Source organism: Nocardia fodinahabitans (genome assembly GCF_052983615.1).
The window spans coordinates 3,196,772-3,253,437 of sequence record NZ_JBRJJC010000001.1 but is presented as its reverse complement, the minus strand read 5'-3'; the positions used below and the strand labels follow the sequence as shown (position 1 = coordinate 3,253,437).

General features: G+C 68.6%; 52 protein-coding genes and 1 pseudogene (2 of these 53 running past the window's edge). 25 read left to right on the top strand and 28 right to left on the bottom strand.

All coding sequences use genetic code 11. The features are described from left to right. Both NV348_RS15240 and NV348_RS15235 read right to left on the bottom strand, forming a co-directional pair. Nucleotides 1-41: the beginning of a hypothetical protein gene (locus NV348_RS15240; RefSeq protein ID WP_379239509.1), read on the bottom strand. Its footprint begins 184 nt before the window's first position; the window shows 41 of its 225 coding nt (coding positions 1-41); its start codon is at nt 39-41; the stop codon falls past the left edge of the window. 203 nt (nt 42-244) lie between these two features. After that, nucleotides 245-673 (bottom strand): annotated as a pseudogene (locus NV348_RS15235) (PaaI family thioesterase); the annotation flags it as partial. A gap of 147 nt (nt 674-820) precedes the next feature. Between NV348_RS15235 and NV348_RS15230 the strand changes: the two are divergent. The 3 genes from NV348_RS15230 to NV348_RS15220 all read left to right on the top strand — a co-directional run bounded on the left by NV348_RS15230 (nt 821) and on the right by NV348_RS15220 (nt 3,716). Beyond that, nucleotides 821-1,888: a DNA polymerase IV gene (locus NV348_RS15230; RefSeq protein ID WP_447147541.1), complete on the top strand. Its 1,068-nt coding sequence runs from the start codon at nt 821-823 to the stop codon at nt 1,886-1,888. A gap of 84 nt (nt 1,889-1,972) precedes the next feature. Continuing rightward, nucleotides 1,973-2,953, top strand: a complete 981-nt coding sequence (locus NV348_RS15225) for an acrylyl-CoA reductase family protein (RefSeq protein WP_447151049.1) — start codon at nt 1,973-1,975, stop codon at nt 2,951-2,953. A 70-nt stretch (nt 2,954-3,023) separates the two neighbouring features. After that, nucleotides 3,024-3,716, top strand: a complete 693-nt coding sequence (locus NV348_RS15220) for a GntR family transcriptional regulator (RefSeq protein WP_447147540.1) — start codon at nt 3,024-3,026, stop codon at nt 3,714-3,716. Nucleotides 3,717-3,740: 24 nt separating this feature from the next. Here NV348_RS15220 and NV348_RS15215 read toward each other — a convergent pair whose 3' ends face one another. After that, nucleotides 3,741-5,627: an ABC transporter ATP-binding protein gene (locus NV348_RS15215; protein WP_447147539.1), complete on the bottom strand. Its 1,887-nt coding sequence runs from the start codon at nt 5,625-5,627 to the stop codon at nt 3,741-3,743. A gap of 172 nt (nt 5,628-5,799) precedes the next feature. Here NV348_RS15215 and NV348_RS15210 point away from each other — a divergent pair, with 172 nt between their 5' ends. Together NV348_RS15210 and NV348_RS15205 are read left to right on the top strand one after the other, a co-directional pair. After that, on the top strand, nt 5,800-8,757 hold the full coding sequence (locus NV348_RS15210; RefSeq protein ID WP_447147538.1) for an FAD-binding and (Fe-S)-binding domain-containing protein: 2,958 nt from the start codon (nt 5,800-5,802) through the stop codon (nt 8,755-8,757). A 250-nt stretch (nt 8,758-9,007) separates the two neighbouring features. Next, the gene (locus tag NV348_RS15205) at nt 9,008-9,955 is read left to right on the top strand and encodes a DNA-3-methyladenine glycosylase family protein (RefSeq protein ID WP_447147537.1); all 948 of its coding nucleotides are present in this window, start codon (nt 9,008-9,010) and stop codon (nt 9,953-9,955) included. Here the strand turns inward: NV348_RS15205 and NV348_RS15200 are convergent. Continuing rightward, on the bottom strand, nt 9,952-10,137 hold the full coding sequence (locus NV348_RS15200; RefSeq protein WP_447151048.1) for a hypothetical protein: 186 nt from the start codon (nt 10,135-10,137) through the stop codon (nt 9,952-9,954). The genes NV348_RS15205 and NV348_RS15200 overlap by 4 nt on opposite strands. 203 nt (nt 10,138-10,340) lie before the next feature. Here NV348_RS15200 and NV348_RS15195 point away from each other — a divergent pair, with 203 nt between their 5' ends. From NV348_RS15195 to NV348_RS15180, 4 genes are all read left to right on the top strand, one after another. Then, nucleotides 10,341-11,258: a helix-turn-helix domain-containing protein gene (locus tag NV348_RS15195; RefSeq protein ID WP_355275202.1), complete on the top strand. Its 918-nt coding sequence runs from the start codon at nt 10,341-10,343 to the stop codon at nt 11,256-11,258. Then, a complete protein-coding gene (locus NV348_RS15190) occupies nt 11,255-11,473 on the top strand; it encodes a DUF397 domain-containing protein (RefSeq protein ID WP_447147536.1) in 219 nt (72 codons plus the stop codon). The genes NV348_RS15195 and NV348_RS15190 overlap by 4 nt, the downstream gene beginning before the upstream one ends. Further along, the gene (locus tag NV348_RS15185) at nt 11,470-11,685 is read left to right on the top strand and encodes a DUF397 domain-containing protein (protein ID WP_218718372.1); all 216 of its coding nucleotides are present in this window, start codon (nt 11,470-11,472) and stop codon (nt 11,683-11,685) included. Before NV348_RS15190 ends, NV348_RS15185 begins: the two co-directional genes overlap by 4 nt. Before the next feature lie 98 nt (nt 11,686-11,783). Next, the gene (locus tag NV348_RS15180; protein ID WP_447147535.1) at nt 11,784-11,921 is read left to right on the top strand and encodes a hypothetical protein; all 138 of its coding nucleotides are present in this window, start codon (nt 11,784-11,786) and stop codon (nt 11,919-11,921) included. A 46-nt stretch (nt 11,922-11,967) separates the two neighbouring features. On the opposite strand, the gene NV348_RS15175 is transcribed toward NV348_RS15180, so the two are convergent. The 3 genes from NV348_RS15175 to sdhC are packed head-to-tail and all read right to left on the bottom strand — an operon-like array spanning nt 11,968 to nt 15,510. Continuing rightward, the gene (locus NV348_RS15175) at nt 11,968-12,714 is read right to left on the bottom strand and encodes a succinate dehydrogenase/fumarate reductase iron-sulfur subunit (protein ID WP_447147534.1); all 747 of its coding nucleotides are present in this window, start codon (nt 12,712-12,714) and stop codon (nt 11,968-11,970) included. A gap of 2 nt (nt 12,715-12,716) precedes the next feature. After that, nucleotides 12,717-14,651 carry a fumarate reductase/succinate dehydrogenase flavoprotein subunit gene (locus NV348_RS15170; protein ID WP_447147533.1) on the bottom strand — a complete coding sequence of 645 codons (1,935 nt, stop codon included), beginning with the start codon at nt 14,649-14,651 and terminating at the stop codon, nt 12,717-12,719. A gap of 28 nt (nt 14,652-14,679) precedes the next feature. After that, on the bottom strand, nt 14,680-15,510 hold the full coding sequence (gene sdhC, locus NV348_RS15165) for a succinate dehydrogenase subunit SdhC (RefSeq protein WP_447147532.1): 831 nt from the start codon (nt 15,508-15,510) through the stop codon (nt 14,680-14,682). Nucleotides 15,511-15,757: 247 nt separating this feature from the next. Between sdhC and NV348_RS15160 the strand changes: the two genes are divergently transcribed. Further along, nucleotides 15,758-16,942: an acetyl-CoA C-acyltransferase gene (locus NV348_RS15160; RefSeq protein WP_447147531.1), complete on the top strand. Its 1,185-nt coding sequence runs from the start codon at nt 15,758-15,760 to the stop codon at nt 16,940-16,942. A 58-nt stretch (nt 16,943-17,000) separates the two neighbouring features. Here the strand turns inward: NV348_RS15160 and NV348_RS15155 are convergent, their stop codons facing one another. From NV348_RS15155 to NV348_RS15145, 3 genes are all read right to left on the bottom strand, one after another. Then, the gene (locus tag NV348_RS15155) at nt 17,001-17,291 is read right to left on the bottom strand and encodes an Rv0250c family protein (protein ID WP_071930967.1); all 291 of its coding nucleotides are present in this window, start codon (nt 17,289-17,291) and stop codon (nt 17,001-17,003) included. A 192-nt stretch (nt 17,292-17,483) separates the two neighbouring features. After that, nucleotides 17,484-18,434, bottom strand: coding sequence for an alpha/beta fold hydrolase (locus tag NV348_RS15150; RefSeq protein WP_447147530.1), 951 nt, complete (start codon nt 18,432-18,434; stop codon nt 17,484-17,486). A 272-nt stretch (nt 18,435-18,706) separates the two neighbouring features. After that, entirely contained in the window at nt 18,707-19,888 is a 1,182-nt protein-coding gene (locus NV348_RS15145) for a DUF8462 domain-containing protein (RefSeq protein WP_447147529.1), read from the bottom strand. Nucleotides 19,889-19,998: 110 nt separating this feature from the next. On the opposite strand from NV348_RS15145, the gene NV348_RS15140 reads away from it, so the two are divergent. The 3 genes from NV348_RS15140 to NV348_RS15130 all read left to right on the top strand — a co-directional run bounded on the left by NV348_RS15140 (nt 19,999) and on the right by NV348_RS15130 (nt 21,577). After that, the gene (locus tag NV348_RS15140; RefSeq protein WP_447147528.1) at nt 19,999-20,292 is read left to right on the top strand and encodes a hypothetical protein; all 294 of its coding nucleotides are present in this window, start codon (nt 19,999-20,001) and stop codon (nt 20,290-20,292) included. Between the two features lie 328 nt (nt 20,293-20,620). Beyond that, nucleotides 20,621-21,181, top strand: coding sequence for a C40 family peptidase (locus NV348_RS15135; RefSeq protein WP_355275443.1), 561 nt, complete (start codon nt 20,621-20,623; stop codon nt 21,179-21,181). Nucleotides 21,182-21,184: 3 nt separating this feature from the next. Next, nucleotides 21,185-21,577 (top strand): RNA-binding S4 domain-containing protein, encoded by a 393-nt coding sequence (locus tag NV348_RS15130; protein ID WP_447147527.1) that lies wholly within the window; start codon nt 21,185-21,187, stop codon nt 21,575-21,577. A gap of 18 nt (nt 21,578-21,595) precedes the next feature. Here NV348_RS15130 and NV348_RS15125 read toward each other — a convergent pair whose 3' ends face one another. Together NV348_RS15125 and NV348_RS15120 are read right to left on the bottom strand one after the other, a co-directional pair. Beyond that, a complete protein-coding gene (locus tag NV348_RS15125) occupies nt 21,596-22,726 on the bottom strand; it encodes a cation:proton antiporter (protein ID WP_447147526.1) in 1,131 nt (376 codons plus the stop codon). Then, on the bottom strand, nt 22,723-23,112 hold the full coding sequence (locus NV348_RS15120; protein WP_447147525.1) for a hypothetical protein: 390 nt from the start codon (nt 23,110-23,112) through the stop codon (nt 22,723-22,725). The genes NV348_RS15125 and NV348_RS15120 overlap by 4 nt, the downstream gene beginning before the upstream one ends. Before the next feature lie 141 nt (nt 23,113-23,253). Here NV348_RS15120 and NV348_RS15115 point away from each other — a divergent pair, with 141 nt between their 5' ends. After that, nucleotides 23,254-24,195 carry an MBL fold metallo-hydrolase gene (locus NV348_RS15115; RefSeq protein ID WP_447147524.1) on the top strand — a complete coding sequence of 314 codons (942 nt, stop codon included), beginning with the start codon at nt 23,254-23,256 and terminating at the stop codon, nt 24,193-24,195. A gap of 3 nt (nt 24,196-24,198) precedes the next feature. Here NV348_RS15115 and NV348_RS15110 read toward each other — a convergent pair whose 3' ends face one another. Next, a complete protein-coding gene (locus NV348_RS15110; protein WP_447147523.1) occupies nt 24,199-25,128 on the bottom strand; it encodes an NAD-dependent epimerase/dehydratase family protein in 930 nt (309 codons plus the stop codon). A 160-nt stretch (nt 25,129-25,288) separates the two neighbouring features. Here NV348_RS15110 and NV348_RS15105 point away from each other — a divergent pair, with 160 nt between their 5' ends. Both NV348_RS15105 and NV348_RS15100 read left to right on the top strand, forming a co-directional pair. Continuing rightward, nucleotides 25,289-27,661, top strand: coding sequence for a flippase-like domain-containing protein (locus NV348_RS15105; RefSeq protein ID WP_447147522.1), 2,373 nt, complete (start codon nt 25,289-25,291; stop codon nt 27,659-27,661). Between the two features lie 258 nt (nt 27,662-27,919). Further along, the gene (locus tag NV348_RS15100; protein WP_447147521.1) at nt 27,920-28,687 is read left to right on the top strand and encodes a GntR family transcriptional regulator; all 768 of its coding nucleotides are present in this window, start codon (nt 27,920-27,922) and stop codon (nt 28,685-28,687) included. Nucleotides 28,688-28,863: 176 nt separating this feature from the next. Here NV348_RS15100 and NV348_RS15095 read toward each other — a convergent pair whose 3' ends face one another. The 4 genes from NV348_RS15095 to NV348_RS15080 all read right to left on the bottom strand — a co-directional run bounded on the left by NV348_RS15095 (nt 28,864) and on the right by NV348_RS15080 (nt 32,907). Beyond that, nucleotides 28,864-29,982 (bottom strand): NAD(P)H-dependent flavin oxidoreductase, encoded by a 1,119-nt coding sequence (locus tag NV348_RS15095; RefSeq protein WP_355275173.1) that lies wholly within the window; start codon nt 29,980-29,982, stop codon nt 28,864-28,866. Between the two features lie 43 nt (nt 29,983-30,025). Beyond that, nucleotides 30,026-31,384, bottom strand: coding sequence for a WS/DGAT/MGAT family O-acyltransferase (locus NV348_RS15090; RefSeq protein WP_447147520.1), 1,359 nt, complete (start codon nt 31,382-31,384; stop codon nt 30,026-30,028). A 232-nt stretch (nt 31,385-31,616) separates the two neighbouring features. Then, nucleotides 31,617-32,438, bottom strand: a complete 822-nt coding sequence (locus NV348_RS15085) for a hypothetical protein (protein WP_447147519.1) — start codon at nt 32,436-32,438, stop codon at nt 31,617-31,619. A gap of 79 nt (nt 32,439-32,517) precedes the next feature. Then, nucleotides 32,518-32,907 (bottom strand): MarR family winged helix-turn-helix transcriptional regulator, encoded by a 390-nt coding sequence (locus NV348_RS15080; protein WP_447151047.1) that lies wholly within the window; start codon nt 32,905-32,907, stop codon nt 32,518-32,520. 177 nt (nt 32,908-33,084) lie between these two features. Between NV348_RS15080 and NV348_RS15075 the strand changes: the two genes are divergently transcribed. After that, on the top strand, nt 33,085-33,369 hold the full coding sequence (locus NV348_RS15075; protein ID WP_447147518.1) for a hypothetical protein: 285 nt from the start codon (nt 33,085-33,087) through the stop codon (nt 33,367-33,369). 121 nt (nt 33,370-33,490) lie between these two features. Then, nucleotides 33,491-34,384, top strand: a complete 894-nt coding sequence (locus NV348_RS15070; RefSeq protein ID WP_447147517.1) for a DMT family transporter — start codon at nt 33,491-33,493, stop codon at nt 34,382-34,384. A gap of 59 nt (nt 34,385-34,443) precedes the next feature. On the opposite strand, the gene NV348_RS15065 is transcribed toward NV348_RS15070, so the two are convergent. From NV348_RS15065 to NV348_RS15055, 3 genes are all read right to left on the bottom strand, one after another. After that, nucleotides 34,444-36,126: a cutinase family protein gene (locus NV348_RS15065; protein ID WP_447147516.1), complete on the bottom strand. Its 1,683-nt coding sequence runs from the start codon at nt 36,124-36,126 to the stop codon at nt 34,444-34,446. A 185-nt stretch (nt 36,127-36,311) separates the two neighbouring features. Further along, on the bottom strand, nt 36,312-37,307 hold the full coding sequence (locus tag NV348_RS15060) for a 1-aminocyclopropane-1-carboxylate deaminase/D-cysteine desulfhydrase (protein ID WP_447147515.1): 996 nt from the start codon (nt 37,305-37,307) through the stop codon (nt 36,312-36,314). Nucleotides 37,308-37,332: 25 nt separating this feature from the next. After that, complete coding sequence (locus NV348_RS15055; RefSeq protein ID WP_447147514.1) at nt 37,333-37,563, bottom strand: hypothetical protein; 231 nt, start codon at nt 37,561-37,563, stop codon at nt 37,333-37,335. Between the two features lie 280 nt (nt 37,564-37,843). Between NV348_RS15055 and NV348_RS15050 the strand changes: the two genes are divergently transcribed. After that, on the top strand, nt 37,844-39,115 hold the full coding sequence (locus NV348_RS15050) for a serine hydrolase domain-containing protein (protein WP_447147513.1): 1,272 nt from the start codon (nt 37,844-37,846) through the stop codon (nt 39,113-39,115). A gap of 3 nt (nt 39,116-39,118) precedes the next feature. Next, the gene (locus NV348_RS15045; RefSeq protein ID WP_447147512.1) at nt 39,119-39,898 is read left to right on the top strand and encodes a class I SAM-dependent methyltransferase; all 780 of its coding nucleotides are present in this window, start codon (nt 39,119-39,121) and stop codon (nt 39,896-39,898) included. Nucleotides 39,899-39,911: 13 nt separating this feature from the next. Here the strand turns inward: NV348_RS15045 and NV348_RS15040 are convergent, their stop codons facing one another. The 6 genes from NV348_RS15040 to rpsF all read right to left on the bottom strand — a co-directional run bounded on the left by NV348_RS15040 (nt 39,912) and on the right by rpsF (nt 47,498). Beyond that, nucleotides 39,912-42,011 (bottom strand): DUF885 domain-containing protein, encoded by a 2,100-nt coding sequence (locus NV348_RS15040; RefSeq protein ID WP_447147511.1) that lies wholly within the window; start codon nt 42,009-42,011, stop codon nt 39,912-39,914. A 109-nt stretch (nt 42,012-42,120) separates the two neighbouring features. Further along, nucleotides 42,121-45,213, bottom strand: a complete 3,093-nt coding sequence (locus NV348_RS15035; RefSeq protein ID WP_447147510.1) for a replicative DNA helicase — start codon at nt 45,211-45,213, stop codon at nt 42,121-42,123. Nucleotides 45,214-45,802: 589 nt separating this feature from the next. Then, a complete protein-coding gene (gene rplI / locus NV348_RS15030; protein WP_447147509.1) occupies nt 45,803-46,255 on the bottom strand; it encodes a 50S ribosomal protein L9 in 453 nt (150 codons plus the stop codon). A 17-nt stretch (nt 46,256-46,272) separates the two neighbouring features. Then, complete coding sequence (gene rpsR / locus NV348_RS15025) at nt 46,273-46,524, bottom strand: 30S ribosomal protein S18 (protein WP_019050001.1); 252 nt, start codon at nt 46,522-46,524, stop codon at nt 46,273-46,275. A gap of 31 nt (nt 46,525-46,555) precedes the next feature. Next, on the bottom strand, nt 46,556-47,116 hold the full coding sequence (locus NV348_RS15020) for a single-stranded DNA-binding protein (protein WP_218718404.1): 561 nt from the start codon (nt 47,114-47,116) through the stop codon (nt 46,556-46,558). A 94-nt stretch (nt 47,117-47,210) separates the two neighbouring features. Further along, on the bottom strand, nt 47,211-47,498 hold the full coding sequence (rpsF, locus tag NV348_RS15015; RefSeq protein WP_022565973.1) for a 30S ribosomal protein S6: 288 nt from the start codon (nt 47,496-47,498) through the stop codon (nt 47,211-47,213). Between the two features lie 170 nt (nt 47,499-47,668). On the opposite strand from rpsF, the gene NV348_RS15010 reads away from it, so the two are divergent. Continuing rightward, entirely contained in the window at nt 47,669-49,057 is a 1,389-nt protein-coding gene (locus NV348_RS15010) for a glycosyltransferase family 87 protein (protein ID WP_447147508.1), read from the top strand. Nucleotides 49,058-49,128: 71 nt separating this feature from the next. Here NV348_RS15010 and NV348_RS15005 read toward each other — a convergent pair whose 3' ends face one another. Next, on the bottom strand, nt 49,129-50,229 hold the full coding sequence (locus tag NV348_RS15005) for a DUF475 domain-containing protein (RefSeq protein ID WP_447147507.1): 1,101 nt from the start codon (nt 50,227-50,229) through the stop codon (nt 49,129-49,131). 69 nt (nt 50,230-50,298) lie between these two features. After that, a complete protein-coding gene (locus NV348_RS15000; RefSeq protein ID WP_019049996.1) occupies nt 50,299-50,874 on the bottom strand; it encodes a TerD family protein in 576 nt (191 codons plus the stop codon). 321 nt (nt 50,875-51,195) lie between these two features. Between NV348_RS15000 and NV348_RS14995 the strand changes: the two genes are divergently transcribed. The 4 genes in view from NV348_RS14995 to NV348_RS14980 are tightly spaced (at most 38 nt apart) and all read left to right on the top strand, a layout consistent with a single transcriptional unit that may run on beyond the window. Beyond that, nucleotides 51,196-52,284, top strand: a complete 1,089-nt coding sequence (locus NV348_RS14995) for a hypothetical protein (RefSeq protein WP_447147506.1) — start codon at nt 51,196-51,198, stop codon at nt 52,282-52,284. 38 nt (nt 52,285-52,322) lie between these two features. Then, nucleotides 52,323-53,534 (top strand): HpcH/HpaI aldolase/citrate lyase family protein, encoded by a 1,212-nt coding sequence (locus NV348_RS14990; protein ID WP_447147505.1) that lies wholly within the window; start codon nt 52,323-52,325, stop codon nt 53,532-53,534. Further along, nucleotides 53,531-56,059 (top strand): phosphoribosyltransferase, encoded by a 2,529-nt coding sequence (locus NV348_RS14985; RefSeq protein WP_447147504.1) that lies wholly within the window; start codon nt 53,531-53,533, stop codon nt 56,057-56,059. The genes NV348_RS14990 and NV348_RS14985 overlap by 4 nt, the downstream gene beginning before the upstream one ends. A gap of 38 nt (nt 56,060-56,097) precedes the next feature. Then, nucleotides 56,098-56,666: the 5' portion of an HAD family hydrolase gene (locus NV348_RS14980; protein ID WP_447151046.1), read on the top strand. 235 nt of this gene lie beyond the right edge of the window; 569 of the gene's 804 nt are visible here — the first part of the coding sequence; it begins with the start codon at nt 56,098-56,100; its stop codon lies off the right edge, out of view.

Genomic DNA, 56,666 nt, shown 5'->3' with positions numbered 1-56,666 from the left:
TTTTCCATCGCTTCGTCGGTTCGAACGTTCAGTGCTCCCATGTGTCCAGTGTAACGCAATTTGTATTACGTCGGTCTGATCGGTGCTATCGGCTGACGGTCGGTGGCGACGCGGGCGCCTCGTCGGGTGCCGGGGTGACGATGGCCAGCTGGTCGGTGACGTAGCTGTCCTGGTCGTCGGTGTCGTCGTCTTCGTCGTCGAACTCGGTGTCCTCGTCGGCGCCTGCCTCGGCGACGCGTTCGAGGTCCTTCTCGACCCGCCGCGTGGTGCCCTGGGCGACCGCGCACAGGATCGGCTCCTCGCCCTCGGTCTCGGCGTAGACGTCGCAGTGGGTGACGGCCTGGCGGCGGGTGGCGCCGAGCACGGTGGCGTGGACGCGCAGTCGTTCGCCGAGGGCGGGGCGCAGGTAGGTGATGGTGAAGCCGCCGGTGAGAACGTTGGGGCCGAGGACGGTGCCCGCGGCGAAGGTGAGTGCGTTGTCGGCCGCGTAGGCCAGCACGCCGCCGTGCACGAAACCGAACTGCTGCCCGTGCTCGGGCTGGATCTCGATTATCAGCGTGGCCGCGCCGTCCCCGAATTCCGTGAGTTCGGTGCCGACGAGTCGGGCGAACGGTTGCGCGGCGAGTACCTGGCGGGCCAGGTCGAGGTCGAGGGTGGTGGCTTCGGTCCGCATCGGGTGTTCCGTTCTTCGAGCTCGGTCGTGACATCGGTTGGCGCGCTACGGATATTGCCATCCGACGGCGGTGACGAGTACGCCAGTGCCGCACCGCGAGCTGCCCGGTTGCGCCGTTCGTCGGTACCGTGCGGTCATACTTCAACCGTGCCCCAGTGGCTGCTGCATGTCGATCTCGACCAGTTCCAGGCGGCGGTGGAATTCCGGCGTCGCCCTGAGCTGCGCGGACAGCCGGTCATCGTGGGCGGCGAAGGCGATCCGGCGCAGCCGCGCAAGGTCGTCACCTGCGCGTCCTATCCGGCCAGGGCCTTCGGCGTGCGTGCCGGCATGCCGCTGAAGATGGCGCAGCGCAAGTGCCCGGAGGGTGTGTTCCTGCCGGTGGACATGGCCGCCTACGAGGTGGCCTCCGACGAGATCATGGCGACCCTCGGCCGGGTCGCCGGCGCCGTCGAGGTGTGGGGCATGGACGAGGCGTTCGTCGCCACCGACGGCGATCCGTGGCAGCTGGCCGCCGAGATCCGTCGCGCTGTCGCCGAACTCGGCCTGACCTGCTCGGTCGGCATCGGCGACAACAAGCTCACCGCGAAACTGGCCACCGGTTTCGCCAAGTCGACCGGCAAGACCTCCGCCGAGCCCGAGCACGATCCGGGCGCCGCCGCCGGGGTGTTCGAACTGACCGCGGCGAACTGGGCCGAGCTGATGGGCCATCGCCCCACCGACGCGCTGTGGGGCGTCGGCGCCCGGATCGCCAAGCGCATGGCCGACCTGGACATCGTCACCGTCGCCGACCTGATGGCCGCCGACCGGCAGCGCCTGGCCGCCGAGTTCGGCCCGAACACCGGCCCCTACCTGTGGGTCCTCGGCCACGGCAAGGGCGACACCGAACTCTCGACCGCGCCGCGGATCCCGGTGGGCCGCAGCAAGTCCGAGACCTTCCCGCACGATCTCACCGAGCCGGACGAGATCCGCCGCGAGGTGGCGCGCCTGGCGACCGAGGTCGCCGAGGAGATGATCGAGCACCGGCGTATCAGCCTCCGCGTCGCGGTCACCGTCCGCACCAAAACCTTCTACACCCGCAGCAAGCAGCAGAAACTCCCCCAGCCGACCTCCGACATCACCACCATCGTTGACACCGCCCTGGCGATCATCGACCGCTTCGACCTCGACCGCCCGATCCGCCTCCTCGGCGTCCGCCTCGAACTCCTCCCTCCGTGACCGACACCTCGCGATGAACTATCTTCGGTGAGGACATCTGAATCTGGCTCGAACACCCGGAGAGGCGGGACTGTGTACTCCGCGATGGTGGCCCGTGAATCCGACGGTGGGATCGTGCTCGCTCGTGAGCAGGTCGGGGAGGATTTCCTCGGCGCGGGCGAGGTGACGATCAAGGTTCACTACTCGAGCGCCAACTACAAGGACCTCCTGGCGATCACCCCGCGCGGTGGCGTGGTGCGCAACTACCCGATCGTCCCCGGTATCGACCTCACCGGTGAGGTGGTCGCGTCCGAGACCGACGACTTCGCCCCCGGCGACCAGGTGATCGCGCACGGCTACGAGATCGGTGTCTCCCGCAACGGCGGTTTCGCCGAGTACGCGCGAATTCCCGCCGAATGGGTGGTGCGCCTGGATGGCCTGGACACCCGCGACGCCGCCACCATCGGCACCGCCGGCTTCACCGCGGCGATGAGTGTGCAGGCCCTGCTCGACCACGGCCTGACCCCCGACGACGGCGCGGTGCTCGTCACCGGTGCGACGGGCGGGGTCGGCACCGTCGCCATCGACATCCTGTCCGGCCTCGGCTTCGAGGTCATCGCCTCCACCGGCAAGACCGACGCGGCCGACCTGCTCGCCGAGCTCGGCGCCAACGAGGTCATCGGCCGCCTCCCGCTCGACCCGGACGCCAAGCCGCGCCCGCTCAACAAGGCGGTCTGGGCCGCCGCGGTCGACAGTGTCGGCGGCGCCTCGCTGGCCCACGTCCTGAGCGCCATCGGCTACGGCGGCGCCGTCGCGGCCAGCGGCCTCACCGGCGGCGCCGAATTGCCCGCCACCGTGCTGCCGTTCATCCTGCGCGGTGTCAGCCTGCTCGGCATCGATTCGGTCTTCCTGCCGATCGAGAAGCGCCGGGCGCTGTGGTCGGCGCTCGGCAAAGAGCTGCGCCCACAGCACCTCTCGGCGATCGAGTCGTTCGCCCCGATCACCGAGGTGAACCGGGTGCTGCAGTCGATCAAGGACGGCACCCATTCCGGCCGCACGGTGATCGGCGTGGCGGGCGAGTTCTGATCGACGTCCGCCGCGCGCCCGGTGCTGTTCATGCAACGGTCGACCAAAAATAGATTCGTAGACTTACTCCGTGGCCCGAGACCAACGTCGCCCGGTAGAAGCCGTCGACGACACCTCCCAGACCCGGCGGATCTACTACGACCTTCGGCGCAACATCATCACCGGGGTATACCGGGAAGGCGAGAAGTTACCGGAGGCCCGGGTCGCCGCCATGCTCGGCACCTCGCGGCTGCCGGTGCGTGAGGCGCTGGCCCTGCTCGAGTTCGACGGCATCGTCAGCGCGCTTCCCCGGCGCAGCGCCGTCGTGCGTTCCTGGGACCGCGCGGCCGTGGAGGAACTCTTCGACGTGCGGATCGGGCTGGAACCGCTGGGCGCCCGGCTCGCCGCCGCCCGCATCCGGCAGGGCCACGACAGTGCCCCGCTGCGGGCCGCGCTGCGAGAAGCCCAGGTGGCCAACGACTCCGGTGATCCGCTGCGGATCGCCGAGACCAACGCGAAGCTGCACGGCGCGATCGTCGAACTGTCCGGCAACAGCCTGCTCACCCAGCTCATGCGCACCATCCTGGCCCGGATGGCGTGGCTGTTCTTCCTCACCGCCGACCGTGCCACCGAGGAACAGCGCGACGAGCACCGCCATCTCATCGAGGCCATCTCCTCCGGCGACGAACGCCTGGCCGAGTACGCGATGCTCAGCCACACCGAGGCGGGCCGGACACCGACGCTGGCCATTGTCACCGCACTGCGGCACGCCGACCCCGCCTGAGGACGGGGCCGGCGTGCGCGCGGGTCAGGCCGCGGTGGTGACGGTGACCGGGTCGTCGGCGAACTGCGTGCGGTAGAGCTCGGCGTAGCGGCCGTCGGCATTGAGCAGGTCGGCGTGCGTGCCGCGCTCGACGATCCGGCCCTGCTCGAGCACCACGATCTGGTCGGCGGAGCGGATCGTGGAGAGCCGGTGCGCGATCACCAGGGCGGTCCGGCCCTGGAGGGCCTCGGTGAGTGCTTCCTGCACCGCCGCTTCGGAGGTGGAGTCCAGCGAGGCGGTGGCCTCGTCGAGGATCACCACGCGGGGCTGCTTGAGCAGCAGGCGCGCGATGGTCAGGCGCTGGCGTTCACCACCGGAGAGGCGGTAGCCGCGCTCGCCGACGACGGTGTCGAGGCCGTCGGTGAGCGAGTCGACCAGCTCGCCGAGCCGGGCCCGGCGCAGCGCGTCCCACAGTTCGTCCTCGCCGGCCTCCGGCCGCGCCAGCAGCAGGTTCGCGCGGATCGTGTCGTGGAACAGGTGGCCGTCCTGGGTGACCAGGCCGACCGTGCGCTGGATGGACTCGGTGGTCAGCTCGCGCACATCGGTGCCGTTGAGCCGGACCGCGCCGGAGTCGACGTCATAGAGGCGCGAAACCAGCTGGGCGATGGTCGATTTGCCCGCACCCGAGGAGCCGACCAGGGCGATCAGCTGGCCGGGCTCGGCCCGCAGCGACACCTCGTGCAGCACCTCGACGCCACCCCGGGTGTCCAGGGTCGCCACGTCCTCGAGCGAGGCCAGCGAGACCTTGTCGGCCGAGGGGTAGCCGAAGTTCACCGCGTCCAGCTCCACCGCCACCGGGCCGTCGGCGACCGGGACCGCGCCGGGCGCGTCCTCGATCAGCGGCTTCAGATCCAGCACCTCGAACACGCGCTCGAAGCTCACCAGCGCCGACATGATCTCCAGTCGCGCGCTGGCCAGCGCGGTGAGCGGGGTGTAGAGGCGGGTCAGCAGCAGCGACAGGGCGACGACCGAACCGGCGTCGAGGCTGCCCTGCAGCGCGTACCAGCCGCCGAGGCCGTAGACCAGGGCCAGCGCCAGCGCGGAGACCAGCGTGAGCGAGGTGACGAAGGTGGTCTGCAGCATCGCGGTGCGCACACCGATGTCGCGGACCCGGGTGGCACGCACCGCGAACTCCGCGGACTCCTGCCGCGGCCTGCCGAACAGCTTCACCAGGGTGGCGCCCGGCGCGGAGAAGCGCTCGGTCATCTGGGTGCTCATGGCGGCGTTGAGCTGCGCGGCCTCGCGCTGCATGGCAGCCAGGCGATTGCCCGCCCGGCGCGCGGGGATCACGAACACGGGCAGCAGCACGAGCGCGAGCAGGGTGATCTGCCAGGAGATGCTGAGCATGACCGCCAGCGTCAGCGCCAGCGTCACCAGGTTGGTGACCACGCCCGACAGCGTGTCGCTGAACGCGCGCTGCGCGCCGATGACATCGCTGTTGAGCCTGCTCACCAGCGCGCCGGTCCTGGTGCGGGTGAAGAACGCGACCGGCATCTTCTGCACGTGGTCGAACACGGCGGTGCGCAGGTCCAGGATCAGGCCCTCACCGATCCGGGCGGACAGCCACCGGATGACGATGCCGAGGCCGGCGTCGAGCACCGCCAGACCCGCGATGGCGAGCGCGAGGATGACGACCGTGCGCGCCGCCGAGCCGGCCACGATGTCGTTGACGACGCGACCGGCCAGCACCGGCGTCGCCACGCCGAGCACCGCGGCCACCACACTGAGCAGCAGGAACGCCGAGATCCGCCGCCAGTGCGCTTCGGCGAAACGCAGAATGCGCCGCGCGGTGGACAGGCTGAACGGCCGCTCCTCCTCGGGCGCGTTCATCCGCCGGTACATCTGGCTGTAGGCCACCGATTCGATACTCACTGCCGCACTCCTCTTCGCTCCCCGCCCATCGAACTCCTGCCCACCGACACTAAAACCTCAACAAAGGTTGACTGCAAATACTTTCCCAGCACCGTCCGTTCCGCCGACAGCGAACGCGGGGCGGACTCCTACAGCGCCCGGGCCGTGCGTCAGTGCTGATTAGGCTGGTCGGGTGGACGACACCCGGAGTGCGGAGCTGCTGGCCGAGGCCCTGCGCGGGCGGGTCGACGGCGCGGTCGACGCGTCGGTCCGACGCCGGGCCGAGTACTCCTCGGACGCCTCCAACTACCGCGTCCGGCCCACGCTGGTGGTGTTCCCGCGCCACGACGCCGATGTCGCCGCGACCCTCACCTTCGCCCGCGCGCACGGGTTGTCGGTGACCGCTCGTGGGGCGGGTACCTCGGTGGCGGGCAATGCCGTCGGTCCCGGGATCGTGCTCGATTTCAGCAGGCATCTGCGGGCTGTGCTCGCAGTCGATCCCGAGGCGCGCACGGCGCGGGTGCAGCCCGGTGTCGTGCTGTCCGACCTGCAACGACGGCTGCGGCCCGACGGTTTGCGGTTCGGGCCCGACCCGTCCACGCAGGACCGCTGCACGCTGGGCGGGATGATCGGCAACAACGCCTGCGGACCGCACGCGCTGGCCTGGGGTCGCACCTCCGATCGGGTGCGGTCGCTGCGCGTCGTCGACGGTACGGGCGCCGAACGGGTACTCGGCGCCGACCTCGGCGCGGTGCCCGGCCTGGCCGGGTTCACCACGACCAACCTCGCCGTGCTGCGCACCGAGCTGGGCCGATTCGATCGGCAGGCGTCCGGGTACGGCCTGGAACACCTGCTGCCGGAACGTGGTTCGTCGATCGCGAAGGCGTTCGTCGGCACCGAGGGCACCTGTGGGCTGTTGCTCGAGGCCGAGATCGACCTCACCCCGGTGCCCGCCGCCACCGTGCTGACGGTGCTCGGCTATCCCGATATCGCCACGGCGGCAGACGATATCGCCGCCGTCACCCGCTGCGGGCCGATCGCGGTGGAAGGCATCGATGCGGGGCTGGTCGACCGGGTCCGCGCCCATCGCGGCGCGGTGCCCGAGTTGCCGCGCGGGCGCGGGTGGCTGTTCGTCGAGACGCCGGGCGCGAGCGCCGACGAGGCCTTCGCGCTGGCCGAGCGGCTGTGCCGGGAAGCCGACGCCGACGACCACCGCATCGTCACGGATCCGGCTGTCGCGGCAGCACTCTGGCGGATCCGTGCCGACGGTGCCGGATTGGCCGGGCGCACCCCGGATGGCCGCCCCGCCTGGCCGGGCTGGGAGGACGCCGCCGTTCCGCCCGCTCAGCTCGGCGACTATCTGCGCGAATTCGCTTCGCTCACCGCGGAGTACGCGGTCGACGGGCTGCTGTACGGCCATATCGGCGACGGCTGCATCCACGTCCGCCTCGACTTCCCGATCGCCGACGCGCCCCGGCGCTTCCGGTCCTTCCTGTTCGACGCCGCCGAACTCGTAGTGCGCCACGGGGGTTCACTCTCGGGCGAACACGGCGACGGGCGCGCCCGATCCGAACTCCTCGCGGTGATGTACTCCCCCGCCGCCCGTGCCGCCTTCGCCGGGTTCAAGGCGCTGTTCGACCCCGACGACGTGCTCAACCCCGGCGTGCTCGTCGCCCCGGCGCCGGTGGACGCCGACCTGCGGGTGGCCGGGCTGCGGCCGCTGACCTCGGCGGGTGGGTTCGCGCTGGCGGCCGATGCCGGTGATCTATCCACAGCTGTGCACAGATGTGTAGGAATCGGCAAGTGCCGAGCCGACACTCGCGGCTCGGGCGGCTTCATGTGCCCGTCGTACCTGGCGACCTCGGACGAGAAGGACAGCACCAGGGGCCGCGCCCGCGTCCTCCAGGAGGTCGTCCGCGGCGAACTCGACTGGCGCGCACCGGCGGTCGAGGAATCGCTGGATCTGTGCCTGTCCTGCAAGGCCTGTGGATCGGATTGCCCGGCGGGCGTCGACATGGCCACCTACAAATCCGAAACCCTGTACCGCCGCTACCGAGGCCGCCGCCGCCCCCTCGACCACTACGTCCTCGGCTGGCTGCCCCGCTGGCTCGCTGTCGCCCAACACTTTCCGCGCTTGTCCAACGCCCTCGCCGCCCGCCCCCTGCTCCGGCGAGCTGCCATGCGCATGGTGGGCATCGATCCCCGCCGCGAGGCACCAGTCCTCGCGCCGACCCCGTTCCGCCGAATCTGGCAGGAAATCGGCGGCAACGACCGCACCGTACCCGCCACCACCGCCCTGTTACGCACCCCCCACCACCGCCTACTGCCGAACTCCCGCACCGACAACCGTGACCCAGCGATCACCAGCGATGCGCTGACGGCCGACGACGCGCCGCCGACCGGCGCACTCGAGGGCGTCGCGGCCTCGACCGAGTTCTCAGCGGTGAGCGAGCGCACGGTGATGCTGTGGGTGGATTCCTTCACCGACACCTTCGATCCGGCGAACGCGATCGCCGCGACGGTGTTGCTCGAAGAGCTCGGTTACCGGGTCCGTATCCCCATGGTCCGGGTCTGCTGTGGATTGACGTGGATAACCACCGGACAGCTCGACGGGGCCCGCGGCCGACTGCGGGCCACCCTGGACGCGCTGGCCGACCATGTGGCGGCGGGTGGACTGGTCGTCGGTCTCGAACCGTCATGCACCGCCGCGCTGCGCGCCGACCTGCCGGAACTCCTGGCCGATGATCCGCGTGCGGCCCAGGTCGCGGCAGCGGTTCGGACGCTGGCCGAGGTCCTGGTCGACCACCCCGAATGGCGGCCGCCACGGCGTCCCGGGGAGCGGGTCGTGGTGCAGCCGCACTGTCACCAGCACGCCGTCGGCGGCTTCGCCGCGGAGCGACGGTTGCTGGCCGCGATGGGGGTCACCGTCGAGGAGCTGGCCGGGTGCTGTGGGCTGGCCGGTAACTTCGGCATGCAGAAAGGGCACTACGAGGTGTCCGTCGCGGTCGCCGAGAGCGCTCTGCTCCCGGCCCTGCGCGCCGCCCCGGACGGGACGACGTTCCTGGCCGACGGCTTCTCCTGCCGAACGCAGGCAGAACAACTGGCGAACGTCCGAGGAGTGCCGTTGGCGAGGTTCGTCCTGGGCGACTGAGGTGTGCGGCTGCCGCGCTGTCGGACCTCAGCTACCGCCGGGCAGAGTGCCCGGTGCGATCTGGTACCCCGAGCTACCCGCCGACCCGCTGCCCCACGCCGCCAGCAGCCAGTTGATTGCGTTCGTGATCATCGGGTACCTCCTGCATCGATGGGATGCCGGCTGTTTGCCAACACGATCTACATCGCGGTGAACGTGGCGAATATTACGAACACGCATCGGCACGAGAGCGGGCGCGCACAATGGTCGGGTGCGCGATCAGACCCTCGACCCCGGCCTGACGACGGCCGGGCTGTCCAGGACCGTCCGGTCCAGCAGGCCGTTCGACGTCGGGCTCACCGTCGTTCCGCTGCGGCGCGGCGGCGGCGATCCGTGCCACCACGTCGACGCCGACGGCGCGCACTGGCACGCCTCCCGGATGCCGACCGGGGTGGTCACCTACCGGCTGGTCCAGGACGGCCGCGACGGCGCGCACGCGCGTGCCTGGGGACCCGGCGCCGAGGAATTCCTGGCCGGGCTGGACCGGATGCTGTGCCTGGAGGAAGACCTGGCCGGCTTCGCGCCCGAGCACCCCAAGCTGGTCGAAGCCCATCGCGTGGTGCCCGGCCTGCGGATGCTGCGGACCGGGCTGGTGTTCGAATCACTGGTGCCCGCGATCCTCGAGCAGAAGGTGCACACCAAGTCGTCGTTCGCGGCCTGGCGGAGCCTGGTCCGTGAGTTCGGCACGAAGGCGCCGGGGCCCGCGCCGGCCGGGCTGATGGTCGCGCCCGACGCCGAGACCTGGCGGCGCATCCCGTCCTGGAAGTACCACCGGGCCAATGTCGGTCCGCAGCGGGCGCAGACCATCGTGCGCGCGGCCAGGGTGGCCGACTCGATCGAGCGCACCGCGCAGCTGTCGCCCGCCGAGGCCGCGCGGCGGCTGCGCAGCCTGCCTGGCATCGGTGTCTGGACGGTTGCCGAGACCGCGCAGCGCGCCTTCGGCGACGCCGACGCCCTCTCGGTCGGCGACTATCACCTGGCCGCCACGGTCGGCTGGAGCTTGCTCGGCCATCCGATCGACGACGACGCGATGATCGAGTACCTGGAACCGCTACGGCCGCACCGCTATCGGGCGGTCCGCCTGCTCGCGCTGAGCGGGCAGGCGCACAAGCCGAAGTTCGGGCCACGCACGCCGATCACCGACCACCGGCACCGCTAGCGGATCGCGCGCTGTTCGAGCACGCAGTGCCCGGCGTCGACGAGGGTGGTGCGGGCCCGCCTGCGGACCCGGCACTCGTCGACCGTGCAGTCGAGGTGCAATTGCATTGCGGCATGGGCTTGTTCGGCGTCCATCGGGCCCGGATCGGTGCCGCAACCGAGTAGTGCAGCGGCAATATGCATGTTCACATCGCTCAATTGCATGTCTCCAGGAGAGCACGCAACCGTTCGGCTAACGGTCGGTACACGCCGATCCCGATATTTAGCGGCGAATTCCCAGCACGGCATCCAACGGGGAGTGCAGGATTCCCCATAGTGGACGAAATCCACCGTCATAGGCGGGGCTGTGGGCTGTGGCGGATTGCGAGCACAGAAGGAGTGGGGCTGTGGCAGCGAATGCATCGACCGGAGCGGGCGGACCGGCGGCAGGAGTCTCCTCGACCCTGCCGCGCCGTCAGCTCGGCCGCTATCTGCGCGATTGGCGGACCCAGGCGGGTCTCACCATCGCCGAGGCCGCCAAGTTGATGGAATGGGGCGCCAGTACGCTGCAGCGCCTGGAAAAGGGCCAGGCCGACCGCATCCGGACGATCGACATCCACGAACTGTGCCGGATCTACGGCATTCCGGACGATCTCGCCGAGGGCCTGACCGGACTCGCGCAGCAGGCGGCCGTCAAGAGCTGGTGGCACGCCTACGGCGATCTGATTCCCGAAAACTTCGATGTCTATGTGGGTTTGGAGGCTTCGGCACATCGGTTGCGGGCTTATCAGTCCGAATTGGTCCTCGGTTTGCTCCAAACGGCCGACTATGCGCGCGCGCTGAATCAGCTGGGCTATCCCAAGGATTCGGTCGACGAGCTCGATCGCCGGGTGGCTTTGCGGCTGCAACGGCAGGCGTTGATCACCCGCAAGCATTCGCCCGCCGAGATCGATGTGGTTCTGCACGAATCGGTATTGCATCGCATCGTCGGTGATGCAAAGGTGATGGCTGCGCAGTTGCGACATCTTGCCGACGCGAGCACCCGAAGCAATGTGACACTGCGTATCCTGCCGTTTGCCGCCGGTGTTCCACTCGGAGTCTCCACCGGACCTTTCACGGTTCTCGAGTTCGGCACCGACAGCAAGGGGCAACCGGTCGAACCACCGGTGGTGTACGCCGAAGGCTTCACCGGCGATCTCTACCTGGAACGACGCGCGGATGTCAGAAGGTACGACCGGGCTCACGAGTGCCTCCAGCGTCATGCGCTGGATATCCAACCGAGTAGACACCTGCTGCGGCAGGTCGCGAAGGAGTATGTGGCATGAGTTTCGATCTCGTCGACGCACACTGGTTCAAGAGCACGCGCAGCGGCGCGGGCAAGGACTGCGTCGAAGTGGCGTTCCTGTTCGGTGGTCGCGTCGGCGTGCGCGACAGCAAGAACCCGGCCGGCCCCGCGCTGGTCTTCGACGGCCCGAGCTGGGACGCCTTCACCCAGGGCATCGACAACGGCGCGTTCGCCTGCCCCCTTGGCGCGCGGTGAACAGCAAGCGCACCATCGACACCACCGGCGCGACCTGGCTGCGCGCCGGGACGGCGGGGGAGGGCAGCAGTGTCGAGGTCGCCATGCTGCCCGACGGGTACGTGGCCCTGCGGGACGGCAAGAATCCCGACGGTCCGGTGCTGATCTTCACCCCGAGCGAGTGGACCGCGTTCACCGCGGGCGTGCACGACGGCGAGTTCGATCGCCCTTGATCACGTTTGGATCAAGACGCGGCGGGTAGCCCAGGTATATGGACCGAGGGTTGAAGAAAATGCCACCCCGGTACCGGAGGCTGGCGCCTGAGGACGGGGTGGAGCGCCTGATCGTGATACTGCTGTTCGCGGTGTCGGCGATCGGGATCTATGTACTCACCGGATCGTTTCTCACGGCGCTGTTCATCGGATTACTGGTCGGATCAGTCGCGGTGGGGACTGTCGCCGTGTTGTAGGTGACGCCGCGGGGCGCACAGTGCGTGTGCCCCGCGGCGTAGCTGTCTACCGGCGGAACAGTTTGTTGCCGAGCCAGACGATCGGGTCGTATTTGCGATCGACAACTCGCTCTTTCAATGGAATGAGCGCGTTGTCGGTGATCTTGATGTGTTCCGGGCACACCTCGGTGCAGCATTTGGTGATATTGCAGTAACTCAGACCCGCCTCCTCCTGTGCCATTTCCCGGCGATCGGCGGTGTCGAGCGGGTGCATCTCCAGTTCGGTGATGCGCATCAGATAGCGCGGGCCCGCGAAGGCCTGCTTGTTGTCCTCATGATCGCGGACCACGTGACAGGTGTTCTGACAGAGGAAACACTCGATGCACTTGCGGAACTCCTGCGAGCGCTCCACATCGACCTGTTTCATCCGGTAGTCGCCGGGCTTCAGGTCCGCCGGTGGCGTGAAAGACGGTATCTCCCTTGCCTTCTCGTAGTTGAACGAGACGTCGGTGACGAGATCCTTGATGATCGGGAAGGTGCGCATCGGCGTCACCGTGATCACCTCGTCCTGGGTGAAAGTCGACATTCGCGTCATGCACAGCAACCGCGGCCTGCCGTTCACCTCCGCCGAACACGAACCGCATTTGCCCGCTTTGCAATTCCAGCGGACCGCGAGGTCGGGTGCCTGGGTGGCCTGCAGACGATGGATGATGTCGAGCACCACCTCGCCCTCGTTCACCAGCACCGTGTAGTCCTCGAGGCCACCGCCGTCGAGATCACCGCGCCAGACCCGGAACCGGGCGTCGTACCCCATCGCTACGCCTTTCCCTCGGTCGAGCCGGCCGCCGGATGTTCGGCCAATTCCTGCTCGGTGTAGTACTTCTCGAGTTCGCTGAGCTCGAACAGGGCGAGCAGGTCGTCGCGCATCGGCGTCTGATCGGCCGGGGTGACGGTGACCGCCGGAACCGGCCGGTCCTTCGTGGCCGGGTCCACCGCGCAGACCAGCAGCTTGTTGCGCCAGTCGGGGTTCATGCCGGGGTGGTCGTCGCGGGTGTGTCCGCCGCGGCTCTCGGTGCGCAGCAGCGCCGCCTCGGCGACGCATTCGCTGACCAGCAGCATGTTGGCCAGATCGAGCGCCAGGTGCCAGCCGGGATTGAACTGCCGTTTCCCCTCGACGGTGACCTCGGCGTATCTGGCGCGCAGCTGCGCCAGCTTCTCGATGGCCTCACGCACCTCGTGTTCCTTGCGGATGATGCCGACCAGGTCGTTCATCGTCTGCTGCAACTCGCTGTGCAGGGTGTACGGGTTCTCGCCGGTGCCTGCGGCGGGCGGATCGAACGGCGCCAGAGCGGTTTTCGCGGCCGCCTCGATATCGGTCTCGGCCGGTGCGGGCCGGTCGGTGAGCTGCTGGACGTAGGCGGACGCGCCGAGCCCGGCCCGCCGGCCGAACACCAGCAGGTCCGACAGCGAGTTGCCGCCGAGCCGGTTCGAGCCGTGCATGCCGCCGGAACACTCACCGGCGGCGAACAATCCGGGCACCACCGCGGCGCCGGTATCGGGGTCGACCTCGATACCGCCCATCACGTAGTGGCAGGTCGGGCCGACTTCCATCGGTTCGGCGGTGATGTCGACATCGGCCAGTTCCTTGAACTGGTGGTGCATCGACGGCAGCCTGCGCACGATCTCGTCGGCAGGCATGCGGGAGGCGATGTCGAGGTACACGCCGCCGTGCTCGGTGCCGCGCCCCGCCTTCACCTCCTCGTTGATCGCCCTGGCGACCTCGTCGCGGGGGAGCAGGTCGGGGGTGCGGCGCGCGGAGTCGTTGTCGCGCAACCACTGATCGGCCTCGGCCTCGGTCTCGGCGTACTGACCCTTGAACACCGGCGGGATGTAGTCGAACATGAAGCGCTTGCCGTCGGAGTTCTTCAGCACGCCGCCGTCACCGCGCACGCCCTCGGTGACGAGGATGCCCTTCACGCTCGGTGGCCAGACCATGCCCGTCGGATGGAATTGCAGGAACTCCATATTGATCAGCGTCGCGCCCGAGCGCAGCGCCAGCGCGTGGCCGTCGCCGGTGTACTCCCAGGAATTCGAGGTCACCTTGTAGGACTTGCCGATACCGCCGGTGGCCAGCACGATCGCCGGTGCCGTGAACAGCACGAAGCCGCCGGACTCGCGCCAGTAGCCGAAGGCGCCCGCGATTCGGCCGGTATCGGTGAGCAATTCGGTGATGGTGCACTCGGCGAAGACCTTGATCCTGGCCTCGTAGTCACCGGTGGCCGCGTAGTCCTCCTGCTGCAGCGAGACGATCTTCTGCTGCATGGTGCGGATGAGTTCCAGGCCGGTGCGGTCGCCGACGTGGGCCAGCCGGGGGTAGGTGTGGCCGCCGAAGTTGCGCTGGCTGATCCGCCCGTCGGGCGTCCGATCGAACAGCGCGCCATAGGTTTCCAACTCCCACACCCGGTCGGGCGCCTCCTGCGCGTGCAGTTCGGCCATCCGCCAGTTGTTGAGGAACTTGCCACCGCGCATGGTGTCCTTGAAATGGGTCTGCCAGTTGTCCTTCTCGTTGGCATTGCCCATCGAGGCCGCGCAGCCGCCCTCGGCCATCACGGTGTGCGCCTTGCCGAACAGCGACTTGCACACCACCGCGACCGACAGCCCTTGCTCGCGGGCCTCGATCACCGCGCGCAGCCCGGCGCCGCCCGCCCCGATCACCACGACGTCGTAGTCGTGCCGTTCCACATCTGACATTCGAACTAGCTCCTGGAGTCGACGCGATTCAGTTGACGAACCGCAGGTCCGAAATGGTCTGGCTGGCAACCAGCATCACGTAGAAGTCGGTGAGCACGAGGGTGCCGAGGGTGGTCCAGGCCAGCGCCATGTGGCGGGTGTTGAGCTTGGAGACCTGGGTCCAGAACCAGTACCGCACCGGATGGCCGGAGAAGTGTTTGAGCCTGCCGCCGGCGATATGCCGGCACGAGTGGCACGACAGGGTGTAGGCCCACAGCAGGATGACGTTGACCAGCAGGACGATGTTGCCGAGGCCGAAGCCGAAACCGCCGGTCTCCCCGTGGAACGCGATGATCGCGTCGTAGGTGTTGATCAGCGAGACCAGCAGCGCGACATAGAAGAAGTAGCGATGCGAGTTCTGGATGATCAGCGGCAGCCGCGATTCACCGGTGTAGCGCGCGTGCGGTTCGGCGACCGCGCAGGCGGGCGGGGAGAACCACACCGACCGGTAGTAGGCCTTGCGGTAGTAGTAGCAGGTCAGCCGGAAGCCGAGCAGGAACGGCAGCACCACGAATCCGAGCGGGATCCACATCGGCAGCTCGCCGAACGGGGTACCGAAGTGGCTCGATCCCGGGACGCAGGAGTCGCTCAGGCAGGGGGAGTAGAACGGCGTCAGATAGTGGTATTGCGGCACCCAATAGGCCGTGCGCACAAAGGATCTGATCGTCGCGTAGACGATGAAGGCGCCGAGGCCGATCGCGGTGAGCAGTGGTGGCAGCCACCAGCGGTCGGTACGCAGGGTCCGCGCGGCGATGCGGGCCCTCGTCTTGCTGAACACGCCCGTCCCGGTCGACGGGCTGGTGGTCGGTGCGGCACTCACGGTGGATGCCTCGCTGATCTAGGCCGTGCGGCGGTTGATCATTCCCCACCGCGATGGATTGTGATGTGGAGCACCATACGCCTGTGTTCTTGCCGCTCGAGCCGGGTATCCCGCAACCGCCCGCCGAACACCCCGGTGATCTCTGTCACAGCAATAACTCCCGTGACAGTCGGTCACGCCTGTGCAACAAACCTGTGGTGCCCTGTGACAGGAATTCCCCGCACCGGGGAAAGGAGCGTGACGAGCAATGAGAAGAGCCGCGATCGTGGCACCCGTCCGCACGCCCAGTGGCGTGGAGGGTGGCGCGCTGTCCGGAATGCCCGCCGAGTGGTTGGCGACCACGGTGCTGTCGGCCGTGATCGAGCGCTCCGGAATCGACCCACTACGCATCGAGGACGTCGCGATGGCGTGTGTCGACGGCGGGCTCTCCGACGTGCCCGCGATCGGCGCGCTGGCCGCGCGCGGCGCCGGGCTGCCCTTCGCGGTGCCCGGATTCCTCACCGACCGGCACGGCGGCAGCGGCCTGCAGGCGGTGATCACCGCGGCGATGATGGTGCAGACCGGGGCCGCCGACGTGGTGGTGGCCGGCGGCGTGGAGTGCGCGCCCGCGCAGGCCGGACTGCCGGGCGGTCGCGCGGGACTGCGCAACGCCGAGCGGCTCGCGCACTACTACGGTATCGACCGCACTGCCGCCGACGAATTCGCCGTGGCCAGCCATCGCAAGGCGGCGCGGGCCTGGCGGCAGGGCGCGTTCGGCGCGGAAGTGGTGCCGGTCGGCGTCGCCGCCGGTTCGCTCGAACACCAGATCCGCCGCGACGAGGGCGTGCGCGACGACCTGTCGACACACACGCTGGCCGGGTTGCGGCCGCTGCTCGCCGACGGCGTCGTCACCATCGGCAACATGAGTTCGCACCGGCTCGGCGCGTCGGCCTGCCTGGTCGTCGCCGAGGACCGGCTCGACGAACTGGGTCTGGCCCCGATGGCCTTCCTCGCCGGCTGGGCCGCCGCGGGCTGTGACAGCGAGGGCCCGGCGCTCGGCGCGGCGCCCGCGGTGTCGAAGCTGCTGGCCCGTACGGGCTGCTCGCTCGACGACATCGACCTGCTCGAGATCAACGAGGGCTACGCGGTCGAGGTGCTCGCCCTGGCCACCGAGTGGGATCTCGACCCGCACGACCGGCTCAATGTGAACGGCTCCGACATCGCCCTCGGGCACCCGGTCGGCGCCACCGGCCTGCGGATCATGACGACGATGCTGCACGAGCTGGGCCGCTCCGGCGGCCGCTACGGCCTGGAGGCCATCGCGCTCGGCCACGACCACGGCATCGCGGCGCTGTTCGAATCGGCCGATTCCGACGAGCCGTCGGAGACCCCGCGCGGCGCCCGGTTCCACGGCGTCCGCACCGGACGCCGGTTCGGCAGACACCGCGCCTGACAGGGGTTGGCGCGGCGACCCTGGGTGGCAGGACCGCCGCGCCGGTGAACAGGTCTGACTATTTGGTTCTCGGCCGGGAGTGGAAACCGAGGCCCTCGTCCTGAGCGCCCATCCAGGCGGCCTCGTCGGACTTGCTGTCCGGGACGTAGATCGGTTCGGACCTGCGTGGGACGGCGAGCTCCGGCGGTGGCGCCTGCTCGAACTCCTCGGCATCGATGACGAGCCGCTCGAGGTCGTTCTCCAGCCGGCGCACGGTGGCCGCGTCGCCGTAGTTGGAGCGCAGTGCGCCGATCGATTGCCGGAGTTGACCGACCGCGTAGCGCAGTTCCGCGATATCGCTGCGTGTCATCGTTACCTCCTGTGTATATGGCGGGCATACCGACTCGCCGGATCACCTGGCACGCCCGTGAACTCCCGGGCCGCACTGCACCGAGCCGTGTGACTCACCACACAACGTGATCTCCACCACAATAACCGAGCTTTTCGGTTTGCGCCCGTAGTTGGCCCGGATTCCGCGATTGCCGTCCGGTAACTCCGGGTCTCAGCCCGCGACCGCGTAGTGCTTGCGGACTCCCGCCGCGGCCCGTTCGACAAGGACGGCGATCGAGCTCGCGACTTCTTCGGCGCGCTCCAGGATGACGCTGTGTCCGGCGCCCTCGATCCGCACCAGCTCGGCGCCCGCCAGTTGTGAGGCCAGCACCACCGAGTGGGTGAACGGCACCATCAGATCGGCCGAGCCGGCCAGCACCAGGGTGGGCAGATCGCCGAGCCCGCCCAGGGTGCGCGCCTCGTCGAAGGTCAGCAGCGAGCTGAGGAAACCAGACATCGTCAGCAGCGGCGTCTCGCTCAGGATCGCGGTCGCGACCGCGGCGACCCGCGGATTCACTCGCCGGGTGCCGGTGGCCGCCTCGCGGATCAGCGGCCCGAAGATCCAGCGCGAGAAGCGCTTCGAGGCCTGCATCACCCGGGGCGCGCGCACTACCGCGTGCTGCAGCGACGCGACGGCGTGCCGGTTGAGCAGCCTGCCGAGGCCGACCTCGGTGAGCCCGCCCGCGGCGCCCGCGATCAGCCCGATCCCGGCGACACGGGTGCCGATCGACGCGGGGAACAGCCGGGCGTAGGCCAGCAGCACCATCGCGCCCATCGAATGCCCGACCAGCACCACCGGGCCGGTCGGCGCGACCGCGCGCAGCACCGCGTCGAGATCGGTGGCCAGCTGATCGATGGTGTAGGTCGCGTGGTGGGCGTGGCCCGATTCGCCGTGGCCGCGGTGGTCGTAGAAGACCATCCTGGCGTCGGCGTCCCAGTGTTCTAGCAGGTACTCGCGCAGGAACGCCCACGATTCGGTGTGCAGGCAGTGGCCGTGGACGAAGACGACGGTCAGCGCGGCGTCGGCGGCCCCGAAGGTGCGGACCGCGATCGGCACACCGTCGTCGGTGACGACGGTGGCGCGCCGGCCGATGAGATCGGTGGCGGCGAACGACTTCGACATAGCGGCCTCCCGCGGTCCTGGAGCGCTGGCCGCGGCCGGCCGGAAGGTTGGGCCGCGTACTGAGTGTTTCGAACCAGGTTTCCGGCCCGTTAGCCCGCCAATCCTGGCGTTATCCAGCCGATGCGCAACCGAATCCGGGCGGGCCCCGGCCGTTATGCGGGAGATTCTTCGACTATCTAGCCCTCAGGCTAGAAATCTGTAGATCGACATCGAGAACTGCCGACAGCGCTGTCTTCGGCTTTCTATGGGAACAGCTAGAGAATGGCAGAGAGCTATACGCTGCGCAGGTAGCGGCCGAAGTGCGGGACGGTGAAGCCGATCGTGCCGCGCTCGGCCGAGTAGATCAGGCCCTTCTTGATCAGGCCGTCGCGCGCGGGGGAGACCGAGGCGGGCTTGCGGCCGAGCTCGGCGGCGACCGCCGATGTCGCGACCGGGCCGTCGTCACCCGCCAGGTCGGCCATCGCACGCATGTACTCGCGCTCGGCGGGCGTGGCGCGTTCGTACCGGGAGCCGAAGAAGCCGACCGCCAGCTCCTCCTCGGCGGCCGGCGCGGCCACCTCGACGTCCTCGGCGGTGATCGGGGTGTCCGGCGCCTGGTCCCAGGTCGCCTTGCCGTAGGCCTGCACGAAATACGGGTAGCCGTCGGCCTTCTGGTAGAGCGAATCGAGCGCGTCCTCGGTGAACTTCACCTCTTCGCGCTCGGCGGGGGCGATCAGGGCGAGGTCGGCCGACTGCCGGTCGAGCCGGTCGATGCGGTGATAACTGAACAGTCGCTCCGAGTAGCTCTTGGAGGCCGACAGCACCGCGGGCAGATGCGGCAGGCCGGCGCCGACGACGATCAGTGGCGCGCCGTCCTGGCTCAGCTCGTGGCAGGCGCCGCAGATCGCGGAGACGTCGGCCGGGCCGAGATCCTGCATCTCGTCGATGAAGATGCCGATCCCGACGCCGATATCGGCGGCCAGCGCCGCGGCCTCCTTGAACAGCTCGATCAGGTCGATCTCGATATCGCCCGAATCGGCGCGGCCGGTCACCGCGGGCACATCGATGCCGGGCTGCCAGCGTTCGCGCATGCCCTTGTCGGCGGTGGCGCGCAGGGCGAAGGCCTTGAGGATGCCGAGGAAGTCGTCGACGTGCTCGGGATTGCGGTGCGCCATCGCGATCGCGCGCACCGCCATGTGCAGCGCCGAGGACAGCGGCCTGCGCAGATCCTGGTCCGGTCGCGCCTCGATCTTGCCGGTGCCCCAGCCGCGCGAGATCGCCGCCGAACGAAGCTGGTTGAGCAGCACGGTCTTTCCGACGCCGCGCAGTCCGGTGAGCATCACGCTGCGCTCCGGCCTGCCCCTGGCCACCCGTTCGAGCACGATGTCGAAGGCGGCGAGTTGCTTGTCGCGCCCGGCCAATTCGGGTGGACGTTGGCCGGCGCCGGGAGCGTAGGGATTGCGCACGGGGTCCATGCCGGACAACCGTAGCGCGGATCGACAGGGGAATCTCGGTAACTCTGGGCTGTGTCCTAGATACTGCTAGCGAAGCGTCAGACGAGCGATCGACACGGAAACGGAGTGGCATGGCCGAGGGATCCCAGCGGGACGCGCACGGTGAGCCGATGGTGACCTCGACGGCCGCCTTCCTCGACGCCGTGCGGCTGCCACCGGACGCGCACCTGACCGAGTCGATCCGGGTGTTCCTGCGGGCCGCCGTGGAGGGGGAGGGCGCGGCCGATCCGGAGGCGCTGGCCGCACTGGCGCTCGGCCCGCTGCTGATCGCGCTCGGGCGGCTGGAGATCGATCTGGCCGACGCGCGCACCCGCATCGCCGACCTCGAACAGGTGCTGGGCGGACGCGATGGGCGTCGTCGATAACGCAACGGCCGGCCGGGATATCGGACCGTTACGCGCGGCGACACGCCGGAAGGACGGCGCTTGTCCAGGGCTTTCCCGAGTGCGGGAAAACAACTTGCGTGCTTCGCTGGACAGCTTCCATCACAGGCCGTAATCTTCTCGTGACTTAGTGGAGTCTGTCGCTTCGTCAGAGGAGCGGCGCCATTGAGTCACTGCCGAATAGTTGTCGTCGCCAAGCGATTCCGACGACCCGGTGGTGGAGTAGCAAGATCGGAGACTCGTCTCGGTGGGTAAACACAGCTTGCAGCGGGATTCTCGACTGCCGAATTCCGTCAAGGGCGCCCTCGTCATGGGTGCGGTGGCCGCCACGACAGGTGCGATGCCCGCGATCTCGCAGGCCGCCACGATCAACATTCCCGGCCTCGGTAACTTCGATCTGCCGCCGGAGCTCGAGCAGCCCGCGCAGCAGGTGGAGAAGCAGCTCCAGGCGATGGTCGCCCCGCAGGGCCAGGCCGCTCCGCAGCTGCCGTCCGTCACTTTCGACAACCCCTTCCAGCAGCAGCAGTCGGCGGGCAACGTCGCGCTCGACGCCGCGCGGACCAAGCTCGGTGCGGTCTACAGCTGGGGTGCCGCAGGCCCGTCGAGCTTCGACTGCTCCGGCCTCGTGCAGTGGGCCTACCGTCAGGCCGGAATCGAACTGCCGCGCACCAGCTTCGAGCAGTCGCACGTCGGCGCGCCGGTGTCCTTCGACAACCTGCAGGCCGGTGACATCGTCATCACCAACGGTGGCGGCCACGTCGGCATCTACGCAGGCAACGGTCAGCTGCTGAACGCCGTGCAGTCGGGCACCCCGGTGTCCTACACCCACCTCAGCGCCGACGACGTCGTCACGGCTCGCCGTATCGTCTAAGGGGTGACCCCCGCGGAACAACGCTCCGTCACCCAGGCCCGCGTCGACTCGTGGATCTGGGCGGTGCGCTTGTTCAAGACGCGCTCGGCCGCGGCGGAAGCCTGTCGCGCCGGGCATGTGCGAATCAACGGCGTCACCGTCAAACCCGCGCAGCAGGTGCGGATCGGTGACGAGATCCGGATCAAGCAGGCGGGTCTCGAGCGCATCGTCGTGGTCGAGCGGATCATCAGCAAGCGCGTCGGACCACCGATCGCCGCGCAGTGCATGATCGACCGCAGCCCGCCGCCACCGCCGAAGGAAGTCCTCGCCTCGATCCCGCAGCGCGAGCGCGGCGCGGGCAGGCCGACGAAACGGGAACGCCGCGAGACCGATCGACTGATGGGCCGCACCGACTAGCGCAGTTCTGACCACACGCTATGCCGGTGCCTTCGCCGCCAGTCTGCTCGCCGCCGCCGTCGCGATCCCGATCGTGCACAGGGTGGCCAGCATGATCGCCGACCCCTCACCCGGCACGAGCGCGCCCATCTGACTGCCTATCGTCACGGCGGCGACCGGCACCCCGATCTGTGCCGCCGCCAGCGTGCCGTAGGTGAGTGGCTGACCCACCACGCGCGCCGCCCAGTGCGCCACGACCGCGCCGACGCCGAGCACCAGGCCGAGCAGGATGAACCGCGGATGCTCGCCGAGTTCGCGCAGGTCCAGCCGCGCCCCCAGCCAGACGAAGAACAGCGGCGCCAGCAGACCGTCGCTGATCGCGAACACCTGCTTGGCCACCCGCCGCGGCTCGCCGATCCCGGCCACCGCCAGCCCGGCCGCGAAGCCGCCGAGCATGATCGACACATGCATCGTGCTGGCCACGCCGCACAGCAGGAAGACCAGCACCAGGCTCACCCGCAGTTCGAGCGTGAACTTGCGCTCCTCGGACACCTCGTGCACCTGCCGCCGGGCGCCGGTCTTCTCCAGATACCGCAGGATCAGGAACATCACGCCGGCACAGGCCGCGACGACCAGCGCGCCGATCGCGGCCCGCAGCGCGTTGTCCGGATCGAGCACCAGGGGCAAAGCGACGATGCAGGCGGTGTCGGCGATGGCGACCTGGGCGGTGAGGGCCAGCACCGGCGGCCCGCTCAAGCGCAGCGAACCGATGATCGGCAACGCCATCGCCGCCGAGGACGACGCCATCAGCACCGCGTAGATCCCCGCGTGGCCGATATCGAAGGCCTGGGCCACCGCCCAGCCCGCGACCGCGGCGGCGACACCGACCAGGGCCGCCCGCACCATGCCGGTGCCGAGGGCGCCGCGCACGGCGGGGTCGCGCACCGGGACGTGGGTGCCCGCCGCGAACATCACCAGCGCGAAACCCATGTCGGCCAGGAACACGAAGATCGGATCGCTCGCGTCGAGGATCCGCAGGCCCGTCGTACCGAAGACGATTCCCGCCAGCAACTCGCCCAGGATCACCGGCAGATGCAGCCGCTTCGGCAGGGCGAGCAGTGGCCCGAGCACCCCGAGCGCGACGATCAGCGCCAGGGTCGCGAAGGTCACGGCATCGCGGCGATCTTGGCGGGGATCTCGGCGTTCTCGTCGGCGAAGTAGAGCGCGCAGACCCGGTGGTACCCGTCGGCGATCAGCATCGGCACGTTCTTGCGGCAGTCACCGCGGACCAGCAGGACCGGCGAGAGTTTCTTGCCCTCGTTGATTTTGAGCAGGTCCTTGCGCACGTGTGGATTGTCCGGGGTCAGGGCCTCGAGCTGGGAGGCGCGCAGGATGTCCTTCGCCTTCTTCACGACCACCGGTGCGCTGCGGAGGCCGGCGACGATCGCCTCGACCACCGTCGCGTCGCCGAGCAGCTCGAGATAGTCGGCGGCGGCCGGGTAGTCGTGTTCCTCCGGGGTGGCCTTCCATTGCACCTGGATGATTTGGTCTGCCATCGAATCATCATCCGCCGCTGGTGCCGGGTTAGCGGGAGCGTCGCTGGATGTTGTCGTTTGTTTGCGCGATCGGTATCCGGGCGCCGGGTCCCGAAAAGTCCACGGTGGTCGGGTTGTGGGCGATCGCCTACGGTGGCACCTATGGGTGAGCGCAGGACTATGTTATCGACGCTTCTCGCCTGCTGTGTCGCCGCCGTCGCGACGGTTCCGCGGCTGCTGTGGCCGCGTGCCGCCGACACCGCGTTCCTGGCCGCGCTCGAGTCGGCGCCGCTGCCGCCTGCCCGCGAGACCGTCGCGCTCATCGCGCTCGTCCAGGCCGAGCTGTCCGCGCCGACGGCGATCGTCGCCGAAGGCGTGCGGACGCTGCGGTCGACACCGCTGACCATGTCGACCTTCCTGGTGCGCCACCCGTCGGCCACGTTCCTGGTGGACCCGGCGATCTGCGCGGGCGTGCACGAGCGGGTACTGCCCGAACTGCCGTTCCCCGTCCCGCTGCTCGTCGCCCCCGGCCAGCCGGTGCGCGGACTGAGCGAAGTTCTCGCCGCGCACGACCTGACCGGCGCCGATATCGATTTCGTGCTGCCGACGCACCTGCACTGGGACCACGTCGCCGGGCTCTACGAACTGCCCGGCTGGGTGCCGATCCGGGTGCCCGGCGTCGAATACCGCTGGGCGATGGGCGGATCGCAGGCCCCGCACGGTGTCGCCCGCGGCCCGCTGCGCGGCCGCGTCTTCGATCTCTACGACCTCGACGGACCGCCGGTGCTCACCTTCACCCGCAGCCACGACCTGTTCGGTGACGGCTCGGTCGTGCTGGTCGACTTGGCTGGGCACACGCCGGGCAGCATCGGCGTGCTGCTCGCCGTCGACGACGGGTCGCGGGTGCTGCTCGCGGGCGACGCGGTGTGGAGCACTTTGCAGGTCGACTTGCTGCGGGAGAAGGCCCCGCTGCCCGGCGACCTGCTCGACGACGATCGCGATGCCGCCTTCGAGACGGTGCACCGCCTGCACGCGCTCCCCGACGACATCGAGCTGATCCCCGGCCACGACCGCGCCGCCGTCACCGCCCGCGCGCCACACTGACCCTCAGCGCGCCGCGAGTCCCTCCGCCACGCTCGCGTAGCGCGGCCGCCAGCCCAGCTCCTCGTGCGCCAGCGCGCTCGAGATCCGCATCGACGTGTCCGCCATCAGCGCCCCGATATAGGGCACGGCCAGCCGGATCAGCCACGCCGGCAGCCGGATCGGCCGCGGCGTGCCGTGGCTGCGGGCCACCTCGGCGAAGAATTCGCGCCAGCAGATCGGGGTGTCGTCGGCCAGGTTGTAGGCCCGGCCCGGAGTACCGCGGTCGAGCGCGGCGACGGTCGCGGCGGCGGCGTCCGCGACATGAATCCAGCTGTTGACGCCGCCGGATCCGAGCGGCCCGACCGGGTTGTGCTTGCGCATCATGTCGGCGAACAGGTCGCTGAACGCGCCCGGCCCATAGAACAGCCCGTACCGCAACGCGATGCCGTCGACGCCCGGCGCCTCGAACACCTGCTGCTCCCCGGCGACGGTCGCGCGCACCACCTCGTCGGCGACACCGCCGGTGTACACCCCGAACGGATCGCGCTCGGTCAGCGGCCGGTCACCGTGATCGAGATAGCCGTAGCCGAGGATCAGCGACTGGGTGACGAAGCGACCGGCGCCGACCAGGTCGGCCGCCGCGAGCAGATTGGCCGTGCCGATGGTGCGCAGCAGGCCGGTCGGGTCGTCGGCCGGAATCCGGCGCTGCACCTTGGCATCGCGCAATGCGGTCGCCTCGTGGACGACGGCGTCGAACGCGGTGCCGTCGAGCGCGCGCAGCAGCCCATCGCGATCGAGCACATCGGCGGTGACCGGCTCGGCGCCGAGCTCGCGCACCAGCGGGTGGGCGTCGGGCTTGCGCACGATGGCCGACACGCGGTGCCCATTCGCCGTCAGCGCGCGGATCAGCGGGCGGCCGATGGCGCCCGTGGCGCCTGCGAGCAGAACTTGCATGGGAGTTCCTTCCGGCGGAGTGAGTGTTTCCCTGCTTCCTGGACGTATCGGGCTGCCGCGATGTGACGGTCTGTGACGGGCTTCACCCGCGGTACGGTGACCGCGAATTCGGCTTATGTCACGGCGGGTCGACGGCGTGTCGGTGTGTATCGTGCGGCTCATGCGAGTCGACGGTCGGGAGATCCCGGTCACGGGAAGTCTCCTGCAGCCGCTGATCCGGCGTACCAGCGACATCATCCGGGTCGTCCTGGCGGCGGTCGGGGTCGGTGTGGTGGTCGCGGGCTCGCTGATCACCAGGCCGGAATGGCTGGCGCTGGAACGGTCGGTCGCCAAGATCGTCGACTTCCTCAGCCCGGATCAGTCGACCCTGGTGTACCTGGTCTACGGCATGCTCATCCTTGCGCTGCCGTTCGCGATCCTGATCGAACTGGTGTTGCGCAGGCAGTGGAAGCTGCTGGCGGGCTATGCCGCGGCCGGGCTGCTCGCGGTCCTGGCGCTCTCGGTCACCGGCGCCGGCATCTCCACGCCGAACTGGCATCTGCCGGTGCCGGATCGCTTCGACACCTTCCTCTCCCAGTTCCTCGACGATCCGCGCTGGATCGCGATGCTCGCGGCCATGCTCACCGTGTCCAGTCCGTGGCTGCCGTCGCGACCGCGGCGGTGGATGTGGTTCCTGCTGTTGATGTTCGCGCCCATCCACCTGGTCGTCAGCTCGGTGGTGCCCGCGCGGGCCATGTTCGGGCTGGTGGTCGGCTGGCTGGTCGGCGCGGTGATCGTCTGGCTGGTCGGCACGCCGGCGCTGGAGGTGCCGCTGGAAGCGGCGGTGCGGGTCCTGGCCCGGCGCGGCTATACCGTGCGAGCCTTCCGGGTCGACCGGCCCGCCGGGCGCGGTCCACTGCTGCTGGCGACCGCCGTCGACGGGCCCGAGTCCGAGATCGTCGTCGAGATGTACGGCCGCGATCAGCGCAGCTTCGGCGCGATCAGGCAGGTGTGGCGCTGGATCACCTTCCGCTCCAGCGAGACCGCGCCGCTGCACGGCTCGATGCACCGGGCGGTGGAACATCGGGCGCTGCTCGGCATCGCCATCGGTGACGTGGGTATGGCCGACTCCCACCAGGTCGCCGTCGCCGGCCTGGACCGTGGCTGGATGCTGTACGCGCGCACCGTCCCCCACGGCACCCCGATCCGGAAGCTGTCCGCGCAGGTGCTGCCCGGGGTGTGGCGTTCGCTGCTGCGCCTGCACGAGAACCAGATCAGCCTCGGCGATCTACAACCCGACAATGTGCGAGTCCACCAGGGCGACACCCTCTTCGGCGGCTTCACCTCGGCCGAGTTCGGCGCGGCCGACGCGCAGCGCCAGAGCGACATCGCCCAGCTGCTGGTCTCGACGACCTCGCTCTACGGCAAACACGAGGCGGTGTCGGCCGCGATCGAGGTGCTCGGCGAGAGCGCGGTGGTCACCGCGGCCCGGCGGCTCACGAAATCGGCCATGCCGACCGGGATCCGCAAGTCGGTGCCGCAGTGGACCAAGGTGATGGCGACCGCGCGCGAGGAGATCCGCGAGCAGACCGGTCACGACCGCATCCATCCCGAACAGCTCACCCGCTTCACCCGCAACCAGCTCATCCAGCTGGTGCTGCTGGTCGGCCTGGTCTACGTGGCGTATCCGTTCTTCAGCCAGGTGCCGACCTTCTTCAGTCAGCTGCGCACGCTGAACTGGTGGTGGGCGCTGCTCGGCCTGGTGATCTCGGCGGTCACCTATGTCGGCGCGGCTGTCGCACTCGGCGCCTGCGCGGACTGGATCGTCCGATTTCGCGATCTCTTCCTGGAACAGCTCGCGAATACCTTCGTCGCGACCACCACGCCCGCCGGCGTCGGCGGGTTGGCGCTGAGCGTGCGCTTCCTGCAACAGGCCGGGATGACGACCATGCGCGCGACCGCGGCGGTGGCGCTCCAGCAATCGGTACAGGTGATCACGCACCTGGTACTGCTCATCGTGTTCAGCGTGGTGGCGGGTACTTCCACCAATCTCGCGCACATCGTGCCCGACGCGACCGTGCTGTATCTGGCCGCGGGCGTCGGTGTCGGCCTGATCGGCGCGTTCATGTTCGTGCCGAAACTACGCCGCTGGGTGAATCATTCGGTGCGCCCGCAACTCAAGGAAGTCCTCGGCGAGCTCGCCGACCTGGCCCGCGACCCCATCCGGTTCTCGATGATCGTCGGCGGCTGCGGCGTGATCACCCTCGGCCAGGCGCTGGCGCTGTGGGTCAGCGTCGAAGCCTTCGGTGGCGGTACCGATTTCGTCGCGGTCACCATCGTCACCATGATCGGCGGCACGCTGGCCGCGGCCGCGCCGACACCGGGTGGCGTCGGCGCGGTCGAGGCGGCGTTGATCGGTGGTCTGGCCGCCTTCGGCGTTCCCGCCGAGATCGCGGTGCCCGCCGTCCTGCTCTATCGCGTGTTGACCTGCTGGATTCCCGTCGCCCTCGGCTGGCCGATCATGCGCTGGATGGGCGAGAAGCAGATGATCTGAGGCGATCAGCCGGCGCGCGATGCTGTCTGATCCACACGCGCGCCTCGTCCGTCGCGTTCTCCCCGGTCGGCCCGTCCGATACCCTGCATTCCTGGTGTTGCCCGTGGCTTGCCGGGCAGGCCGGACGGTCGGTTCCACTCGGCGATCGGCCGCATGACGTGAACCACCCCACAGCTGTCGCGGGTGCGTGCGGGGCGCGGTTCGAGCGCATAAACTGTCTGGGACGTAGCCGGATGATGACCGAGAGGTGTTGTTTCGATGGGATCCCGGACGGTGGTCGCCGACGTCGCCGACGAATTGGCGCGCCGGGTCGCGACCGGCGAATACCGGCCCGGCGAACTGATGCCGTCGGTCCGCCAGGTCGCCGACGAGTTCGGGATGAACCGGGCCACCGCGCAACTCACCCTCGGCAGGCTCGAGTCCTACGGCTTCGTCGAGGCCCGCCGCGGCAAGGGCTTCACCATCCGTGACGTCAGGGAAGAGGGCGGCATGGATGTCTATCGGCATCTGTTCCGGTTCTCCGTCACCGCGCCCGACGTCGCCGCGGAGATGTTCACCGACATCGTCGAGGTGGAGCGCGGCATCGTGCTCGAGGCGTTGCTCGGCTACACCGCCGCCGAGAAGGTGCTCGATGCGGCCGAGCTCGCCGCCGCCGTCGACGAGCTCGAGTCGATGGCCCGCCAGAGCGTGCCCGATCACGTCCGGATCATCACCGCCGAGATAGCGCTGGTGCGCAAGCTGCTCGGCGTACTCGGGATGAGCATGCAACGCGCCGTGCTCAATTCGGTCGCCGACATGGTCGCCGAGGTGCCCGAGGCGGTCGCCGCCTACTTCGCCGTTGCCGCCGATCTGCACGTGCTCGTCTGGCGCGCGCTGCTCGCGGTGTGGGACGCCGATTCGGACCCGACCGAGGCGCAGCTCGCCCTGTTCGAGGACCTGTTCGCGCTCTACCACGAGAAAGTCATCGCCCGCTTCGACGAACTCGTCGGCGCGACCCCGGTCGAATCCACGGCCGCCACCGCCTGACCGATCTGCCTCAGCTGTCTGGGTCGGAAGGCTTGGCGCCCTCCGGCTGGTGCTGCCACGGCAGGTGATGACCCTGCGGCAGCATCGAATCGATGATCGGGCCGACGTTCGGGGCGTGCGGGGTCGGGTTGGTGGGGCCGGGTAGCCGGTAGCTGAGGTTACCCGGCCCCGGTGTTTCAGCCGTTGAGCTTCGTCAGCCGGTCGTAGGCGGTGACGTACTCCTCGACCAATCGGTTGACCACGTCGGCGCTGCGCTCGACCTTGTTCATCATGCCGACGACCTGGCCGACCGGGTTGAAGTTCACGTCCTTGGCCGCCTCGGGGTAGCGGTGGCCGCGCTTCACGCCGTCGAGGGCCACCATCATCTGCAGCGGCATCGGCAGCGGGTCGGGGTTCTCGGTGTCCTCCCACGCGTCGGTCCAGTCGTTGCGCAGCATGCGGCAGGGCTTGCCGGTCCAGGAGCGCGAACGGATGGTGTCGTGGCTGGTGGCCTCGAGGTAGGTGTCCATCTGCGCCGGCGGCACATTGGCCTCCTCGACGGTCAGCCACAGCGAGCCGGTCCATGCGCCGGCCGCGCCCATCGCCAGCGCCGCCGCGACCTGCGCGCCGTTGCCGATGCCACCGGCGGCCAGCACCGGCGTATCGCCGATGGCCTCGATGACCTGCGGCCACAGCACCAGCGAGGACACCTCGCCGCAGTGCCCGCCGCCCTCGGTGCCCTGGCAGACCACGAAGTCCAGCCCGGCCGCCTTGTGGTTCATCGCGTGCTTGACCGAACCGCAGAGCGCGCCGATCACCCGGCCGGAGTCCTGGATGCGCTTGACGACGTCCTCGGGCGGGGTGCCGAGCGCGTTCGCGACCAGCTTCGCCTTCGGGTGGTTCAGGATCACGTCGACCTGCGGGCCCGCGGTGGTCGCGGTCCAGCCGAGCAGCTCGTTGTGGTGCTCACCGTCGGGCAGCGCGGGCACGCCGTGGTCGGCCAGGATCTTCTGGGCGAAGTCGCGATGGCCCTGCGGAACCATCTGCGCCAGCTGCTTCTCCAGCTGCTCGGGGGTCAGGCCTTCGACGCCCTTGCCCTCGTACTTCGACGGGATCACCAGGTCGACACCGTAGATGCCGTTGACGTGCTCGTCGAGCCAGGCCAGCTCCACTTCGAGCTGTTCGGCGGTGAAGCCGACGGCGCCGAGCACGCCGAGTCCGCCCGCGTTGCTCACCGCTGCCACGACATCGCGGCAGTGCGTGAAGGCGAAGATGGGGAACTCGATGCCGAGTTGTTCGCAGAATTCGGTACGCATACCGAACTGTAACACGTTCTATTTTCTCCGATAAGGGTCAATTTCAGGCGGCCGCGTCCTCCATCGCGGTCAGCGCGTCCTCCAGGTGATCGAGCAGTCGATGCAGGTCGGGCAGGGTGCGGCGGCAGCCGACCAAACCGAAATCGAGGTTGTCGCCATTCGAGGTGAGGGTGATGTTCACGGCCTGGCCGTCCAGTGGGATGGACAGCGGGTAACTCGCGTCCAGCCGCGAGCCGTTCCAATACAGCGGCTCGCGCGCGCCCGGCACATTCGAGATGACGATATTGAACGGCGGCGTCGCCATCGAGGCGAAACCGGGCAGCAGCATCGCCGCCATCGGGCTCAGCATCACCCCGGCGACGGCGAGCGTCTGGGCGGGCGTCAGCGCGCGATAGACCTCCTTGTTGCGCCGCGTCGACTCGCTCACCACCCGCAGCCGCTCCAGCGGGTCGGCGATGTCGGTGCCCAGATTGCACAGCAGCGCCGCGATCTTCACGCCCTGGGTATCGGTGTCGTCCTCGTCGCGCAGCGACATCGGCACCATCGCGATCATCGGCTTGTCCGGCAGCGCGTCACGCTCGAGCAGGTACGCCCGCAGCGCGCCCGCCGACATCGCCAGCACCACATCGTTGACGGTGGTGCCGGTCGCCTTCTTCACCTGCTTGACCCGGTCCATCGACCAGGTGCGCACCGCGCATTTACGGGCGCCGCCGATCGGCACGTTGAACAGCGTGCGCGGCGCCTCGAACGGCAGCGTCAGCTGCTGCTGGAGCAGGCCGGTGCGGGTCGCCTTCAGCAGTGCGGCGGTCGAGGAACCCGCCGAGCCGAGGCCGCCGAGCAGTCCGCCCAGCCGGGAGCGCTGCTCGCGTGGCGCGTCCGGGCGCTGCTTGCGCGGGAGGTTCCACGGCGTCATGATCTCGGCCGCGAACGGGTCGGTGGTGAGTGTGCGCCGCAGCAATCGCTGCGCGGAGACGCCGTCGATCAGCGAGTGGTGCATCTTCGAGTAGAGCGCGAACCGGCCGTCGGCCAGGCCCTCGACGAAATGCATCTCCCACATCGGGCGGTGCCGGTCGAGCAGGGCGCTGTGCAGGGTCGAGGCGTGGTCGAGCAGTTGCCCGATCCGCCCCGGCGCCGGGAGCGCGCTGCGTTGCAGGTGGAAGTCCAGATCGACGTCGTCGTCCTGGGTCCAGGCCAGCTGCGGTGCGCCCAGCCAGGTGGCGGGGCGCTTGCGGAAGGTCGGCCGAAAGGTCTTGTCGGCGAGCAAGATATCGCGGAACTCGCGCAGATAATCGGGCCCCGCGTCCTCGGGCGGCTCGAACAATTGCAGTGAGCCCACATGCATCGGGTGCTCACGGGATTCCGCGAGCAGGAACAGCGCATCCAACGGCGCGATGAACTCCATGACAGATCGCCCCCTGACGAGAGTGGTTCGGTGCAAGTCTGTAGACGATCGACCACGCTGTCGGGTCGGCACGGTGACGGATCACCTGCCGCTTTCCAAGTTACCCGGCCCACCCCACTCGCGTGAGGTGAACGCGCACACCGCGGTGCTCGTCCCACGCCGGATATTCGATCCGCGAACCCGGCTGGACGCTCGAGCGGATCAGGCGCGAAGCGCCGTTGGTGTGTTCGGGTCAGACCTGTGCGGGCTCGGCCTTTCGGGCCTCGACCACGTCCTCGGCGACCTCGGCGACATCGGCGAGGCGCAGCACGGCGGTGTGTTCCTCGGCCGCCTGCTCGAAAGCCGCTTCCTCGGCGGGAGTTTCGGCGACCGGCTCGGCCGGCTCGGCGACGGGCTCGACCACCGGCGGCTCGGGCGCCGGAACCGGCGCGACGGCAGGGCCTTTCGTGGTGGCGATGTCGATGCCGAGTTCGATGCGGGTCGTCTCCACCAGCGCCCGCTCCTGCTCGGCCGCGTGCCGCATGGCCTTCTGCCACAGCGAGGCCATTTCCTCGAGCTCCTCGACCGTGGCCTCCACATCGATGTGCAGCTTCAGCCGCTGCATGGTGATGTGCTGGGCGGCGGTGAGTGTGCGCAGCAGGTCTTCGCATTTGTTCGGGATGCGGCGGTGCGCCACGACCCGCAGCCGGGTCAGCATGCCGTTCGGGCGATCCCAGATCACCTTGTGGATCTGGGCGCCGACACTGTCGATCTCCTCCGCGGTGACGAGGTCCCACTCCCCGCAGCTGGTCAGATCGGCACGCACCGAGGCCGAGGTCTCGAGGATGGAGGCGACCGCCGCCAGCACCGCTTCCCGGCGCCACGCCTCGTGATCGCGCTGGTCACCCACCATGTTCGACAGCTCGACATTGCGCTGCGCGGCGTCGAGCGCCTGCCTGCCGCGCTCGTCGGCCGCCGCGATGCCATCGCGGTGGGTGCGGTTGTTGGCGATGACACCGACCAGAACTGCGGCGGCGACGACGAGCGAACCGAGGAGTGGGAGCCACTGAGTCACCAGCCGATCATTGCACCGAGGCACCGCACAGTCATCATGATCGGCGCGTTGCCTGCCGATGTCGTACGGAGTGTCGTGGTCAGCGGGGCGCGGGAACGCGGTGCAGGAAGCCGACGAGCGGCGCCAGTTCGGGGATCTGCTCGGCGTCCGAAAGCGCTTGTTCCAGTACCCGATCGTGCGTCGGGCGCGCCTTTTCGTAGGCGGCCCTGCCGGTTTCGGTGAGTTCGGTGTAGATGCCGCGCCGGTCGTCCGCGCACAGCACCCGGACCAGGAAGCCGCGATCCTCCAGCCGGTTCACCAGCCGGGTCGTCGCGCTGGCCGACAGCGCCGCCGCGCGGGCCAGCTGCGAGATGCGCATATGCCAGCCGTCCTGGCGGGCCAGTGCGTCGAGCACCGTGTATTCGACGACCGACAGGCGGGCCACCTTCGCGGTGATCACCGTCGTCGGACTGGTCGCGCTGGCGGGCATCGCCGCCCTGGTCCCGGACGCGCCCGCGTCGAGCGCGCGGCCGAACCTGCGCGCCGAGCTGTCGGTGTTCCGCAATGGCCAGGTCTGGTACTCGCTGGCGATGACCGTGCTCGTCTTCGGCGGCATGTTCGGCGCGTTCATGTACACAAGATCGCCGCGCTACTGCTGTTGCCCGCCATGGGCTTCTTCGGTTTCGGTGCGACGCCCGGCCTGCAGATGCGCGTGCTCGATCACGCGGCCGACGCGCCGACGCTGGCCTCCTCGGCGAATATCGCCGCGTTCAACGTCGGCAATTTCCTCGGCGTCTGGCTGTCGGGGCTGGCGATCAGCGCGGGCTTCGGCTGGGTCTCACCGCTGTGGGTCGGCGCCGGGTTCGCCGCCACCGGGTTGGTGGTGCTGATCGCGGCCACCCGCGGCACCCGAGTCGAAGCGCCCGCTGTTCGGGAGCCCGTCACGGCCTAGCCGTTGTGGCCGGATATTGACGAAAGATGTCACTCCGGCCACTCGGCTGACCGCCGTTCCAAATCATAGGATGACCCGGGCGAGTGCGGATCTCGCCGTGGAACGGAAACGGTGGTGATCGGTGAGTAAGCGTGGATGGGTGCTGTTCCTGGCGCTCGGCGTGATCTGGGGCGTGCCCTACGCGATGATCCGGATCGCGGTCGAGAGCATCGACCCGGTGGTCGTCGCCTTCGGCCGTACGGCGATCGGCGGCCTGCTCCTGCTGCCGATCGCCCTGTACACCAATGCTTTCCGCGGTGTCCTCGCCCGCTGGCGGATGTTGCTGGCCTACACCGCGATCGAGATCGTCGGCCCGTGGGTGCTGCTCGGCTACGCCGAGCAGACCCTGCACAGCTCCACTGTCGGCCTGCTCGTGGCGGCGGTCCCGCTGATCGCGATCGTCATCGTCACGTTGCTCGGCCACGACCGCTTCGACGGCCGCCGCACGATCGGCCTGCTCATCGGCTTCGCCGGGGTCGCCGCGCTGGTCGGCCTCGATCTCGACCTCACCGACCCGATGGCGTTGACCGCCGTCGCGGTGACCACGGTCGGCTACGCCATCGGCCCGATCATCTACGACCGCACCCTGGCCGATCTGCCCGCGCTCGGCGTCGTCACGGCGTCGCTGCTGCTCGCCGCCCTCGTGTACAGCCCGTTCACCGCCGCGTCCTGGCCTGCCCACATCCCCGCCGACGCCGCCTGGTCGATCCTCGGCCTGGCCGTGATCTGCACGGCCACCGCGTTTCTCGTCTTCTTCGCGCTCATCGCCGAGGTCGGACCGGCCCGCGCCACCGTCATCACCTACATCAACCCCGCCGTCGCGATCGTGCTCGGCGTCGCCGCGCTGGGCGAGCCGCTCACCATCGGCATGGCGATCGGGTTCCCGCTGGTCGTCATCGGGTCGATCATCGGCACCCGGCGCACTACGCGCGTACCGGACGAAGTGCGCACGCCGGTCGCCGAATCCGCCTCCTGATACGAAGATCCCTGGTGGGCAACGGCTGACGCCGCCCACCGGGGATCGTTCGGTTCGGATCAGTTCGTCGGTGCCGTGGTCGTGGTGCTCGTCGGCGCGACGGTCGTGGTCGGTGCCACCGTCGTGGTCGGCGCGGGCGCCGACGTGGTGGTCTTCGGCGCGGGGGCTTCGGCCTGGTTGGTCACCGGTTCCTGGGCCTGCGTCGTGGTCGACGGCGCGGTGGTCGACGGCGTCGTGGTGGACGGTGTCGTGGTGGACGGCGCGGTCGTCGTGCCGGTCGGCGACGTGGTGGACGGGGTCGTCGTCTTGGCGCTGCTCGTCGCGGACTTCGTGGTGCTCGCCGCCGCCGTGGTGGTCGTGGCCGGCTTGGTCGGCGCGGCCAGCGCCGCGGTCACATCGGCATCGGTGGGCGCCGACTTGGTGTCCACCGTCTCGCCCGCCTGCGCCTGCTTGGCCAGGTGGGTCAGCCACGCCGCGGCGTACTCGGCCGAGGTCATCGGCTTGCCGTTGGCGGCATCGGAGTCACGCCAGTAGTCGAAGTGGTGACCGGTGCCGTTCGGGCCCAGCGTCAGCTGGTACGGATCGCTCATCGCCACCGGGATGGTGTTCTGGTTCGTCACGATCAGCCCGACGATCTCGTTGAACACCTTCTGCGGCAGGTACGCCAGCGGCGAGACCTGCTCGGCGGCGATGGTGTCGGCCTTGGCGGGCGCCTTGGTCTCACCCGGCTTGTAGTCCGGATCCGACACCTTCAGCAGCACGTCGAGGAAGGTCTCGTCGCTGGCCATCCAGTTCGGGTTGGCGGCGATGTCGGAGAAGGCGGCCATCGCGATCCGGCCGAGGGTGAAGGCCATGTCCTGGCCGGTGGCCGGGGTCAGGCCGTCGCGCTGCAGGTCGTCGACGTTGATCTGGCGTCCGACATTGGCGGCCAGCTGCAGCAGCGAGATGTTCTCCGGCGCCGCGCAGGTGAGGTCGCCCTCGGAGCAGAAGGAGGCGATCTTGCCGTTCAGCGCGCCGAAGTCGCCGCCGGTGGTCACACCCTGGCCGGAGATCGGCTTGGTGCCGTTCTGGTACTGCTGGTCGAAGCCGTCCGGGTTGGCGAACGGGTCCTCGGCGCCGATGAAGGTGCCGTCGCCCGCTTTACGGCCGGCGTCGGCGAACATCACGACGCCGAGCACGTCGTCGGGATCGACGACCGAGTAGCCGTCGGCGGGGTTGTCGTTGCCGATGCCCTCGGCGACGCGGCGCACCACATCGGCGCCCTCGCTGTAGCCGACGATGGAGAACTTGGTGTCCGGGCAGGCGGCGGAGATCTCGCGCATCACCTGCTGGGTGTTGGCCACGCCCTGATTGACCGCGTCCTCATAGGTCCGCATGTCCGCGGGGTAGGCGATGTAGATCGCCGCGTACTGGCCCTCGGCGAGGTCGTCGCGCGGCGCGTTCACGACCGGGTCGACCCACACACTGCTGTGATCGCCCGACAGCGCCGCGGGCAGCGGGTTGCCGTTCGCGTCCAGCAGCATCGCCGTCGTCCCCTCGACCGGGGTGTCGTTGCGACCGGCCACCGAGATGGTCACCATCTCGCGGCACTCGGTCACCGAGGTGGTGAGCTCGTAGGTGGGGGACTCGGGCTGCGACGTCACCGCGAACGACGCGGCGACAATGGCCGCGACACCCAGCGCCGCCGGTGCGGCGACAGCCGAAGCGATGCGATGTTTCGCAAGGAACTCGCGCAGTTTCATGGTGTGATCCCGTTCGAATGACCTACAGGTGGGCAGGCCCCCCGACGGGCCGTTTGTCACGACCTTTGTCGTCACACCCCACGAGATCGTTACTGGCGCGAACAGGAATCACGTGCCCCTGATTCCGGGGGCATCCGGCCCGGCTTCCGAACTTCGCGCTGGTAGGAGCCGTTCACATAGCCGCCTCAGCGTGGTCCGTTGGTATTGAGGAACACGACGACGCCGTCCCCGAGCGCGCCCTCGGCATCGAGCGCGAGAGTCGCGGCCATCGCCTTCGCGGTGTAGACGGGTTCGAGGCGCAACCCGGCCGCGGCGGCCAGCGCACTCGCCCGCTCGCCCTGCGGGGTGGGGTGACCGTAGCCGGTGCCGAGCTGGTCCTCGACGAGGATCAACCGGTCGGCGGACAGCGTCAGCTCCGGCAAACGCGCACCGCGCCTGCGCAACAGCGTCTCGGTGCGGCGCGCCGACCGCAGCAGCGTCTTCGCGTCCAGCCGGAGCTGATCGTTGACGACCACCCCGACCACCCGCGTCGACAGCCCAGCCAGTTCGAGTCCGAGCAGCAACCCGGCCGCGGTCCCGCCCGAGCCGATCGCGGTGACGATGTGCGTCGGTTCCGGCACGACCCCCGCCGCGACCTGATCGGCGAGTTCCAGCGCCGCCTCGACATAGCCGAGCACCCCGACCGTCGACGACCCACCCGCAGGCAGCAGGTACGGCAGCTTGCCGCCCGACGAATGCTTGGCCAGCAGGTACGGCACCGCGGCGATCGTGCGCGCCTTGGTGTGCGTGAAATGCAAGGTGGCCCCGCTGTGTTCGAGCCGCTCGAGCTGCGCCCGCACATGCTCGTCGACCGGCTGATCGACCAGCGCCAGCGCGGTAGCGAGCCCGTGCTCCCTGGCGTACAGCGCGGTGGCCAGACCCCAGTTCGTGCCGAGCCCGCCGACGGTGAGGATGGTGCGCCGGCCCCGCCTGCGGGCATCGGGCAGCAGCCACTCGAGCTTGCGGACCTTGTTCCCGCCCCACCCGCCGTCGCCGAACTCGCCATCATCGGCGAGCCACAACCGGGCGTGGCCGACGCAGAGTTCGGGCAGCGGGCGCAGCGGCGTCGGTCCGGTGCCGAGCCGCAGGTGCGGCAGGGTCTCGCGGAGCTCGCCGAACCGTTCGTGCAGAAGTGCGGTCATACCCGTGACTAGATCACCGCGCCCGTCACCGGTCGAGTCCGGCGACCTCGCGCACCGAGTCGGCGATGGCCCGGAAGTCCTTGCGCAGGATGGCGCCGTGGTTGCTCGGCACCTTCGCGCCGATGCGGATATTCGGGTTGCGGCTGGTCGCCGCGTCGAGTCCACCGCGGATCTTCTCCTGCTCGTCGCGCTTGCTGCCGAACGACGTGCCCGAGGCGACCACGTACCGCACCGGCACGGTGATCGCGTCCAGCACCGGACCCCGCTCGTTCGTGCGGGACAGCTTGCCGAGTTCGATATTGCTCTCGGCCTGCTGCGCCGCGGTGCCCGTTCAGGTAGAGCACCGGGATTCCGTCGCCACCGGTATCGGTGACGGCCAGGGCCGTATCGTCGACGGCCACCATGCCCCGCTGACATCGCACCGCGCGGTTTCCCGCCGACTCGGCCCGCGGGTCATAGAATTGGCTATTCGGGCGATCCCTCTTTCGGAGGACACCAGGACAGCCGGATTTTCCAGCTAACCAGGAAGGTGACCAATGTCCGTTTCTCGGAACGTTCTGGTGTTCGTCTGCACGCTGGGTCTGCTGGCGGCGGCGTGTTCATCGAACGACACTGCGAAAGATTCGACTTCGAGCGCCTCCCCGACGTTCTCCAGTGACGACCCGGCGAAAGCCGACGCCATCATGAAGATCGTCGACGATTACATGGCCGAAGCGCACCTGAAGTCGGTGATCGTGCGCGTGACGGTCGACGGCAAGGAGATCGTCACCGCGGCCAGAGGCGAGTCCATGACGGGCGTGCCCGCCACCACCGACATGCATTTCCGCAACGGCGCCGTCGCCATCTCCTACGTGTCGACCCTGCTGCTGATCTTGGCCGACGAGAAAATGCTGAGCCTCGACGACAAACTCTCGAAATACCTGCCCGATATTCCCGATGCCGACCGCGTGAATCTGCGCCAGCTGGCCCAGATGACCTCGGGCTATCACGATTTCGTGCTCGGGAACGAGAAATTCGCGGAGATCGCCTACGCGGATCCGTACAAGGCGTGGACCACCGAGGAACAACTCGCGCTCGCGATCAACGACCCCCTGTGGTTCGAGCCCGGCACGAATTGGGCTTACGCACACACCAATTACGTACTCCTCGGGTTGGCACTCGAGAAGATCACCGGCAAATCGCTCGCGGATGCCTTGCGGGAGAAGGTCCTCGACCCGCTCGACCTGAAGAACACCGTCCCCAACCTCACGCCCTACATCCCCGAGCCGGTCCTGCACTCGTTCACCTCGGAACGCCGCGAGTACTTCGAATTGGCGCCCGACGTCCCGTTCTACGAGGAATCGACCTACTGGAATCCGTCGTGGACGATCAGCCACGGTGCGATCCAGACGAGCGACATCCACGACCTGGAACGCAGTGCCGTCGCCATCGGCAGCGGGGAACTGCTCTCCGACGAGTCCTATCGGGCGATGACCACCACGGACCTGCGCGGCAAGACGACAGCGGTCCCCGGGTGCGTCAACTGCCGCCCGCTCGACGATTTCCAGACCTATGGGCTCGGCCTGTGGCTCACCGGCGACTGGTCCTACCAGAACCCGCTGTTCTACGGCGGTGCCGCCGTCAACGCCTACCTGCCGTCCCGGAAGATCGCGATCGCGGTCGCCGTCACCTTCCTGCCCGAAGCGTTCAGCTCCTCCGGCGGCTACTCGAACGGCGGTGACGCGCTGTTCCGCAAGATCGGCGCGTACCTCGCGCCGGAGGACGCCCCGCCGGTCAAGAACGAAGCTCCGCCGCAGGGCGGGTCATAGCCGATGGCCGACTGGGACGGCGCGGGCTACGCCCACATCAGCGCGCTCCAGCGGGCGATGGCGACGGACGCGGTGACGTCCGTCGTGGTCGCCGGTGCCGAGCGCGTGCTCGATGTGGGTTGTGGCGACGGCTATGTGACGCGCCTGATCGCGGCGCGGGTACCCGCCGGTTCCGTGCTCGGCGTGGACCCGTCGCCCCGGATGATCGAGGTCGCCCGCACGGCCGACGACCAGCTCACGAATGTCGACTTCCAGGTCGGCGACGTCACGACCATGACCTTCACCCGCGCCTTCGACCTCGCCGTCTCGTTCAACGCCCTGCACTGGGTGGTCGACCAGGAGACCGCCTATCGGCGCATCGCCGCGGCCCTCGCACCGGGCGGGCGGCTGCTCGCGCAGTACGTCTGCGCCGGACCTCGCCCGAGCGTCGAGGACATCGCGACGGCGGTCACCACCGACCCACGATGGTCGGCGGCCTTCACCGATTTCCCCCGCCCCTACCTCCATATCGACCCCGGCGAGCTGACCGCGCTCGCCGCAAGCGCCGACCTCGACCTCACCGCCCGATCGGTGACCGACCGCGAATGGGACTTCGGCTCCCGCGAGGCCTTCACCCGCTGGTGCACAGTCGGATTCGCCGACTGGACCGCTCGCCTACCCGCCGGCGACGTCCCCGTCTTCGTGGACGAGGTGGTCGACCGCTACGAAGCCGTGGTCGGCCGGCCGGGACTGTTCCGATTCCTGCAGATGCGGGTCGAACTATCGCGTCGCCCGAACGGGTAGGTGCCCAGCCACCTCACCAGAGATCGACCCACTGCGGCCGCTGCGGCACATCGAATCCGGCCACCCGCCCGCGCACCAGCATCGGCATCTCGGCGCCCGCGGGAAATCGCCGCACCATCGATTTCGCGGTAGACCGCCGGAACTCGTTCAACGCGAATCGCTTTCGCATCCGATGCTCGGCCCCGGTTTCCGGGTGAGTGAACGTCACCTCGATATGCACTCGATGAGTGGCGAACGGATTATTGTTGCTGCGTGTCACCCGGTGACCCGACTCGATCACCGTCGCGGTGATCGCGGCGGCCGTCCTGCGCAGATACGCCCGCCGTGCCCGCCACCCGATCGCGAGGACCAGCGGCCACGTGATCAGCGCGAACAACATGCCACCCACAAACCCGAACACCGCCGCGACGGACTCGCCGGTCCACCCCGCCAGCAGCAGCCCGACCCGGAGCACACCCGAGAAATACAGCGCCGCGGCCACTGCCGACACGACCCAATACACCGGCACAACCGGGCTGAACAGCGTCTTCATCCCCACCCCTGTTCCGATCTCCGTCTCCGCGACCGGCCTCGAATCCGCCGGTACTCCCAGCCACGATTCTCCCGCGCGGTCCCGCGCCTCGTCCCGCGTGGCGAGCCATCCGCGCTCACCCAATTTGTACGCGGGCGCCTGACCGGGCCAGCCCAGGTATCGGTCGATCTCGAACCGCGCCCTGGCCGGTTCGGTCAGCGCGCGAGTCAGCAGGAACTCCAGGCCGAGGTCCGGTGTCCACCGTTCGCCCTCGTGGAATCCGGTGCCGGCGGGAATCGGCAATTCCAGATGCATGCCGATATCCACGATCACCCGTGCGGCACGGAGCAGCTGCTCGGCGAGCATCCCGAACAGGTCACCGTCATCACTCAGATAGCCGAGTTCGTACATGAGCCGCTCGGCGTACAGCGCCCACCCCTCACTGTGCCCGTCGACGAACGCCATCATGCGCTGGTACCTGTTCAGCTCGTCCGCCGTGAGAACCGCGGTCGCTTGCAGATGATGCCCCGGCACCCCCTCGTGATAGACGACGCTGACCTCCCGCCAGGTGGTGAACTCCTCTTTCCCCTCCGCCAGCGACCACCACATGCGTCCCGGTCGCCGCAGGTCCTCGCTCGGCCCGAGATAGTAGGCGCCGACACCCCCGCCCGGCGGCGCGATCTTGCACTCCAGCCGCGCGACCTCATCGGGAATGTCGAAGTGCATGCCGCGCAACGCCTTCAGCGCCACCTCGGAAGTCCGCTGCAACCATGCCTCGAACGCGTCCGCCCCATGCACCCGATACTTCGGATCGGCGTCGAGCACCGCGGCCGTCTCGGCCGGCGTCTTCCCCGGTGCGATACGAGCGGCGACAGCGTGCATTTCGGCTTCGATCCTGGAAAACTCGCGCCAACCCCAGTCATAGGCTTCCCGCGGATCGAACTCGGCGCCGATGAAATAGCGGGACCACAGCCGGTAGGTCTGCTCGCCCACCGCATCCGTGACGGGAGCAAGCGGTGCCAGTTCGTCGCGCAGAAATTCGGCGAACCCGCCATAGGCCGAGTCAGCCTGGCGCGCGGCCCATTCCAGCTCGTCTATCGGAGCATCCGCCACACCCCGGGCATCGGCGATCAGGTCGGCGAAGAAGCCCACGTCACCGCGGCGCCCCGCCCACATTTCGGCCTGCTCGGCGGTCTTGTCGATCTGCCGTCGAGCGGATACCCGGCCGTCCGCAGCCGCCGCAAGCAACGAAGCCCGCACCCCGAGAAGAGCTTCCGGTACCTGCCCGAGCCGCGCGGCGATCACCACCCAATCCGTGGCCGTCTCGGCAGCCATCAGATCGAATACCATCCGGATGTCCTGTACCGGACTGGCGATCACATTGAGTGCAGCCAGCCGCAGCCCGGCATCGTGCACCTCGAGTTCTCTCCCCAGCCGTTCACAGAACACCGCCTTGGCGACCCGTTCACTGTCGGTGATGGGCTCGATCCCCACCATGCTGTCCAACGCATTCCGGACAATCTCCGCCCGCAGACGATGCCCTGCAGGCGAATAGTCGGTCAGCCGATCCTCGTACCCGGCGATACCGAACAATGTCGCCATGACCGGATCGGCCGCCGCGTACTCCTCGACGAACCGATCACAGATCTCATGCACTCCCGGAGCGGATTTCATACCGGGCACGCTAACCAAGGCGTCCGGGGGGGGGGCTCTAGCCCCTGGCCATGTCCACGAACCGGCTCAGGTGGAGCTGGTGGGCGACGGTGATGGTGGCGGTGGGGCCGTTACGGTGCTTGCCGACGATGAGGTCGGCTTCGCCACCGCGCGGGTCGTCGCGTTCGAAGGCGTCGGGGCGGTGCAGCAGGATGACCATATCGGCATCTTGCTCGAGACTGTTATGAGAAGTTATGCCGTTTGCCAAATAATTATGCGTTCCAGGTACCGTACCGTCGAAAACATCCTGATCGCCGATGCTGGTGATATCGACGATCTTGTCCCAGAAGACGTCGTTGGTTGCCAGCATGTCTATGTCGGCGTCGTCCAAGACCGCCGCGACACGCGCCAGCTTCGCGCGGCCAGGAGCGTGCTTCCACTTAGAAGCGCAAAACCTCGAACCGAGCGCTGCGCCGAATTCTTGGTGGGTCATCTGATTGGCCAATAGCAGATCATTGACCTTGGCCCATACTTCCTTCGGAACCGTGTCCGAGCCTGGCCGTGGCGCAATGTGCGCCAGTTCGCCGAGCAGGTCTCGCACGGAATTCCCGCGAGCGCCATGGACTCCGACATCATTCAAGAATCGCAGCTGGTTTTCAACACGATCGATCGTCACGTGCCAGCAGGGGCGATACCCGGACTTCTGAGTGCGAATAATTCGAGAGTGGATCCCTAGACGCAGCAGAAGCTGCGCGACGTCATCGGCCAGGCGTCGGCTGGTCGATGCGTAGTACACGCGGCCCACATGTACCTTCGCATCCCAGCGCACCGACCCGTCCGTTGCCCACAGGTGTCGCAAGAACAGTGCGACCTGATCGTTGGGCAGCGCGAAAATGGGTTCGGGAACGAATTTTTCGTAGCTGCGCAGGCCGAAGAGGCCGAGCGAGTCCAGCCAGGCGGCGATCGGGTTGCGCTTGCCGTGGGTGAGGCGATACGGCGCGGGCAGGCGCAGGGTAGTGACGCGCGCTGCGGCGTACTCGTCGCGGACCGCGCTGACACCGAAGTGCTCGGCGGCGGTGCTGACGGCGGCGAGGTTCTCCTCGTCGACGCTGGCGTAGCGGATCGGCTGGCGCTTCACGCAGGAACCGTCGCCGATCATGTGCGCGAGCATCACGATCTCGGCCTCGGGCATTCGGGTGGTGTGCGCGGGTTCCGGGACGAGTCGTGGCGTGGCGAGGCGGTCGCCAACCGTGAGCTTGTCGAGAGCGATCCAGCCGTCGACCGTCAGGAACGGATGGTTGCCGGTGGCTTCCACCTCGCGGCCGGAGGCGAGCTTCAGCCGGAACACTTCCTTGCGTCCGCTCGGGAACACCTTCACCATCGGGCGGGCAACCATCCGCATCCGCTCGTCGAGCGACCACACCAGTGGCTGTTCCCCGCTCGCGAGGAGTTCACCCAAGGTGACCTCGGCACCGTTGTCGGCACGCAAGATCCGCGTCGATGCGGGCATACAACCCGACTCACGAAGGTCGGACACCATCGGCCGCTTGTCGGTTCGCTGTTCCGGACCACGGTTCAGCTGCGAGATCGCGATCACCGGAACCTCGAGTTCCTTGGCGAGCAGCTTGAGGTGCCGCGAGAACTCCGAGACTTCCTGCTGGCGGGATTCGACCTTCTTGCCGGAGCTCATCAGCTGGAGGTAGTCCACCACAACGAGTTTCAGGTCATGGCGCTGCTTGAGCCGCCGTGCCTTCGCGCGAATCTCCATCATGGTCAGGTTCGGTGAATCGTCGACGAACAGCGGCGCCTCGCTGATCTCGCTCATCCGCCGGGCGAGCTTGGTCCAGTCGTCGTCACTCATCCGGCCGGAGCGCATATCGCCCAGCTTGATCTTCGCCTCGGCCGAGAGCAGCCGCATGACGATCTCGGTCCGGCTCATCTCGAGCGAGAAGATCACGCTCGCCATGCCGTGCTTGATCGAGCAACTTCGCATGAAGTCCATGCCGAGCGTCGAGTTGTGGGTGGGTACCAGCGAGCGGCCTGCCAAGTACATGTGGTCGGCATTGTCGACCTCCACGCAGCGGACCGGCAGCGGATCGATCTTGCGCACGTCGACGATCTGCCGTGCTTCGGAACGGGCGGTGCGGGGCACGGCGTGCGCGAAGTGATCGCGGGGGGTGCGCAGGCTGTGCGCGATTTCGCCGGTGGTGCGCACTGCGGGATGCGGCGCGAGCGTCGGCGCCAGTGTCGTCCACTGGTGCTCTTCGTCGGCGATGAGCACCGTGCCGTCGGAGAATTCGACCTCGTAGCAGGGCCGGTCGGTCATGACCTCGGTGGTCGCCACCACCCGCGTCGCCCGTCCGTCGGGTCCCAGTAGCTCGTCGCCGACCTGGATCTCGCCCATCGTGGTCCAGCCGCGAGGCGTCGGCAGCGGGGTGTCCAGCGCCAGCGCCTTACCGACACCGGGTCGGGCGGCGACGATGATCATCTGGCCTGCGTGGAGGCCGTTGGTGAGTTCGTCGAGTTCGGTGAAGCCGGTGGGGACGCCGAGGGAGATGCCGCCGCGGGAGGCGATGGAGTCGATCTCGTCCATGGTGGGCTGGAGGAGTTCTTCCAGCGGGGTGAAGTCCTCGGTGGTGCGGCGTTCGGTGACCTCGTAGATCTCGGCCTGGGCGCGGTCGACGACCTCGGCGACGTCCTGACCGTCGGCGCCGGCGTAACCGAACTGGACGATGCGGGTGCCCGCTTCGACGAGGCGGCGCAGGATGGCCTTCTCGGCGACGATCTCGGCGTAGAAGCCGGCATTGGCGGCCGTCGGCACGGTCTGGGTCAGGGTGACCAGGTAGGGCGGGCCGCCGATGCGCTTGAGCTCGCCGCGCCGGTCGAGGCCTGCGGCGACGGTGACGGGGTCGGCGGGTTCGCCGCGGCCGTACAGATCGAGGATGGTGTCGTAGACGGCCTGGTGGGCGGGCCGGTAGAAGTCGCCGGGGCGCAGCACTTCGACCACGTCGGCGATGGCGTCCTTGCTCAGCAGCATGCCGCCGAGCACCGACTGCTCCGCGGCCATGTCGTGCGGGGGCTGGCGGCCGAAGTCCTCGCCGGGGGGTTCGGGCGGGAAGTCCGTATGCGCGCGGTCACCGGTGGTGGTCACCAGAATCGACCGTCCTCTCTGCCCGCAGAACCGGGGGTTTCACATCGATGAACTCGTTGTACTCCCGGGCACCGACACGGATGTCAGCAATCGGTTGCCTGCGTGATTCCCGGGGTCGCGCGCAGGGCAATGCGACGAACCTAGGCGACGTTTCGGGGTGCCGCCAACCCCATATGTGCACACAACTGTGGATAACTTGGGGGTAGTTCACCCAGTGTTGTGCAGCTGCTGTGGAAAACGTGGGGAAAAACCTGGTCAGTGCGGTGGAACGCCCTGCTAGGCCCCGTTTTACCCAACTCTCCACCTGTGGATGAAAGAAGTTCCGGCGTGTCGGTCAAGGTGAACGGCCGGGCGTGTTGGGTAAACAGCGATGGTGCAGGCTATGGCTGGAGTCACAAATCCGTCGGTCGGTTTCCGCCACCATCCACAGGCTGAATAACGGGAGGTCAGCGGATTGCCGACCGTCGGCCGCCTTCGGTGACCTGCGCGGGAGTGATCTTCGGCTATCGGTCAGTTATCGCGAAACTGTCCGTAAAAAGGCAACGAGAAACCACCCCCGCGTCGAACACGGGGGTGGTTCTCAGCGAACTCAGTTCGCGGCAACCTCGAGGTTGAACTTGGCAGCCACATCGGGGTGCAGGTGCACCACGATGCCGTGCTTGCCGGTCGCCTTGATGTGCGACTTCGGCAGCTCGATGCTGCGCTTGTCCACCACGGGGCCACCGGCAACCTTGATGGCGGCGGCGACATCGGCGGTGGTGACCGAGCCGAACAGCTTGCCGCTGTCGGCGGTCTTCACGGCCAGCGAGACCGACTCCAGGCCCTCGATGGCCTGCTTCAGCTCGTTGGCGTGATCGAGGTCGCGCACCTTGCGGGCGTCCTGCGCCCGGCGGATGCCCTCGACCTGCTTCTGGGCGCCACGGGTGGCCACGATGGCCAGACCGCGGGGCAGCAGGTAGTTGCGGCCGTAGCCGTCCTTGACCTCGACGAGATCGCCCGGGGCACCGAGGTTGTCGACATCAGCGGTGAGGATGAGCTTCATCTGTCTGACTCCCTTTCTCAGCGAGCGGTCGACACGTAAGGCAGCAGGGCCACCTCACGCGAGTTCTTGACGGCGACAGCGATATCACGCTGGTGCTGGACGCAGTTGCCGGTGACGCGGCGGGCGCGGATCTTGCCGCGATCGCTGACGTACTTACGCAGCAGCGTGGTGTCCTTGTAATCGATATTGACGATTCCGGACTTGCTCTCCTTGCAGAAAGTGCAAGCCTTCTTCTTCAGCACCTTTTCGCGCGCGGGCGCTTTAGGCATGGTCTTCTCTCCGTACTATGAGTGCCGTTCCTCAGAACGGCGGTTCGTCATCCATGCGGCCGCCGCCCCCGAAGGAGCCGGCCGCGGGCGCGCTACCCCACGGATCGTCGTTGCCGGCGTTTCCGCCGCCCGACTGTCCGCCGCCGTTGTTGGCGTTGTAGCCGCCTGCGCTTGCACCACCACCGGCATTGCCGGAACCGCCACCGAAGCCACCGCCTCCGCCGCCGCGACCGGCCTTGGAGACCTTGGCAGTCGCGTAGCGCAGCGAGGGGCCGACCTCGTCGACCTCGAGTTCGACGACTGTGCGCTTCTCACCCTCGCGGGTTTCGTAGGAGCGCTGCTTGAGCCGTCCGCTCACGATCACGCGAGCGCCTCGGGTCAGGCTCTCGGCGACGTTCTCCGCTGCTTCACGCCAGATGTTGCAGCGCAGGAACAGGGCCTCGCCGTCTTTCCATTCGTTCGAATTGCGATCGAACACGCGGGGAGTCGAAGCGACGGTGAAATTCGCCACCGCTGCGCCCGCGGGCGTGAAACGAAGCTCAGGGTCTGCCGTCAAGTTTCCGATGACGGTAATGACCGTGTCGCCTGCCATGGGGGTTCCTCCTGCTCGGGGTGCAGTCCGCGTCTCGCTGTCGCGCTAGAGCCTAAAGATAGGCACCGACGAAAACGAGAGTTTGCTCTGCGGACTACTTGTCGTTGCGCAGAACCTTGGTGCGCAGCACCGTCTCGTTCAGGCCCAGCTGGCGATCGAGCTCGCTCACGGTGGCCGGGGTCGCGGTCAGTTCGACGACCGCGTAGATGCCTTCGGCCTGCTTGGCGATCTCGTAGGCGAGCCGGCGGCGGCCCCAGATGTCGACCTTGTCGACCTTGCCGCCCTCGGTCTTGACGACGTTGAGCAGGTTATCCAGGGACTGCCCGACGATGCGCTCGTCCAGGCTGGGGTCGAGGATGACCATCACTTCATAATGACGCACGGACCAATCACCTCCTGTGGACTAGGAAACGGCCATGGACTCTCCATGGCAGGAGGGTTCGTTGCGTCAGCAACCCGGTAAGGCTACATGAGCGGGCCCTGAGCAGCGAAATCGATCTTCGCCGCGGGTGCGCACCGGTGATCGGCGCGGCGCCGCATAATGTGGTCGCCATGACCACGGCCGCCGACTCGCAGCAGCGCGCAGCACGCGGCGCGGCGCGGGCCACGGCCCTGACATTTCTCGTCGTGCTGCTGTGCGGGCTCACCCTCGCGATGGCGTATGCCAACAAGGCGCGGTGCGCGGGCGGTGCGATCGATGAATCAGGTCGCAGCCAGATATTCGATGTCCGCAAGGATTCGGATGTCTGCTATTCGGATATCCAGTTCCTCTGGCTCGGCCGCGATATCGACAACCACGTCTTCCCGTATGTGGACGGCGGGATCACCGAGGACGGCGCGCTCACCGGCGGCGCGGTGGAGTATCCGGTGCTCAGCGGGGTGCTCATGTGGGCGGGCGCGATCGGGGTCGCCAACGACGCCGATTTCCTCTGGCACTCGGCGCTGCTGCTCACCCCGTTCGCCCTGCTCACGGCCTGGATGCTGGCCCGGCTGGCCGGTCCGGCCGCGCTGCTGTGGGCGATCGGGCCGCCGCTGGTGCTCTACGCCTTCCACAACTGGGAACTGCCGGTGGTGTGCACGGCGGTGGCGGCGGTCTATGTGATGACGATGCTGACCGGCCTGTCGGTGCGCACCCGCGGGATCATCGCCGCGGTACTGCTCGCGCTCGGTTTCTGTCTCAAGCTCTATCCGGGCATCTTCGTGCTCCCGCTGGCGATGTACGTGCTCACCGAGGGCGCGCCGCGCGGCCCGCGCCGGCTGCGTGAGCTCGATGTGGCCGGTGCCGCGCAGACGCTGCTGGCGGCGATGGGCACGGTGGCCGCGGTGAACCTGCCGTTCATGGTGGCCGGTGTCGACGGCTGGCGCGCCTCGATCACCTTCCAGCAGCTGCGCCAGGCCGACATCACCACCAACTCGATCTGGTATTGGGGTCACCAGCTGATCTTCGGTCGCGACGCCGAGACGACCACCACCTGGCACGACATGGTCGCCGTCGCCTCACCGGCGCTGATCCTGGCGTCCTTCGTGCTCGCTATGTGGCTCGGCGTGCGCCGCTGGACCCCCACCTCGCCGTTCCCGTGGGTCGGCGTGAGCGGCGCGATGCTGTGCGGATTCATGCTTTTCCACAAGGTCCACTCGCCGCAGTACACCCTGTGGATAATTCCGTTCCTGGTCCTGTTCGAGGTCCCGTGGTCGTTGGTGGCGGGCTACCTCGTCGCCGACGCGGCGGTCGGCATCGGCGTCTTCCGGTACTTCTACGCGCTGGGTGTCGGCGAGGGCGTCGAACTCACCGAGGGCATCGTCCAATTCGGCGTCTGGCTCCGCACCGCCCTGCTCATCGCCCTCTTCTTCCTCTTCCTGCGCGCCGAACTCCGCGGCCGCCGCACCCCGGTCCCTCGCGACACCACCACGGCCGCACGAGAACTCCAGCCGGTCGGCTGATCGAACGACAGCGGCGGTGGATCCCGATCCGGGATCCACCGCCGCTGTGGCTTCTTCGCTGCGCCGTGGGGTCAGCTGACCGCGGCGGTTTCCTTGGATTCGTCGATCGCGTCCGGCTCGCTCTTGCGGTTGCGCAGGATGGAGGAGATGAACGCGGCGCCGATGAAGGCCACGCCGACGAGACCGGTGATGAGCTCGTTGACGTGGACGCCGATGGAGACCAGCAGGATCGCCGCCAGGGCGCCGATCGCCCAGTGGGCGCCGTGCTCCAGGTACACGTACTCCGACAGGGTGCCCTGGCGAACCAGGTACACCGTGATCGACCGGACGAACATGGCGCCGATGAAGCCGAGGCCCAGCGCGATGATGATCGGGTCGGAGGTGATCGCGAACGCGCCGATGACGCCGTCGAAGGAGAACGACGCGTCGAGTACCTCGAGGTACAGGAACAGGAAGAACGCGGCCTTGCCCGTGGCCTTGACCAGGGTCGACGGGCCGGAGCTCTCCAGGTCCTCGGTGTGGAACATCGAGCCGAGGCCGTCGACTGCGATGTAGACGATCATGCCGAGCAGGCCGGCGACCAGCACCGTCGAGCGGTCCTCTTCCTTGGCCAGGAATTCGGAGGTCAGGATCAGGCCGGTGCCCGCGACGACCACCGAGAGCATGTCGAGCTTGCCCGCCTTGGCCAGCGGGCGCTCCAGCCAGCCGAGCCAGGTGATCTCACGCTCTTCGAAGATGAAGTTCAGGAACAGCAGCGCGAGGAACATGCCGCCGAACGCAGCGATCTGCGGGTGCGCGTCGGTCAGCAGGGTTTCGTAGCTGGGGCTGCCGTCGGGGAAGTAGGCGGCGTCGTCGGCCGGCGGGTTGAGGGCCAGGTCGAACGCTTCGATCGGACCGAGCCCGGCGGTGATCCACACGATGGCCAGCGGGAACACCAGCCGCATGCCGAACACGGCGATGATGACGCCGATGGTCAGGAAGATCCGCTGCCAGAACTCGCTCATCCGTTCCAGGACGGTGGCGTTGATGACGGCGTTGTCGAACGACAGCGACACCTCGAGGATACCGAGGATCGCGCACAGTGCCAGCGCGGTCGGGCCTCCGTAGAGGAAGGCTACGACCAGCGAAATCACCGTGATGACGATGGACATGCCGAAGATGCGCGTAATCACGCGGAGGGACCTTTCTGTGTCACACGGACAGGGGGCCCGGTCAGTCGAGCCCCCTGCTCGCGATGGTGACTAGACGTTGACGCCGTAGTCGCGGGCGATACCGGCCAGGCCGGAGGCGTAGCCCTGTCCGATGGCGCGGAACTTCCACTCGGCACCGTTGCGGTACAGCTCGCCGAAGACCATAGCGGTCTCGGTCGAGGCGTCCTCGGACAGGTCGTAGCGGGCCAGCTCGGTGCCGTTGGCACGGTCGACGACGCGAATGTAGGCGTTGCGCACCTGGCCGAACGACTGCGAGCGGGTCTCCGCGTCGTAGATCGAGACGGGGAAGAAGATGCTCTCGATGGTCGGCGGGGTGTTGGCCAGGTCGACGTTGATGACCTCGTCGTCGCCCTCGCCCTCACCGGTGGTGTTGTCGCCGGCGTGCTCGATGGCACCCTCGGGGGACTTCAGGTTGTTGAAGAACACGAAGTGCTTGTCCGAGACGACCTTCTTGTCGGCGCCGGTCGCGATCGCGCTGGCGTCGAGGTCGAAGTCGGTGCCGGTGGTGGTGCGCACGTCCCAGCCGAGGCCGACCGCGACCGCGGTCAGGTTCGGGGCCTCTTTGGTCAGCGAGACATTGCCGCCCTTGGACAGACTGACACCCATGCGGGAATCCCTTCGGTTAGTCCGGTGTGTCGTTTCCCAGCATGTCCGAATCGCCGGGTACGGCTACGACAGTAATAGGTTTCCCGGATCTTGCGTAGGAACGAGCTGCAGCCCTGGTGAACGCGGGGAATCTCCTACCATCGGGGCAGTGCGTGGTCGGGTCGCCGCGCGGTTCGGAAAGGGGATGTGCCGGTGACACCTCGCAGACGCGGTTGGTTCAGATCGGGGCCCGATCATGAGTGGATCAGTGGGGCGCGCGCCGCGGCGTCGGCCGCCTTCCTCGATATGGATCGCAGGCAAACGGCGGCGGAGGCGGGTGTGGTGGCCAGTGAGCAGGTCTTCCCGGATCGCCGGGTCGGCGCGCTCTGGGAGCCGGTGCGCGCGCGGTGCTACGCCGCGGCGGGCGCGTACCTGAGTTTCACCGAGGAGCTCGACGCCGCCGAGGCCACCGGCACGCCGATCGCCGACGGTCCGGCCCGAGCCGATGCCCTGGTCCGCCAGCTCAACGAGGCCGCGCGCGGGGTCGACGAGTTCTATCACGCCCGCAGCGAGGAGCTGGCGGAGGCGGCGCGGGTGCGGTCGGTGGTGCCACAGCTGCTGGCGCAGGTGCGCGGCGAGGCCGAGCGCGCGCTCGCGGCGGTGGCGTCCTCGGGCTACGCGTCGTACCCCTCGATCGTGGCCGGTGTAAGGCGGCTGAATGAGGCTCTGATCACAGCGTCTTCGACCGATCCGCAGGCGGCGGTGGCGGCCGCGCGCACGGTCGCGGCCGAGCTGCAGCAGGCGACGGCGGAATTGTCGGATGCGTTGGCGCAAGCCCCTTCTCGCGCGTCGGCCGCGTCGAACGCGGTCGCCTCGGTGACGACCAGGCTGGCCGCCGTCCGCAACCGGGCCGACGCGCTCGGTCCGGCCTACTCGGCCCTGCTGCGTGAGTTCAACGCTGCGAGTTCGGCGGACTTGACCAACAATGAGCGGGAAAGCCGGCGCGGCATCGACGCCGCGGACACGGCGCTGGTGGGCGCGCGTGTCGCGGCTGCCGATCACGACCCGGAGACCGCCCTTGATTTGACCGCCACCGCGCGCCAGCACCTCGCCGAGGCCGAGCAGTTGGTCGACGCCGTCACCCGGCGCCTCGAACTGTTGCGCGAGGTGCGTGCCGACCCCGATGCGCACGCCCGCACCGTACGATTCCGGCTGCGGGACGCGCAGATGCTCGCGGTCGACCGTGGACTGGTCGGCGAGTGGGGTTCGGTACTGGACGCGCAAGCCGAACGCCTGGACCGCATCATTTCCGGACTGACGGGTCGTCATCCAGACTATTGGGCGTACGTGTCCGAACTGGATACCGTCGCGGCGTTCATCGCCGGCGTGGTCGACCGCATGAGAAAAACCGCACGAACCGACAGCACGTAGGAAAGACATGGGATGGCCCGGAAAATGAGGTGGGGGGAATGACCGCGGGGTACGCCGTCGCGCCGGAGATTTGCCTGCGTAAGCAGGTTCCGCTGCGCCACTTCCGGCAGTTGTGCGGGCCGAGGGCCCGTGAGCTGTTCCTGGTGGAACCGGAGCCGATCGTCGGCTCCCGCGACCGGGAACTACTGGCGACCGCGCTAGGCGCGACGCTATATGTGCCTGCCACCCGCCCCGACCTGGCCGCCACGATCAGCAGGCGCGCGGCGCGTGGCGTCTGCTCGATGGTGATCGACCTCGAGGACGCCGTCGCGGACCATCAGGTGGAGGTCGCCAAGCAGCACGCGGTGGCGACGCTGGACCTGCTCGCGCGCAGCGAGGATCCGAACCCGATGCTGTTCGTCCGGGTGCGCGACCCGCAGACCGTCACCGAGCTGGTCGACCTGCTCGGGCCGGGCGCCGAGGTGCTCACCGGGTTCGTCTTCCCCAAGTTCGACGCCGTCACCGGCCCCGCCTACCTGGCCGCCCTCGACGACGCCCGGTGCAGGCTGAACCGCCCGATCTACGGCATGCCGGTACTCGAATCGGCGAGTCTGGTGCACCGCCAGACCCGCGACGAGCAGCTCTCGCGGATCGCCGAACTGCTCACCGAACACCGCGACCACCTGCTCGCGGTGCGTATCGGCGCCACCGACATGTGCTCGACCTTCGGCATCCGCCGCGACCGCGATCTGACGATCTACGACGTGCGCGTGGTCGCCGACGTGATCGCCGACATCGTGAACTACCTGGGCCGCGCCGACGGCACCGGTTTCATCATCACCGGGCCGGTGTGGGAGTACTTCGCCGACCACGAGCGGATGTTCCGGCCGCTGCTGCGCACCGCGCCGTTCGAGGAGTCCGACGCGGTGCCGTTCCGGCAGTACCTGGTCAGCCGCGATCTCGACGGCCTGTTGCGCGAGATCACCCTGGACCGCGCCAACGGCATCCAGGGCAAGACGGTGATCCACCCGTCGCACGTGGCGGCGGTGCACGCGCTGTCGGTGGTGACGCACGAGGAGTACGCCGACGCGCTGCACATCATGGAGGCCGACGTCGGCGGCGTCGCGGCCTCGGAGTACCGCAACAAGATGAACGAGATGCGCCCGCACCGCAGTTGGGCCCGCCAGACGCTGGTCCGGGCTCGCGCGTTCGGCGTCGCGAACAAGGGAGTGTCCTTCGTGGATTTGCTGACAGCGATGATCGCCGAATGAGCGCGTTCGGCCTCGATCTCGAAACACCGTGGGCGACCGCGAATCTGGGTATCGAACTGTGGCACGGCGAGTCGTTCGCCGCGTCGGCGGCCGAGGACGCGCTGCCGGGCGAACTCTCGATCGGCGCGCTGGTCCAGCCGGGCCTGCGCCGCAATCCGCGCCGGGCGCATCTGCTGGTGTCGACCGTGCTCGGCAAGCATCTGCCCACCGACCCGCGGGTGGTGATCGGCGCGGGCAACCGGCTGGGTGACCTGGTGCGCGAGGTCCTGGGCGACCGGGAACCCGTCGTGCTCGGTTTCGCCGAGACCGCGACGGGTCTCGGCCACTGTGTGGCCGCGCGGATCGGCGCGGGCTGCTACCTGCATTCCACGCGGCGCGAGGTCGAGCGGGCCACCACACTGACCGGATTCGAGGAGGGGCATTCGCACGCCACCTCGCACCTGCTCCAGCCCGCGCCCGCCGACATCTTCGTCAACGACCTGCCGCTGGTGCTGGTCGACGACGAGATCTCCACCGGCGACACCGCCATCGACGCCGTCCGCGCCCTGCACGCGTTCGCGCCGCGCTCGCACTACGTGCTGGCCTCGCTGGTCGACATGCGCACCGCCGCCGACCGCGCCAAGTTCGAGGCGTTCGCCGCCGAACTCGGTGCCCGCATCGACACCGTGTGCCTGGCGGCGGGCCGCACCGAGCTGCCCGACGGCCTGGTCGAGACCGTTACCGCCCTGCCGGAGCCGCAACTCAATCCGACGGCGGCCCAGCGTGGTTCGTCCGGCCGGATCGAATTGTCCTGGCCCGCCGATGTTCCCGAAGGCGGCCGGCACGGGATCCTGAACTCCGACGTCGCCGCGTTCGACGTCGCGCTGAAGGCCGCCACCGGGCAGGTGCAGGCCCGTCTCGATGCCGAGTTCGCCGGTCGACCGGTGATCGTGCTCGGCCACGAGGAACTGATGTACCTGCCGCTGCGGCTGGCCGCCGAGCTGGCAGACGGCGGTACCCCCACGCGCTTCCAAACCACCACGCGCTCACCGGCCTACGTGCTCGACGAGCCCGGCTACCCGCTGCGCCGTGGCTTCCGTTTCCACGCGCCTGAGCCGGACGCGACCGCTCAGCGCTACCTGTACAACGCGCAGTGGATGGACAGCGAGGCGGCGCCGGTGCTGCTGGTCGTCATCGACCCGCCCGCCGACACCGACCAACTCGTCGCTCCCGACGGTTTGGTCGATGTGCTCACCGCGTCGGGTGCCGACGTGCTGATCGCGGTGCTTCCCGGTGCCGACCCGCGAGCGCTGCACACGGTCAGGGCGTCCGCGGAGTCCGTGTACCCCACGGCGGAGAACGGCAACGCGAACCGAGCTGCCGAATCCGGCCCGCTGACCGCCGACGCGGAGTTCGCGCGCGGGAAGTCGCGACCATTGCACGGACCCGAGTTCGGTTCCTACGCCGCCGACGAGGTGTCATGGCTGCTCAAGGACCTCTCCGGCGCCGACCTGGAAGCCGATGTCGCCGAACGCGAGCGGCGCATCCAGGCGGGGGTCGCCCACTACGCGGAATCGCTGCCGGTCGAGTACCAGCCCGATGACGAGTACCGGGAGCTGTTCGACCGCGTGCTGGCCGAGAGCGCGCAACGGCTGGCGCTCGCGGTGGCGACGGTGGCCGAACTGGTCGTCGCCGAACGCGGCGAGGACATCGTGCTGGTCTCGCTCGCCAGGGCGGGCACGCCCGTCGGCGTGCTGATGCGGCGGTGGCTGGCCAGTGGTGTCGGCAGGCCGAGTCTGACCGTGCCGCACTACGCGGTGTCGATCGTGCGTGATCGTGGCATCGATGCCGTGGCGTTGGATTACCTCGCGCAGCACCACGATCCGTCCTCGATCGTCTTCGTCGACGGCTGGACCGGCAAGGGCGCGATCACCCACGAACTCACCGAAGCGCTCGACGCCTACCACGCCGCGGGCGGCGCGCGGTTCAACGACGAGCTGGTCGTGCTCGCTGATCCGGGCAACTGCGTGCGCACCTATGGCACCCGCGACGATTTCCTCATCGCCTCCGCCTGTCTGAATTCGACCGTGTCCGGGCTGGTTTCGCGCACGGTGCTCAACGACACCCTGATCGGGCCCGGCGAATTCCACGGTGCGAAGTTCTACCGCGAGCTGGCCGGCGCCGATGTCTCCAACCGGCTGCTGGACGCGGTGACCGCGGCCTTCGCCACGGTGCGCGACCAGGTGCCCGCCGCGGTCGCCGCGATCCGGGAATCCGATCGCACCCCGGACTGGTCGGGCTGGGCTTCGGTGGAGCGGGTGCGTGCCGAATATGGTGTCGCCACAGTGAATTTCGTGAAGCCGGGCGTCGGCGAGACCACGCGCGTGCTGCTGCGCCGGGTACCGTGGCGGGTGCTGGTTCGCGAAGCGGATGCTCCCGAGCACGCCCACATCCGCCTGCTCGCGGCCGCGCGCAATGTCCCGGTGGAGGTGGTCCCCGACCTGGCCTACAGCTGTATGGGCCTGATCAAGGAGCTGGATCAGTGACCGTCGACGCGTTGTTCGCCACCGATCTCGATCGCACGATGATCTACTCGCGCAACGGGTTCGGTGGCGCCGACGCGGTCGAGAAACTGTGCGTGGAGTACTACGAGGGCGAACCGCTGTCGTACATGACCACCACGGCCGTGACCCGGCTGACCGAACTGGCGGCCCTGGCCTCGGTGATCCCGACGACGACCCGCACGATCGAGCAGTTCCAGCGGATCGCCCTGCCCGGCGCTCCGTGGCGCTACGCCATCACCAGCAACGGCGGGAACATCCTGGTCGACGGGCTGCCCGACCCGACCTGGCGCGCCGCGATCGACGACAAGGTGCGCGCCTCCGGCGCCACCCTCGCCGAGATCGGCGCCGAATGGCGTTCTCGCCTCGACGATTCCTGGGTCACCAAGTACCGCGAGGCCGACGGGCTGTTCTGCTACCTGGTGGTTCGCCCCGAGGCGGTGCCGGTCGGCTTCCTCGCCGAATGGGACGCGTGGTGTCGCGCGCGCGGCTGGTCGGCCTCGCAGCAGGGTCGCAAGATCTACACGATGCCCGACGCGGTCTGCAAGAGTCTGGCCGTCGCCGAGGTCCGTCGCAGACTGGTCGAAGCCGG

Bases quoted from the DNA above. Each gene is read 5' to 3' on its own strand.
- NV348_RS15225 (WP_447151049.1), top strand. From the start codon at position 1,973: ATGGTGGCCCGTGAATCCGACGGTGGGATCGTGCTCGCTCGTGAGCAG.
- NV348_RS15200 (WP_447151048.1), bottom strand. From the start codon at position 10,137: ATGCATATTGCCGCTGCACTACTCGGTTGCGGCACCGATCCGGGCCCG.
- NV348_RS15190 (WP_447147536.1), top strand. From the start codon at position 11,255: ATGAGTTTCGATCTCGTCGACGCACACTGGTTCAAGAGCACGCGCAGC.
- NV348_RS15175 (WP_447147534.1), bottom strand. From the start codon at position 12,714: ATGGGGTACGACGCCCGGTTCCGGGTCTGGCGCGGTGATCTCGACGGC.
- NV348_RS15170 (WP_447147533.1), bottom strand. From the start codon at position 14,651: ATGTCAGATGTGGAACGGCACGACTACGACGTCGTGGTGATCGGGGCG.
- NV348_RS15160 (WP_447147531.1), top strand. From the start codon at position 15,758: ATGAGAAGAGCCGCGATCGTGGCACCCGTCCGCACGCCCAGTGGCGTG.
- NV348_RS15155 (WP_071930967.1), bottom strand. From the start codon at position 17,291: ATGACACGCAGCGATATCGCGGAACTGCGCTACGCGGTCGGTCAACTC.
- NV348_RS15150 (WP_447147530.1), bottom strand. From the start codon at position 18,434: ATGTCGAAGTCGTTCGCCGCCACCGATCTCATCGGCCGGCGCGCCACC.
- NV348_RS15145 (WP_447147529.1), bottom strand. From the start codon at position 19,888: ATGGACCCCGTGCGCAATCCCTACGCTCCCGGCGCCGGCCAACGTCCA.
- NV348_RS15140 (WP_447147528.1), top strand. From the start codon at position 19,999: ATGGCCGAGGGATCCCAGCGGGACGCGCACGGTGAGCCGATGGTGACC.
- NV348_RS15135 (WP_355275443.1), top strand. From the start codon at position 20,621: ATGGGTGCGGTGGCCGCCACGACAGGTGCGATGCCCGCGATCTCGCAG.
- NV348_RS15120 (WP_447147525.1), bottom strand. From the start codon at position 23,112: ATGGCAGACCAAATCATCCAGGTGCAATGGAAGGCCACCCCGGAGGAA.
- NV348_RS15115 (WP_447147524.1), top strand. From the start codon at position 23,254: ATGGGTGAGCGCAGGACTATGTTATCGACGCTTCTCGCCTGCTGTGTC.
- NV348_RS15110 (WP_447147523.1), bottom strand. From the start codon at position 25,128: ATGCAAGTTCTGCTCGCAGGCGCCACGGGCGCCATCGGCCGCCCGCTG.
- NV348_RS15105 (WP_447147522.1), top strand. From the start codon at position 25,289: ATGCGAGTCGACGGTCGGGAGATCCCGGTCACGGGAAGTCTCCTGCAG.
- NV348_RS15100 (WP_447147521.1), top strand. From the start codon at position 27,920: ATGGGATCCCGGACGGTGGTCGCCGACGTCGCCGACGAATTGGCGCGC.
- NV348_RS15095 (WP_355275173.1), bottom strand. From the start codon at position 29,982: ATGCGTACCGAATTCTGCGAACAACTCGGCATCGAGTTCCCCATCTTC.
- NV348_RS15090 (WP_447147520.1), bottom strand. From the start codon at position 31,384: ATGGAGTTCATCGCGCCGTTGGATGCGCTGTTCCTGCTCGCGGAATCC.
- NV348_RS15080 (WP_447151047.1), bottom strand. From the start codon at position 32,907: ATGCCCGCCAGCGCGACCAGTCCGACGACGGTGATCACCGCGAAGGTG.
- NV348_RS15075 (WP_447147518.1), top strand. From the start codon at position 33,085: ATGGGCTTCTTCGGTTTCGGTGCGACGCCCGGCCTGCAGATGCGCGTG.
- NV348_RS15065 (WP_447147516.1), bottom strand. From the start codon at position 36,126: ATGAAACTGCGCGAGTTCCTTGCGAAACATCGCATCGCTTCGGCTGTC.
- NV348_RS15060 (WP_447147515.1), bottom strand. From the start codon at position 37,307: ATGACCGCACTTCTGCACGAACGGTTCGGCGAGCTCCGCGAGACCCTG.
- NV348_RS15050 (WP_447147513.1), top strand. From the start codon at position 37,844: ATGTCCGTTTCTCGGAACGTTCTGGTGTTCGTCTGCACGCTGGGTCTG.
- NV348_RS15045 (WP_447147512.1), top strand. From the start codon at position 39,119: ATGGCCGACTGGGACGGCGCGGGCTACGCCCACATCAGCGCGCTCCAG.
- NV348_RS15040 (WP_447147511.1), bottom strand. From the start codon at position 42,011: ATGGCGACATTGTTCGGTATCGCCGGGTACGAGGATCGGCTGACCGAC.
- rplI (WP_447147509.1), bottom strand. From the start codon at position 46,255: ATGAAGCTCATCCTCACCGCTGATGTCGACAACCTCGGTGCCCCGGGC.
- rpsR (WP_019050001.1), bottom strand. From the start codon at position 46,524: ATGCCTAAAGCGCCCGCGCGCGAAAAGGTGCTGAAGAAGAAGGCTTGC.
- NV348_RS15020 (WP_218718404.1), bottom strand. From the start codon at position 47,116: ATGGCAGGCGACACGGTCATTACCGTCATCGGAAACTTGACGGCAGAC.
- NV348_RS15010 (WP_447147508.1), top strand. From the start codon at position 47,669: ATGACCACGGCCGCCGACTCGCAGCAGCGCGCAGCACGCGGCGCGGCG.
- NV348_RS15000 (WP_019049996.1), bottom strand. From the start codon at position 50,874: ATGGGTGTCAGTCTGTCCAAGGGCGGCAATGTCTCGCTGACCAAAGAG.
- NV348_RS14990 (WP_447147505.1), top strand. From the start codon at position 52,323: ATGACCGCGGGGTACGCCGTCGCGCCGGAGATTTGCCTGCGTAAGCAG.
- NV348_RS14985 (WP_447147504.1), top strand. From the start codon at position 53,531: ATGAGCGCGTTCGGCCTCGATCTCGAAACACCGTGGGCGACCGCGAAT.